Source organism: Campylobacter showae CSUNSWCD (assembly GCF_000313615.1).
Lineage (GTDB): Bacteria > Campylobacterota > Campylobacteria > Campylobacterales > Campylobacteraceae > Campylobacter_A > Campylobacter_A showae_A.
In genome coordinates, this window is the sequence record NZ_AMZQ01000001.1 from 336,021 (window position 1) to 393,180 (window position 57,160).

Annotated in this window: 53 protein-coding genes and 1 pseudogene (2 of these 54 only partly in view); 29 read left to right on the forward strand and 25 right to left on the reverse strand. The window is 44.8% G+C overall.

The features are described 5' to 3' along the window. A protein-coding gene (locus CSUNSWCD_RS01730) for an AI-2E family transporter (RefSeq protein ID WP_009492917.1) crosses the window boundary here: on the forward strand, window positions 1–392 show its end. The gene continues 649 nt to the left of window position 1, outside the view; the window shows 392 of its 1,041 coding nt (coding positions 650–1,041); the start codon falls outside the window, past its left edge; the stop codon is at window positions 390–392. Window positions 393–543: 151 nt separating this feature from the next. After that, window positions 544–1,878 (forward strand): OprD family outer membrane porin, encoded by a 1,335-nt coding sequence (locus CSUNSWCD_RS01735; protein WP_034964068.1) that lies wholly within the window; start codon window positions 544–546, stop codon window positions 1,876–1,878. A gap of 336 nt (window positions 1,879–2,214) precedes the next feature. Here CSUNSWCD_RS01735 and CSUNSWCD_RS01740 read toward each other — a convergent pair whose 3' ends face one another. Together CSUNSWCD_RS01740 and CSUNSWCD_RS11640 are read right to left on the reverse strand one after the other, a co-directional pair. After that, window positions 2,215–2,850 carry a hypothetical protein gene (locus tag CSUNSWCD_RS01740; RefSeq protein ID WP_009492920.1) on the reverse strand — a complete coding sequence of 212 codons (636 nt, stop codon included), beginning with the start codon at window positions 2,848–2,850 and terminating at the stop codon, window positions 2,215–2,217. Window positions 2,851–3,106: 256 nt separating this feature from the next. Further along, a pseudogene (locus CSUNSWCD_RS11640) lies at window positions 3,107–3,415 on the reverse strand (ClbS/DfsB family four-helix bundle protein). A gap of 768 nt (window positions 3,416–4,183) precedes the next feature. Here CSUNSWCD_RS11640 and napA point away from each other — a divergent pair. The 12 genes from napA to CSUNSWCD_RS01805 all read left to right on the forward strand — a co-directional run bounded on the left by napA (window position 4,184) and on the right by CSUNSWCD_RS01805 (window position 15,575). Continuing rightward, on the forward strand, window positions 4,184–6,970 hold the full coding sequence (gene napA / locus CSUNSWCD_RS01750; RefSeq protein ID WP_009492924.1) for a nitrate reductase catalytic subunit NapA: 2,787 nt from the start codon (window positions 4,184–4,186) through the stop codon (window positions 6,968–6,970). A 2-nt stretch (window positions 6,971–6,972) separates the two neighbouring features. Further along, complete coding sequence (gene napG / locus CSUNSWCD_RS01755) at window positions 6,973–7,737, forward strand: ferredoxin-type protein NapG (protein WP_009492925.1); 765 nt, start codon at window positions 6,973–6,975, stop codon at window positions 7,735–7,737. Then, a complete protein-coding gene (napH, locus tag CSUNSWCD_RS01760) occupies window positions 7,734–8,534 on the forward strand; it encodes a quinol dehydrogenase ferredoxin subunit NapH (RefSeq protein ID WP_009492926.1) in 801 nt (266 codons plus the stop codon). The genes napG and napH overlap by 4 nt, the downstream gene beginning before the upstream one ends. Further along, entirely contained in the window at window positions 8,531–9,130 is a 600-nt protein-coding gene (locus CSUNSWCD_RS01765) for a nitrate reductase cytochrome c-type subunit (protein WP_009492927.1), read from the forward strand. The genes napH and CSUNSWCD_RS01765 overlap by 4 nt, the downstream gene beginning before the upstream one ends. Beyond that, window positions 9,127–9,597, forward strand: a complete 471-nt coding sequence (locus CSUNSWCD_RS01770; RefSeq protein WP_009492928.1) for a 4Fe-4S dicluster domain-containing protein — start codon at window positions 9,127–9,129, stop codon at window positions 9,595–9,597. The genes CSUNSWCD_RS01765 and CSUNSWCD_RS01770 overlap by 4 nt, the downstream gene beginning before the upstream one ends. After that, window positions 9,594–10,565, forward strand: coding sequence for a WD40 repeat domain-containing protein (locus tag CSUNSWCD_RS01775; protein WP_009492929.1), 972 nt, complete (start codon window positions 9,594–9,596; stop codon window positions 10,563–10,565). The genes CSUNSWCD_RS01770 and CSUNSWCD_RS01775 overlap by 4 nt, the downstream gene beginning before the upstream one ends. Beyond that, complete coding sequence (locus tag CSUNSWCD_RS01780) at window positions 10,562–10,909, forward strand: chaperone NapD (protein ID WP_009492930.1); 348 nt, start codon at window positions 10,562–10,564, stop codon at window positions 10,907–10,909. Before CSUNSWCD_RS01775 ends, CSUNSWCD_RS01780 begins: the two co-directional genes overlap by 4 nt. Window positions 10,910–10,978: 69 nt before the next feature. Next, window positions 10,979–11,614, forward strand: coding sequence for a hypothetical protein (locus CSUNSWCD_RS01785; protein ID WP_009492931.1), 636 nt, complete (start codon window positions 10,979–10,981; stop codon window positions 11,612–11,614). Further along, window positions 11,592–12,068, forward strand: a complete 477-nt coding sequence (locus CSUNSWCD_RS01790; protein ID WP_241091490.1) for a hypothetical protein — start codon at window positions 11,592–11,594, stop codon at window positions 12,066–12,068. Before CSUNSWCD_RS01785 ends, CSUNSWCD_RS01790 begins: the two co-directional genes overlap by 23 nt. A gap of 303 nt (window positions 12,069–12,371) precedes the next feature. Continuing rightward, a complete protein-coding gene (locus CSUNSWCD_RS01795; RefSeq protein WP_009492933.1) occupies window positions 12,372–13,559 on the forward strand; it encodes a porin in 1,188 nt (395 codons plus the stop codon). Between the two features lie 81 nt (window positions 13,560–13,640). Next, window positions 13,641–14,204, forward strand: coding sequence for a c-type cytochrome (locus CSUNSWCD_RS01800; RefSeq protein WP_034964071.1), 564 nt, complete (start codon window positions 13,641–13,643; stop codon window positions 14,202–14,204). A gap of 180 nt (window positions 14,205–14,384) precedes the next feature. Then, window positions 14,385–15,575: a major outer membrane protein gene (locus tag CSUNSWCD_RS01805; protein ID WP_009492935.1), complete on the forward strand. Its 1,191-nt coding sequence runs from the start codon at window positions 14,385–14,387 to the stop codon at window positions 15,573–15,575. Window positions 15,576–16,691: 1,116 nt separating this feature from the next. Here the strand turns inward: CSUNSWCD_RS01805 and CSUNSWCD_RS01810 are convergent. From CSUNSWCD_RS01810 to CSUNSWCD_RS01840, 7 genes are all read right to left on the reverse strand, one after another. Beyond that, complete coding sequence (locus tag CSUNSWCD_RS01810; protein WP_009492936.1) at window positions 16,692–17,129, reverse strand: Dps family protein; 438 nt, start codon at window positions 17,127–17,129, stop codon at window positions 16,692–16,694. A gap of 708 nt (window positions 17,130–17,837) precedes the next feature. Next, on the reverse strand, window positions 17,838–19,067 hold the full coding sequence (locus CSUNSWCD_RS01815) for a glucose-6-phosphate isomerase (protein ID WP_009492939.1): 1,230 nt from the start codon (window positions 19,065–19,067) through the stop codon (window positions 17,838–17,840). After that, a complete protein-coding gene (gene galU, locus CSUNSWCD_RS01820) occupies window positions 19,054–19,887 on the reverse strand; it encodes a UTP--glucose-1-phosphate uridylyltransferase GalU (RefSeq protein WP_009492940.1) in 834 nt (277 codons plus the stop codon). Before galU ends, CSUNSWCD_RS01815 begins: the two co-directional genes overlap by 14 nt. A 463-nt stretch (window positions 19,888–20,350) precedes the next feature. Continuing rightward, window positions 20,351–20,860, reverse strand: a complete 510-nt coding sequence (locus CSUNSWCD_RS01825) for a flavodoxin family protein (RefSeq protein WP_009492942.1) — start codon at window positions 20,858–20,860, stop codon at window positions 20,351–20,353. Continuing rightward, window positions 20,857–22,080: a radical SAM protein gene (locus tag CSUNSWCD_RS01830; protein ID WP_009492943.1), complete on the reverse strand. Its 1,224-nt coding sequence runs from the start codon at window positions 22,078–22,080 to the stop codon at window positions 20,857–20,859. Before CSUNSWCD_RS01830 ends, CSUNSWCD_RS01825 begins: the two co-directional genes overlap by 4 nt. A gap of 12 nt (window positions 22,081–22,092) precedes the next feature. Further along, the gene (locus tag CSUNSWCD_RS01835) at window positions 22,093–22,362 is read right to left on the reverse strand and encodes a DUF2470 domain-containing protein (RefSeq protein ID WP_009492944.1); all 270 of its coding nucleotides are present in this window, start codon (window positions 22,360–22,362) and stop codon (window positions 22,093–22,095) included. A 54-nt stretch (window positions 22,363–22,416) separates the two neighbouring features. Beyond that, window positions 22,417–24,000 (reverse strand): cyclic peptide export ABC transporter, encoded by a 1,584-nt coding sequence (locus CSUNSWCD_RS01840; protein WP_009492945.1) that lies wholly within the window; start codon window positions 23,998–24,000, stop codon window positions 22,417–22,419. Between the two features lie 96 nt (window positions 24,001–24,096). On the opposite strand from CSUNSWCD_RS01840, the gene CSUNSWCD_RS01845 reads away from it, so the two are divergent. Both CSUNSWCD_RS01845 and msrA read left to right on the forward strand, forming a co-directional pair. Beyond that, complete coding sequence (locus CSUNSWCD_RS01845; RefSeq protein WP_009492946.1) at window positions 24,097–24,717, forward strand: IMPACT family protein; 621 nt, start codon at window positions 24,097–24,099, stop codon at window positions 24,715–24,717. 560 nt (window positions 24,718–25,277) lie between these two features. Beyond that, a complete protein-coding gene (msrA, locus tag CSUNSWCD_RS01850; protein WP_009492949.1) occupies window positions 25,278–26,396 on the forward strand; it encodes a peptide-methionine (S)-S-oxide reductase MsrA in 1,119 nt (372 codons plus the stop codon). Window positions 26,397–26,938: 542 nt separating this feature from the next. Here msrA and CSUNSWCD_RS01860 read toward each other — a convergent pair. Next, entirely contained in the window at window positions 26,939–28,528 is a 1,590-nt protein-coding gene (locus CSUNSWCD_RS01860) for an ABC-F family ATP-binding cassette domain-containing protein (protein ID WP_009492952.1), read from the reverse strand. A 123-nt stretch (window positions 28,529–28,651) separates the two neighbouring features. On the opposite strand from CSUNSWCD_RS01860, the gene CSUNSWCD_RS01865 reads away from it, so the two are divergent. The 3 genes from CSUNSWCD_RS01865 to CSUNSWCD_RS11645 all read left to right on the forward strand — a co-directional run bounded on the left by CSUNSWCD_RS01865 (window position 28,652) and on the right by CSUNSWCD_RS11645 (window position 31,256). Then, window positions 28,652–29,611, forward strand: a complete 960-nt coding sequence (locus CSUNSWCD_RS01865; RefSeq protein WP_009492953.1) for a DUF5131 family protein — start codon at window positions 28,652–28,654, stop codon at window positions 29,609–29,611. Between the two features lie 2 nt (window positions 29,612–29,613). Next, a complete protein-coding gene (locus CSUNSWCD_RS01870; RefSeq protein ID WP_009492954.1) occupies window positions 29,614–30,453 on the forward strand; it encodes an alpha/beta hydrolase in 840 nt (279 codons plus the stop codon). A gap of 620 nt (window positions 30,454–31,073) precedes the next feature. Then, entirely contained in the window at window positions 31,074–31,256 is a 183-nt protein-coding gene (locus CSUNSWCD_RS11645) for a DUF1440 domain-containing protein (protein WP_241091389.1), read from the forward strand. A 162-nt stretch (window positions 31,257–31,418) separates the two neighbouring features. On the opposite strand, the gene CSUNSWCD_RS01880 is transcribed toward CSUNSWCD_RS11645, so the two are convergent. From CSUNSWCD_RS01880 to thiC, 6 genes are all read right to left on the reverse strand, one after another. Next, a complete protein-coding gene (locus CSUNSWCD_RS01880; protein ID WP_009492958.1) occupies window positions 31,419–31,871 on the reverse strand; it encodes a hypothetical protein in 453 nt (150 codons plus the stop codon). A 186-nt stretch (window positions 31,872–32,057) separates the two neighbouring features. Then, window positions 32,058–32,747: a hypothetical protein gene (locus CSUNSWCD_RS01885; protein WP_009492960.1), complete on the reverse strand. Its 690-nt coding sequence runs from the start codon at window positions 32,745–32,747 to the stop codon at window positions 32,058–32,060. Between the two features lie 104 nt (window positions 32,748–32,851). Beyond that, on the reverse strand, window positions 32,852–34,189 hold the full coding sequence (locus CSUNSWCD_RS01890; protein WP_009492961.1) for a PFL family protein: 1,338 nt from the start codon (window positions 34,187–34,189) through the stop codon (window positions 32,852–32,854). Window positions 34,190–34,198: 9 nt separating this feature from the next. After that, a complete protein-coding gene (locus tag CSUNSWCD_RS01895; protein ID WP_009492962.1) occupies window positions 34,199–34,465 on the reverse strand; it encodes an ACT domain-containing protein in 267 nt (88 codons plus the stop codon). Between the two features lie 96 nt (window positions 34,466–34,561). Beyond that, the gene (locus CSUNSWCD_RS01900; RefSeq protein WP_009492963.1) at window positions 34,562–35,662 is read right to left on the reverse strand and encodes an Mrp/NBP35 family ATP-binding protein; all 1,101 of its coding nucleotides are present in this window, start codon (window positions 35,660–35,662) and stop codon (window positions 34,562–34,564) included. Next, window positions 35,656–36,987 (reverse strand): phosphomethylpyrimidine synthase ThiC, encoded by a 1,332-nt coding sequence (gene thiC / locus CSUNSWCD_RS01905; protein WP_009492964.1) that lies wholly within the window; start codon window positions 36,985–36,987, stop codon window positions 35,656–35,658. The genes CSUNSWCD_RS01900 and thiC overlap by 7 nt, the downstream gene beginning before the upstream one ends. A 100-nt stretch (window positions 36,988–37,087) precedes the next feature. Here thiC and CSUNSWCD_RS01910 point away from each other — a divergent pair, with 100 nt between their 5' ends. The 4 genes from CSUNSWCD_RS01910 (at window position 37,088) to CSUNSWCD_RS01925 (ending at window position 40,895) form a co-directional block, all read left to right on the forward strand. Further along, on the forward strand, window positions 37,088–38,218 hold the full coding sequence (locus tag CSUNSWCD_RS01910; protein WP_009493155.1) for a bifunctional 2-C-methyl-D-erythritol 4-phosphate cytidylyltransferase/2-C-methyl-D-erythritol 2,4-cyclodiphosphate synthase: 1,131 nt from the start codon (window positions 37,088–37,090) through the stop codon (window positions 38,216–38,218). Window positions 38,219–38,236: 18 nt separating this feature from the next. Further along, window positions 38,237–39,163, forward strand: a complete 927-nt coding sequence (locus CSUNSWCD_RS01915; RefSeq protein WP_009493157.1) for a response regulator — start codon at window positions 38,237–38,239, stop codon at window positions 39,161–39,163. Then, entirely contained in the window at window positions 39,141–40,325 is a 1,185-nt protein-coding gene (locus CSUNSWCD_RS01920; protein WP_009493159.1) for a sulfate adenylyltransferase, read from the forward strand. The genes CSUNSWCD_RS01915 and CSUNSWCD_RS01920 overlap by 23 nt, the downstream gene beginning before the upstream one ends. Before the next feature lie 72 nt (window positions 40,326–40,397). Further along, window positions 40,398–40,895, forward strand: a complete 498-nt coding sequence (locus tag CSUNSWCD_RS01925; RefSeq protein WP_009493161.1) for a phosphatidylglycerophosphatase A family protein — start codon at window positions 40,398–40,400, stop codon at window positions 40,893–40,895. Window positions 40,896–41,061: 166 nt separating this feature from the next. Here the strand turns inward: CSUNSWCD_RS01925 and CSUNSWCD_RS01930 are convergent, their stop codons facing one another. The 3 genes from CSUNSWCD_RS01930 to CSUNSWCD_RS01940 all read right to left on the reverse strand — a co-directional run bounded on the left by CSUNSWCD_RS01930 (window position 41,062) and on the right by CSUNSWCD_RS01940 (window position 45,219). Then, window positions 41,062–41,448 carry a hypothetical protein gene (locus CSUNSWCD_RS01930; RefSeq protein WP_034964076.1) on the reverse strand — a complete coding sequence of 129 codons (387 nt, stop codon included), beginning with the start codon at window positions 41,446–41,448 and terminating at the stop codon, window positions 41,062–41,064. Window positions 41,449–41,492: 44 nt separating this feature from the next. Next, window positions 41,493–44,570: a cytochrome c biogenesis protein CcsA gene (locus CSUNSWCD_RS01935; protein WP_009493166.1), complete on the reverse strand. Its 3,078-nt coding sequence runs from the start codon at window positions 44,568–44,570 to the stop codon at window positions 41,493–41,495. Between the two features lie 85 nt (window positions 44,571–44,655). Beyond that, a complete protein-coding gene (locus CSUNSWCD_RS01940) occupies window positions 44,656–45,219 on the reverse strand; it encodes an RBBP9/YdeN family alpha/beta hydrolase (protein ID WP_009493168.1) in 564 nt (187 codons plus the stop codon). Between the two features lie 300 nt (window positions 45,220–45,519). Between CSUNSWCD_RS01940 and phsA the strand changes: the two genes are divergently transcribed. The 5 genes from phsA to CSUNSWCD_RS01965 all read left to right on the forward strand — a co-directional run bounded on the left by phsA (window position 45,520) and on the right by CSUNSWCD_RS01965 (window position 51,254). After that, complete coding sequence (gene phsA, locus CSUNSWCD_RS01945) at window positions 45,520–47,808, forward strand: thiosulfate reductase PhsA (protein WP_009493170.1); 2,289 nt, start codon at window positions 45,520–45,522, stop codon at window positions 47,806–47,808. Between the two features lie 10 nt (window positions 47,809–47,818). Next, window positions 47,819–48,388 (forward strand): 4Fe-4S dicluster domain-containing protein, encoded by a 570-nt coding sequence (locus tag CSUNSWCD_RS01950; RefSeq protein ID WP_009493172.1) that lies wholly within the window; start codon window positions 47,819–47,821, stop codon window positions 48,386–48,388. Next, complete coding sequence (nrfD, locus tag CSUNSWCD_RS01955) at window positions 48,381–49,352, forward strand: NrfD/PsrC family molybdoenzyme membrane anchor subunit (protein WP_009493173.1); 972 nt, start codon at window positions 48,381–48,383, stop codon at window positions 49,350–49,352. The genes CSUNSWCD_RS01950 and nrfD overlap by 8 nt, the downstream gene beginning before the upstream one ends. 125 nt (window positions 49,353–49,477) lie before the next feature. After that, window positions 49,478–50,146: a response regulator transcription factor gene (locus tag CSUNSWCD_RS01960; protein WP_009493176.1), complete on the forward strand. Its 669-nt coding sequence runs from the start codon at window positions 49,478–49,480 to the stop codon at window positions 50,144–50,146. Next, entirely contained in the window at window positions 50,130–51,254 is a 1,125-nt protein-coding gene (locus CSUNSWCD_RS01965; RefSeq protein ID WP_009493179.1) for a sensor histidine kinase, read from the forward strand. The genes CSUNSWCD_RS01960 and CSUNSWCD_RS01965 overlap by 17 nt, the downstream gene beginning before the upstream one ends. Here CSUNSWCD_RS01965 and CSUNSWCD_RS01970 read toward each other — a convergent pair. Together CSUNSWCD_RS01970 and CSUNSWCD_RS01975 are read right to left on the reverse strand one after the other, a co-directional pair. Continuing rightward, window positions 51,251–52,102: a cache domain-containing protein gene (locus CSUNSWCD_RS01970; RefSeq protein ID WP_009493181.1), complete on the reverse strand. Its 852-nt coding sequence runs from the start codon at window positions 52,100–52,102 to the stop codon at window positions 51,251–51,253. The genes CSUNSWCD_RS01965 and CSUNSWCD_RS01970 overlap by 4 nt on opposite strands. Further along, on the reverse strand, window positions 52,095–52,466 hold the full coding sequence (locus CSUNSWCD_RS01975; protein ID WP_034964079.1) for an HIT family protein: 372 nt from the start codon (window positions 52,464–52,466) through the stop codon (window positions 52,095–52,097). Before CSUNSWCD_RS01975 ends, CSUNSWCD_RS01970 begins: the two co-directional genes overlap by 8 nt. A gap of 130 nt (window positions 52,467–52,596) precedes the next feature. Between CSUNSWCD_RS01975 and CSUNSWCD_RS01980 the strand changes: the two genes are divergently transcribed. Further along, window positions 52,597–53,433: a tetratricopeptide repeat protein gene (locus tag CSUNSWCD_RS01980; RefSeq protein ID WP_244263901.1), complete on the forward strand. Its 837-nt coding sequence runs from the start codon at window positions 52,597–52,599 to the stop codon at window positions 53,431–53,433. 218 nt (window positions 53,434–53,651) lie between these two features. On the opposite strand, the gene CSUNSWCD_RS01985 is transcribed toward CSUNSWCD_RS01980, so the two are convergent. The 4 genes from CSUNSWCD_RS01985 to glmS form a co-directional block, all read right to left on the reverse strand. Further along, window positions 53,652–54,710: a hypothetical protein gene (locus tag CSUNSWCD_RS01985; protein ID WP_009493187.1), complete on the reverse strand. Its 1,059-nt coding sequence runs from the start codon at window positions 54,708–54,710 to the stop codon at window positions 53,652–53,654. Window positions 54,711–54,760: 50 nt separating this feature from the next. Beyond that, a complete protein-coding gene (locus CSUNSWCD_RS01990; protein ID WP_009493190.1) occupies window positions 54,761–55,897 on the reverse strand; it encodes a hypothetical protein in 1,137 nt (378 codons plus the stop codon). A 101-nt stretch (window positions 55,898–55,998) separates the two neighbouring features. Further along, window positions 55,999–56,421, reverse strand: coding sequence for a hypothetical protein (locus CSUNSWCD_RS11650; RefSeq protein ID WP_009493193.1), 423 nt, complete (start codon window positions 56,419–56,421; stop codon window positions 55,999–56,001). Window positions 56,422–56,567: 146 nt separating this feature from the next. Beyond that, on the reverse strand, window positions 56,568–57,160 hold the 3' portion of the coding sequence (glmS, locus tag CSUNSWCD_RS02000) for a glutamine--fructose-6-phosphate transaminase (isomerizing) (protein ID WP_009493195.1). Its footprint extends 1,243 nt past the window's final position; only the last 593 of its 1,836 coding nucleotides appear in the window; the start codon falls outside the window, past its right edge; its stop codon occupies window positions 56,568–56,570.

The following is a 57,160-nucleotide window of genomic DNA, read 5'->3' on the forward strand; positions in this document are numbered from 1 at the left end:
TTTCGTACGGCTACAACGGCTTTTTGATGGGCATACTCTTTGCCTTCACCTCGCTTGTCCCGGTCGTTGGCGGGTTGCTCGCGTGGGGGCCTATTAGCCTTTATGAGTTTGCTAACGGCAACACCGCGGCCGCGATCGTTATCGCCGTCTATACTATCGTAGTGATCTCTATCGTCGCAGATACGTTTTTAAAGCCGATCGTGATTAAATTTATCAACGACAGGCTCGTAAAAATCCCGACCAAGATCAACGAGCTGCTGCTATTTTTCTCGATGATAGCGGGTATCTCGACGTTTGGCTTTTGGGGACTTATCTTAGGTCCTGCGATCGTGACGTTTTTTATCTCGACGATCAAGCTTTATACATTGCTTAAAGAACACTCGGTCGTGTAAATTTGCCTAAAATCGGCGATATTTTTAGCAAATATCACAAATCTAACACGAATTTTATTATTTTCTGTGCTATAATCCTTAAATATAAAGATTAATGTTCTGCATTAAATTTGCGGGACGTAAATTTGCTAAATTTAACCAAGGAGTTTTTATGAAACTAGCAAAACTAAGTTTAGCCGCCGTTTTGGCGCTTGGCTTTTTGGGCGCCGCAAACGCAGCCGACACCTTTGGGGAGGCATTTACCAAAGGAAAACTAGCAGGTAAGATCCAAGCTACCTATGTAGATCAAAAAGACGAGCGCGCGCCGATACACGACGAGCAGCTGACGTCTATACAGCTTGAGCTTGGATACGTGACCGATCCGTTTTATGGCTTTAGGCTCGGCGTTACGGGGCAGGGCAACTTCTTACCGTTTAACAGCATGAGAAAAAGCGGCACCTTGTACGATAAAGAGTGGAGAACGCAGGGCGCGGTAATGTCTGAGGTATATCTGGGCTACGGCATAGGGCAGACTGATATAAAATTCGGCCGTCAATACGTAAATACTCCGCTAGTAGCGGGCAATCCGACGCGCGCGTTTAAAGAGGCGTTTGAGGGTCTAACGATCGTAAATAAAGACATACCAAACACCGCATTGATCGGCGGCTGGTATTATAAATTCCAAGGCAGAAGCGCCGTCGTAGCTGGCGGCAAAGAGGGACGCGCTCCGCATTTTAAAGATAGAGTTATAGTAGGCGGCATGGGGCCTGTGGCGTATGAGTTTGATAATATCTTTACCGGCGCGGTCATAAATCAAAGCATCCCGAATCTAAAACTAACCGGCGCATACGCTAGAGTGACCGATCTTAGGCGCGGCACGCTGCAAGGCGACATCAACTTCTACCTAGCCGAGGCTAACTATAAAGTACCCGTCGGCGACTTTAATCTCGGTTTTGACGCGATGTACAAGGGTTCTCGCACTACAAGAGGCTTAGAAGACCTAAACTACGACGGAAATATGATCGGCCTAAGGGCGGGGATTTATGATTTTGTTGGCTTTAGCGCCTCTTACGCCTATACGACCGTCGGCGACAACGACGCTTTGGCGTTTGGTCTAGGTAACGGTCCCGGCTCATACACGCTGCTTCCTATCCGCGGGCCTTTCGTATTTACGGGCTATGCCGGTATGAATACGCATAAGCTTTTGTTTGAGTACGACTTTAAAGAAGTGGGCGCCGAGGGCTTAAAAGCAAAACTACATCTAGTAAAAGGCAGACAAGACGCCCCGCATCGCAACGCCGGCCCGACCGCGGCTAACACGCACATGAACGTCCAAGGCTGGGCGGCGCAGGCTAGCTACGATATGCCGTGGGTCAAAGGGCTAAGCGCAAGCGTCACCTATACGGCTCTTGAGAGAAAGAACTTTGATACCAGAGGAGCCGTTAGAAAGACCGATAACAACGAGCTTTGGCTGCAAGTCGGATATAAATTTAACCTTCTAAACTAGCTACTTTAATGCGGACGCAAATTTGACGCGTCCGCTGCTTCTTTTTTGTTTTTCTTGCGTTTTATGCGCAAATTTGACCTAGTAAAACCTGCATAAATTTGATCTTTTTGGGTAAATTTGTACCTAAATTTAAAAGATAAAAATCAAGAACAGTTAAATTTGATAAAACGAGATTTGAAAAAATAGCGTGGATTTAAAGGCTGAAATTTGTCCGTAGCGATCTAAATTTACTTTCGCGCTTTGTATGGATCTGCTGGAAATAAAAGCAAATTTAAGCTTGCAAGAGCAAATCGTTCGCCCGTGCAAGCTATAATAAAGGCCTATCTTTCGTAAAATTTACCCGAGTACGCCGCTGCCGATCTCTTTACGTTCGCCGTCCTCTATCATCACGGCTTTGCGGTCGATATCGACGGTTTTATCGGTGTTGATGATAAATTTGAGCTCGTACGAGCGCGAGTTTATCTGCTTTGGCATATCTCCGAAAAATATCGGTTTTGGCGGGCGTTGCGAATCAAACGCGGCCCATTGAAACTGGCTTATGAAGATGCTAAATAAAAAGGCATTGCCGTTTAGCTTGTTTTTGTTTGCGAGCTCGTTCGCTATCGCGTCGTTATCGCAGTTTACGGGCGCGCTAAAGCTACTTTTCTTTGCTTTCTCTTCGTCGTATTTACAAAATTTATTCGCCAGTGCCAGCATCTCCTCTTTGTTTGCGTCGCTGCTGCCTTCGGTTTTTAGTTCGTTGCAGTTGTTTATTATCCGCTCTAGCGTCTTTTCTAGACTTTTTTGCGCGTCGTCTTTGGCTTTTTGCACGGCCTCTTCGTAGCGAGCGTTTTGTTTGTCAAATTCCGCCTTAAGCACGTCGCTACTAACCTCGCAAGTTACCTTGACTAGTTTTAGATTGTTTCCACTAACATCTTCCCATTTTACCTTTTGGCAGCCCTTGTACCCGTCTACGGCGGCGCCTATCGTCATTGATTTTTTTATCGGTAGCGTGTAGTTTTAGACGATATCGATGTTGTTATCGCCGCATCCTGTTAGCGCTAAAACGGCAGCTATGAGAGAAAATTTTATTTTTATTCGTTCTCCTGAAATTTAAAAGTCTAAATCTAGCTTAATGTTAAGACGCATTTAAAGTGATGGGCGACCGAATTTGGCGAATTTGCCTGCCTAAATTTGACTAGTAAAGCGGCAGATCACAAGCTAGTTTTTAGACATCCTTTGTGTTTTCTTATCTTTTTATCGCCCAGTCGTAGTGTGATGAGGCGCTGCTGGTGATGTAGGAGGCGAGATTTAGGTCGCCCGTGAAATCAAAATGCCCACGAGCAAAGAGCTCCTCATCGCTAAAATATGCCGTAAGCTGCATCACTTTTTCGTGTGTTTGCGCTAGCAAAGCTTTTGCCTCGCAAAGCGGCGTATCTTGGTGGTTTCGTCAAATTTGCACATTCATCTGCGAGTATGTTTTCCGGTTGTACGGTTGCGGCAAAAACGAAGCCCGCTCACCGCTTAGGTTCTTTTGGATAAAATTTATCAAAAGCAAATGCCACTCGTAAAGGTGCGCGAGCGCGTCTCGTACGCATTTGTCCCTATCCTAGAAGTCAAATTTGGCCTCTTGCTCTGCCTCATTCATGCTTTCAATTAGCGATAAAAGCTTTTAAAATCTGTCTCTGAGGCGCTTAGTAAGTCTATTTTATTCGTCGGTCGCGGTATTTTTATCCTTGGCTAAATTTGAGCAATTTTTACAGCATGCTTTTAAATTTGCACTTTAAAGATACGGGTATTGCCAAAAAACAAAGGGTAAAATTTAATTTATATTTATATTTTAAAAATTAAAAATAAAATTTAAATATAGCTCGCAAATTTGATTAAATTTTTAATTTATGAGCTATATGGTTTTGAATTTTAATCAATTTTATACCTATGATAATTTAGCCTAAAATTAGCGTTTTTAAAAGGCTAAATTTAAAAATAGACCACTGTTTTTCTACTTGATATATAGCTTTATATTTACAATGAAAAAATGTTACGATTTTACACGTTAAATTTATATTTTAAAAAAAGTTTCTGGGATATTATGGGTTTTGCTATCAAAAAGCATATCAGATTTAGTAAATATAAAGTTTTATATTTATTCGTACTTTTAAGCTTTACCCCTAAAATAGGCGAAATAAAGATAATTTTGGTCTTAATTTGAATGCCAAATATTGCTAAAGAACTAATTGTTTTTAATCAACTTAAATTTAGGTTGTAATGGTTAATATCCGCCTGATTTTTAAGAACTATCTTAAAAAATAAACGAGGAGATAAAATGGATCGACGAGATTTTATAAAAAGCGCCGCCGCTTCAGCCGCGTGCGCGAGTGCGGGCATAGCACTGCCTAGTTCTATGGCAGCTGCGCAAAACACAGCTGAAAAGGGCTGGCGCTGGGATAAAGCGGCATGTAGGTTCTGCGGAACGGGCTGCGGCGTAATGATCGCAACCAAAGAGGGCAAAATCGTAGCCGTCAAGGGCGACCCTGAAGCACCAGTAAACCGCGGCCTAAACTGCATCAAAGGCTACTTTAACGCCAAAATCATGTACGGCGCAGACCGCATCACTCAGCCGCTTTTACGCGTAAACGAAAAGGGCGAATTTGACAAAAAGGGCAAATTTAAGCCTATTAGCTGGGAAAAAGCCTTTGATATCATGGCGGAAAAATATAAAGAGACCATGAAGAAAAACGGCGTACACTCAGCATGCGTTTTTGGCTCGGGTCAATACACTATTTTAGAGGGTTATGCAGCCGTCAAACTATGGAAAGCGGGTATTAGAAGCAACTCTATTGACCCGAATGCTCGCCACTGTATGGCGTCCGCGGTCGCCGGATTTATGCAGACTTTCGGTATCGACGAGCCTGCGGGATGCTACGACGATATCGAGCTAACGGACACTATCATAACCTGGGGTGCTAATATGGCGGAGATGCACCCGATACTTTGGGCGCGCGTCAGCGATAAGAAGCTAAGCGATCCTGAGCGCGTAAAAGTTATAAACTTAAGTACATATTCCACTAGAACGTCAAATATTGCTGATACGGAGATTATCTTTGCTCCGTCAAGCGACGTAGCTATCTGGAACTATATCGCTCACGAGATCGTTTATAATCATCCTGAAGCTATCGACTGGGACTACGTAAATAGCCACTGCGTTTTCACTACGGGACCGGTAGATATCGGTTACGGACTTAGAAATAATCCAAATCATCCTAACTACAATGCCGAAAAAGACGTCATCGAGACCGAACTTAAAAAGACTTTAAGCAAAAACGAGGGCACGACTCTTGGATACCTAGGCTACAAAGCCGGCGATGTGATGGAAAATAAAAATACGGCTACTGCGGGTAAACACTGGCAAATAACTTTCGAGGAATTTAAAGAAGCGCTTAAGCCTTATACGCTTGATTTCTGCGCACCTCTAATCAAAGGCGATCCAAACGAGGATTTGGAAGAATTTAAGAAAAAGCTAAAACAACTCGCCGACCTATATATAGAAAAAGGCAGAAAAGTAGTTAGCTTTTGGACGATGGGCTTTAACCAGCATCAGCGCGGCACGTGGGTAAATGAGCAAGCATATATGGTGCATATGCTTCTTGGTAAGCAAGCGAAACCTGGCGACGGAGCGTTCTCTCTAACTGGACAACCAAGCGCATGCGGTACGGCTCGCGAGGTCGGCACGTTTTGTAATCGCTTGCCAGCTGATATGGTCGTGGATAATCCAGAACACCGCGAGATAAGTGAGAAAATTTGGAAACTGCCAAAAGACACGATAAATCCAAAACCGGCAGCTCACTATGTCAAAATGATGCGCGAGATGGAAGATGGAAAGATGAAATGGGCGTGGGTGCAGGTAAATAACCCGTGGCAAAATACCGCAAACGCAAACCACTGGATAAAAGCCGCTCGCGAGATGGATAACTTTATCATCGTCTCAGACCCGTATCCGGGCATCTCGGCTAAGGTTGCCGATCTAATCTTGCCTACTGCGATGATTTACGAAAAATGGGGCGCGTACGGTAATGCCGAGCGCCGAACGCAGCACTGGCGTCAGCAAGTCCTTCCGGTAGGCGAAGCGATGAGCGACACGTGGCAAATGCTGGAATTTGCTAAACGCTTTAAACTAAAAGAGGTTTGGGGCAAACAAAAAGTGGACGATAAGCTAACGCTTCCAAGCGTGCTAGACGAGGCAAAAGCCATGGGTTATAGCGAAGAAGATACGCTATTTGACGTGCTTTTCGCAAACGAAGAGGCTAAGAGCTATCCTGCAAAAGACGCGATAATGGAAGATTTCGATAACTCTGAAGTTTTCGGCGACAGCAGAAAAGTAGTCGGCTCAGACGGCAAGGTATTTGAGGGCTACGGATTTTTCGTTCAAAAATATCTTTGGGAAGACTACCGCAAATTTGGCTCTGGCCATGGACACGATCTAGCCGACTTTGATACTTATCACAAAGTGCGCGGTCTAAGATGGCCTGTAGTAGACGGCAAAGAAACTCAGTGGAGATTTAACTCCAAATACGATCCGTACGCGAAGAAATTTGCCGAAGACGGCAAGCAGTTTGCATTCTACGGTAACAAAAAAGGCAAGCTTCCAAAAGGCGATCTAGCAAAAGTAACTAGCGGCGACGAGAAATTTTCTATCGCTAATAGAGCTAAAATTTTCTTCCGCCCTTATATGGATCCGTGCGAGATGCCTGATACTACGTATCCTTTCTGGCTATGCACGGGCCGCGTCTTGGAGCACTGGCACACCGGCACTATGACTATGCGTGTTCCTGAGCTTTACCGTGCGGTTCCAGAGGCTCTTTGCTATATGAGTGAGCACGACGCGACTAAGCTAAATTTACAGCATAACGACGTAGTTTGGGTCGAATCTCGCCGCGGTAAGGTAAAAGCAAGAATCGATCTGCGCGGACGAAATAAACCGCCGATGGGTCTAGTTTACGTGCCGTTTTTTGATGAAAACGTGTATATCAACAAAGTCTGCCTAGATGCGACTTGCCCGATCTCAAAAGAGACCGACTATAAAAAATGCGCGGTTAAAATTTACAAGGCTTAATAATGCAAAATAGAAGAGAGGCTTTAAAATTTGGGTTAAAGGCGATTAGTTTGGTTCTCGCGGGCGGCTTTGCCTGGAGTACGCAAACGACAGCTAAAGCCCAAACTCTACTCATCAGGCCGCCAGGTGCTTTGAAGGAGAAAAATTTCCTTAGCGAGTGCATACGCTGCGGGCTTTGCGTAGAAGCCTGTCCTTGGGATACGCTTAAGCTCGCGGATCTAGACGACGGATTGCCTTACGGCACTCCGTTTTTTACCCCGCGAAATATCCCTTGCTATATGTGTACGGATATCCCGTGCACGGTCGCCTGTCCGACCGGAGCGCTAGATACGAAGCTAGTGAGCGAGGATAATGGAAAGCTAAATATAAACAAAGCGCAAATGGGTATCGCGGTGCTGGATCCAAATTTCTGCATCGCTTACGAGGGACTTCGCTGTGACGCTTGCTACCGCGCCTGTCCTTTGATAGATAAAGCGTTAAGGCTTGAATATGTCCGCAACGAACGCACACAAAAGCACGCGTTTTTTAAACCGGTCGTGGACGCCGACTACTGCACGGGCTGCGGCATGTGCGAGCAAGTTTGCGTGACGCCAAAGGCCTCTATCTTCGTGCTTCCGCGCGAGATCGGACTGGGCTCTAGCAACGAACAGTACGTAAAAGGCTGGGTTGAGGGCGCGGATAAAAAGCTAAAAGATGCTGAACCAAAAGAGTTTAAAACCGACGAGAAAAAGCTAAACGACTATCTAAATAGCGGAGATTTGCTATGAAATATTTGATTTTAAGAAGGATAAGTCAAATTTTGATCCTAGGGTTATTTTTTGCGAGCAACTACTACGGAATTAAAATTTTACAAGGCAATCTCAGCTCGTCTTTGCTTTTCGGAGTCGTTCCTCTTAGCGATCCGTTTGCCGTTTTGCAGTTATATTTAGCTAGTTTTAGTATCGCTTCGGGTGCGCTTGTGGGAGCTGCTATCGTGTTTGCTTTTTACGCGATCGTCGCTCCGCGCGCCTTTTGCAGCTGGGTTTGCCCGGTAAATATCATCACCGAAACCGCTCGCTGGGTCAGAGTAAAGCTTGGCTACGATAAAGATAAAAAATTCGTAAATTTCACGCGAAGTGCGAGATATTACGTTTTGGGATTTACGCTTTTTATCTCGTTAGTCACTTCGGCTCCGGCGTTTGAGGGCGTTAGCTTTATCGGCATTATTCAGCGCGGCGTCATATACGGCGGTACGCTGTGGCTGTTTGTGGCGTTTGGGGTGTTTGCGATAGACGCGTTTATCGGCGATAGATTAGTCTGCTCAAAGCTTTGCCCGCTGGGCGCTTTTTATGCCATAGCTGGCAAATTTGCCCTTATCAGAGTAAAACACGATGCGGCTAGCTGTACTAACTGCATGAAGTGTAAGCTAATCTGCCCGGAAAACCAAGTGCTTGGCATCATCGGCAAGCAAAGCGGGTTTATAACCTCAAGCGAGTGCATCAGCTGCGGACGCTGTATAGACGTCTGCGATGACGACGCGCTCAAATTTAACATTAGAAATTTACTAAAGGAGAAAAATCAATGAAAGCGAGAATTTTGGCGGGACTGGCGTGTGCCGTCCTCGTATTTTCGGGATACGTCGAAGCTAAAGAAGAACAAAAATCATCTAGCTCCGTACAAACTCAAAAAGTAGAGCAAAAAAATAAATCAAAATCATCCGATAGCAAAGAAGCAAAGGATCTAAATATCTTGCGTTCGGCTAACGACGTTATGGACGAAGAGGAGGTAAAGCTAGCCGATATCAACTGGACGAAACCTGCCGCAGGCGAAGCGCAAAGATATGAGCGCTCTTTTGAAAACGCACCGCCGATGATACCTCATGATTTAGAGGGTTTGGTACCGATAACTGCGGATAATAATATGTGCGTTACATGTCATATGCCCGAAGTCGCAAAAGACGTCGGCGCGACTCCGATCCCTAAATCGCACCTTTATAGCATAAGGAACAAAAAAGACCTTGAGGGCAAGCTTAGCGACGACCGCTTTAACTGCACTACGTGCCACGTACCGCAGGCTAACGTAGAGACTAAGTTTAAAAATAACTTTAAGCCGGAGTACCGCGATGCTAACTCATCTCAGCATTCCAATCTATTAGACGTACTAAACGAAGGCGTTAGGTGAGCGTATCCAGACGCGAACTATTTACTAAATTTTTGGGCGGCAAAACCGCTCAAAAATTTATCGCTCCGCCTTATTTTTGCGGCGAATTTAATTGTGTGGATTGCGAAGCGCCTTGCGTTAGCGCTTGCGACAGAGAGCTTTTGAATTTTGAAAACGAGAGAGTAAATTTTAAATTTAAGTCCTTGGGGTGCAACTTTTGTAAAGAGTGTGCGCTCGCTTGCGAAGAGGCGGGACGAGAGGTTTTAAATTTAAAATTCGCGACTAAAATCGAAGCTAAAATTTTTATCGACGTGCATAGTTGTCTTGCATGGAACGGCACGATTTGCTGTAGTTGCCAGGACGTTTGCAAATTTAGAGCGATCGATTTTTTAGGCGTTTTTCGTCCGAGTATAAATCAAAAATGCGTCGGCTGCGCGCAGTGTATGGAAGTTTGCTTCGCAAATAGTATCAAAATGGAGGCGTTATGAGAAAATTTATTTTATTTTTTACGGCGATTTTTTGCTTAAATTTGACCGTAAATTTGACGGCGGCACCGCTTGAGATATCACAACCTGATAAGGTCATAAAAGCCGGCGCAAACGTGATAAGCTCAAATTTGATAGATGAAATTTTATATCTGGGCACGGACGGTAGCGAGCTTGATATCTACGACATAAAGGCAGATAAATTTTTGGAACCGATCAAATTTCGCACGGTCAAAACGCACTTTAGCGACGAAGAGCCAGCAAAAATTTTTAGCATCGACCGGCTGGGCGACATGCTTTTGGTTTTAACTGAGATGGATTACAACGAGCGCTATTTGTATGTTTTTAAAAAAGAAAACGATAGCTGGAACGAGGTTAGCAATATGCACCTAGCCAACAAATCCGCTAAAAAAGCCTTTTTCATAGATGAAAAAACGGCGGTAGTATCGGACTTTGGCAATGAAATTTACTATATCGACCTAGAGAGTAAGAAAGCGGTCTTTAAACATAAATTTTCCATCGCGCTTTATGTGGATTTTGAGATCAACAAAACCCGCGACAAAATCGCTATCGGAGCCGAAAGCGGCGTAATTTATGTCTATAATCTAAAAACTCGCCAAACCGAGCAGACTCTAAATTTCTTTAAAGACAACATGTATGACATCGACTATAAAAATGACGTCGTAGCCGTTGGTAGCATCGACAAACAAGCGGGTGTTTTTAACGGCTCGATGAGTTATTTTAAGGCCGATTTTATTGTTTATGCGACGGGGCTTAGCGATGACGCCAAAACGCTAGCGTATATGAACGGCGAAGAGAGCGATATCCTGGTCTACGACATCGCAAGCAAAACAAAACTCGCGACCATAAAAACCGGACAGCAAATTTTAAATGAAATTTACCTCTCCGATAACGGTAGGCTAATCAGCGTCGCGTACGAAAAAGAGGTTAAATTTTGGAGCGTAAAATGAATATATCAAGTGCGATAGTATATACCAAAGACGGAAACGAAGCTGCCGAAGTAGCTAAAAGAATCGATCAAGTAAAAGGCTGTGAGGTCATCGCCGCGCAAGATGGCAAGATTGTAGTCGTGATGAGCGCGGAAAATTTAGACGGCGAGATAGAGCTCTTTAAGGCGCTAGAAGGCGTCGAGGGCGTCGCAGGAGCCGCGATGATATACAGCTATCAAGAGGATTTGCAACAAGATATCGAAAGCATCAAAAAAAGCGGCAAGATAAGCGAAATTTTACTTGACGAAAATATCGACGCTAAGGATATCGTATATAACGGCCACGTCGGCGATAGGGTAAAATAATTTTTTACCCGTTAACTTTATCCTAAATTTGACGATATATAATATAGAATAAAATCTAAAGGATAAAAAATGCAAAGCATGAACGGCTTACCCCAAAATCTATACATCCCGCAACCTCGCTACGACGTACAGAACGTCCAAAACTCGGCAAGCGTAGATCAAAACGAAAATATCAAAAGAATGCAAGAAGCCTATGCAAATATCGACGTAAAGCAGCTAACAAATAGCTATTTGTCGCATTTTCAGGCTAGGGCTGATTCAAATGCGAGCTCAAATTTCTTGTCTCAAGTTTCGGCCTTTAACGGCTCTGCAAAATTTAGCGACATTTTCGGCGCTCAAAACAAAAGTATAAATTCTCTAAACGATATCTTGTCCGGCGTCGATTTTAAATCTATCGGCTACGAGGGCAAACCTATAACACAACTAAGCCAAAGCGAAGCCAGCGATCTAGTGAGCGAGAATGGATTTTTCGGTATCACAAATACTGCGGATAGGATTTCAAATTTTATCATTAGCGCCGCAGGAGACGACTTGCAAAAGCTAGAAGCTGGAAAAGAAGGCATGCTAAGGGGCTTTAAAGAGGCTGAGAAAATTTGGGGCAGCGAGTTGCCTGAAATTTCGCAAAAGACGATAGAAAAAGCAACGCAAGCCGTAGATAAAAGAATAGCCGAACTTGGCGGGAATGTCCTTAGTGTTCAGGCTTAAGTTTTTAAATTTAGCCACCGTTTTGCTGGTTTTTAGTGGTTGCGCTTTTTTTGAGCAAAAATCGCCACCAAAAGTCGTCCAAAAACCAGTCGTCCAAAAACCTGCGCCGGTTAAAGGTTCTTTACGCGGCGTGATATCAAGCGTAACCTACGACGGCGGCAAATACTGCTATGATATAAAATCAATCGACGTATCAAACGGCAAGCTACCTAGCGGCAAGTACTGTGCGGATAAATTTTACTTTTCCGGCGGAGATACCGTCTATGCAAGCGTTTCGGGCGGACTCATCACTGAAATGCTGCTCATAAAAAGCGGAACGCACTACGTTACGCATAAAGTAAATAAAACGCCGAAATTTAAAAGTACAAGTCCTGCAAAAAGCCCACAACAGCAAGAAAGTAATAAAAAAATTCTAATCGAAGTTCCAAAAAGTGAAAATATCAGCTTTGATTAGCCGTTGATTTACCGAAATATTTTATAATTCTCACAAGCAATCAAAGTTAGAACTCCTTTTAAGAAGGGGATGTGCGTCCCCTTTTTTATCTTTTTATTTCGCAAAAATCCTTGAAATTAAGCTTTCATATTTAAGCTTTGTTGGTAGTATTCTTATTTTAATAATATTAAGTATCAAAAACAGCCTTATAACAGCTTGATATATTCGTGTTTTATGATTATTTATGTTAAATTTTTGCATTAAGCTTACCACGACCGATTTTGTGCTAGAATTACGCTAATCAACTTTTATAAAGGAGAACTTATGAAACTCGCTAAAATTTCTTTAGCTGCTTTGGTTGCGCTAGGCGCTTTCTCTACTTTAAATGCTACTCCGCTTGAAGAAGCTATTAAAGATGTAGATTTTTCTGGATTTGCAAGATATAGATATACTCACAATAAAGCCCACTGGAATGGTATGCCAGGCGCATTCAACAAAAATAATGCAAATCATAACTTCAGATTTGTAGGTACTTTTAAGGCTGCTCTTGACGACAATTTCTTTGGTGTTTTGGGTCTAAGATACGCAGCAAGTGACGGCTCTGGATTTAATGGCGATACCACCAATACTACAAGCTCATTTGGTGTAAGAGAATTTTATCTTGGCTACAACATAAACAATACTACAATAACAGCTGGTAAGCAATTTGTTAAAACATATTTTGACGATGATTTGGTAGGAACTGGCTTAAGAGTACAAAACACTGATATATCAGGTCTTACTTTGGTTGGTGTTGCTTTTGACGCACTTGAAACCGATAGCATTGACTATGACGGTCGACTACTATCAGGCTTAGCAGGATCAAAAAGCCTTAACTACTATGGCGTGGGTGCAATGGGAAGCTATGATCCTGTAAACTTTAAAGCTTGGTGGGCATATCTTGAGGATACCGCAAATTTATTTGCAGCTGATGCGGCTTTGAAATTTGACCTAGATGCAGTAAAACTAGGCTTACAAGCACAATATGTTCACAATGAGTCGGACGACAATAACTTTGGCGATGCAAATTTCTTTGCAGCTAAAGGTGATGTAGGATTTGCCGGAGTCGGTTTAAATGCTGGTTATATCTACTATAAGGCCAAAGACGATAAAAAATCTTTCGTAACTGTTGAAGATAACGGCAAATTAATCAATCCGGGCAAATTACTTAACTCTGTAATGAACGGTAGCGCTCAATACTACAACAATATCAAAGACAAAAACGACTATTGGTTTGTCGGAGCGTCATATAAATTTAACGAGTTTGGCTTGTATGCTAACTATATAGACGGTAAGGGCTATAGCTATAGATACAATAAGAGAGTTGATAGAGACGAGTGGAACGTCGGCGGTAGCTATGCTTACAGCAAAAAGCTTAATTTCTCTACATTCTATGCAGCGGCTAAAGAAAAAGACGGAGACAGTAAAAATAAACACGATCGTATAAGATTTGAGGCTAAATACAGCTTCTAATCAAAAAAGCTTGTTTTATGCTATAATCCCAAGCAAAATTTCCCTTGCTTGGGATTTTTAAATTTATCAAAAAGGTTTTTCATGAAATTTATGCATTTTTCGCTTTTAGCATGTCTTTTGACTTTTTCTTTAAATGCTGCAGACGAGCCGAGTTATATATTCGAGGCAAAGGGTGAATTTGCAAAAGAGCTAAAAAGTTTGGTAGAAAAATATTCTAAAGACGAAAATATAAGTATAAATGTCTATGAAAAAGCTCCTGAGACTGATAGTGGCGGCAAGTTTTTAAATATCGGCGTAGATAGCAAAAGAAGATATAGTGTAGAAAAAGGTCGCGAACTGTATGCTAAAAATTGCGCTTCTTGTCACGGCGAAGATGGAAACAAAAGAGCTTATGGCACATCCAAAAAGTTAACTGAAGTAAGTGCAGAGGAGATAGAGGCTGCTTTTTCCGGCTATTTAAATGATTCTGATTATGGTGGAAATATGAGAAATCTAATGAAAACAGTTGCCGCCAAAACAAAATATAGCGACCTAGGAGCGATTATTGCCTTTTTAAAGGGTAAGGATGCTTTGCAATACAAAGGAAGCGAACAAGAAAACTCTGATGTCTCCACTACTCCTACACAAGGAAGTTACCTAAAATAACCAAATTTGCCGAGTTGTCTCGCTCGGCATCTTAAAAAATCACTACAAATTTTAATCCTACTAATATATTTTGGTAAACACTCGGTAATATCTCTAAAAAATATAAAAATTTTTAAGCTTGTTAAAGGTTATTTTATGCTAATATTCCAAAATATTTGATTTTATTTGAGGAGAATACAAATGAAGATTGCTAAAATTTCATTGGCAGCTTTGGTTGCACTAGGTGCTTTTTCAACCGTAGCGAGTGCTACACCTCTTGAGGAAGCTATTAAAAACGTAGACCTTTCAGGATATGCTAGATATAGATATAACAACGTAGCAGTCAAAAATGCTAATGGCGTGAAAGATAATACTATTGCACATCATCAGTTTAAGTCAGAATTTTCTTTTAAAGCCGCGCTTGATGATAATTTCTTTGGTGTTTTAACGCTTAGATATAATTCCAACGACAGCTCAGCTTATAATGCGGATGGACGCAGTGATACGACTGATACGACAAGTCCATTTAACGTAAAAGAATTTTATCTTGGATATAACGTAGGTAACACTACAATAACTGCAGGTAAACAAACCATAGGTTCATTCTTTACCGATGATGCTGTAGGTACTGGCGTTAGGGTTGAAAACAGAGATATCACAGGCTTGACTCTAACTGCATTTGCATTTGATGCACTAGAGAATAACGGCGAGAGCGATGGTGCTATTTATAATAACGTTCCTGGTATATTCAATAACAACCTTTATGCGGTAGCAGCTATCGGCTCTTACGATCCAGTAAGCTTCCAGCTATGGTATGCGTCTTTGATTGACTCTGTTAACCTTATCATAGGCGACGTAAACTTTAGCCTTAACATCACTGATGATGTGAATATTGGCGCCCAAGTTCAATATGCACACGCTGATATAGATAATAATGTTGGCGTAAACTACAAAGATACAGATTTTTATGCAACAGAGTTAGGTACTAAAGTTTTTGGTGCTGACGTAGCTGCTGGTTATATCGGATATAAAGTTCATGACAAAGAAAAAGGTTTTGTAAGCCTAGAGGATCAAGGTTCATTTATAGATGTGGGTGAGATAAAATCTGCTCTTGACTATACTGCTCTTGAAGGTAAAGCTAACTTCTGGTTCTTGAAAGCAGGATACACTTTTGCTGATAAATTTAGAGTCGGTGGCGATTATTCTAATGGTAAAGTTAAACTTGCTTCAGGCGATAAAGAGAAATATCAAGAGTATGTAGCAAGACTAACTTATGACTATAGTGCTAAACTTCAGTTCTCAAGCTTCTATGCGTATGAGATTAACAAGCACCAAGATGACTCAAAAGATAAAACTAAACAGCTAAGATTCCAAGCTAAATACACATTCTGATTTTAAATATCTCGGGTTTATCCCGAGATATCTCCTTTCTATAGGTCTTTATGTTATACTTTTCAAAAAATAAGGCACAAATCCTTACTTGACTTTTAAAGTTATCTAAAAAGTATTTGATAAAATTTGCAATTCTAAACACCCAAATAAAACATCCAAATCACTACATTATATGATAAACTAATTTTAGGCTCAACATAAGGAGGATTCTCTCTTGTCATCTTTGGTAAAATAAGATAGAAAGTTTTTGTATTTTTACTGTTATTGAGCCCAAATTCACGCTCTTTTAATGAAGCAAAAACTCTCTTTCTCTTAGACTTCCTGTAGTAACTACGGTGTTGCTACGCTTTAGAGAAGATTCTTTTAAATTTAGACAATCCTAACATAATCCCAAAAATTTTCTCGACCTTTTATGTGGTTTTACTGTTGGCTTCTTGCAAAATAGCAAACTAGTTCATTCTTTGAATATTTTACTCTACAACGAGTCTTTGCTCGCTAGTCAACCTAACCATCATAGGCGTTTCCAACGGTCTCAATAAATTATAGTATCGGTATTAGTCCATTTGTAGAGTAGTTTTTAATTATTTGGGTATAGATCTTGCCGTCATGCTTTCGCATTCCAAATACATGTGTTTTATTTGCTACTACCTTTCTTGCTTTTAAAAATCTCTATCTTGTCGCTAAAATTACTTATTTTAGCTTCACTACGCTCGTTACTCTTTAAGAGCTCGCACTTTTTTGATACTAAAATTCTGATGTTTTTAGTTGTTTTGTTGATTCTTTTTTCTAAGATTTTAGTAAATTCTGCTATTTTAGTATATTCTATACTAAATGAAAAATATTATAAAATTCTCTAAATTTCGTCTCTGAAATTCTGAAACGAACTATATGCTTATTTTTTAACTTCACTTGGCTCGTTACTTTTTAAAAATCTAGTTCTCATTGCAACTCAATACTATTTATGTTTGTATTAAGCTCCGTTGAGCTTAAGTTAATTTTTTGGAGTATTAAGTTTCTGCTTGTTTTGAAAATGTTAAAGACAACTAAGTTGATATTTTGTAGAAATTAAAATTTGAAAGAAAAAGAATAGAAAAGGGGCTTACGCCCCAAAAATTATTAAGCCAAAGTAGCTTTTAGCATCCAAATAGCTTTTTCATATTTTGCGATTTTGTCTTGCGCCATAGCTACGGTTGTGCTGTCTTTTGCCTCCTCGGCCACTTCTTCGAGCTTTTTAAATTCGCCCAACAGGTGTTCATACTCGGCCAAAACGCCTTTTAAAACCTCTGTTGGAGTGTAGCTATCTTTATTGTCAGTTTTTGGATGCGCTAGTTTGTTTAGCTCTTCCATCTTTGTTATAGCTCTACCACCTAGCTGTATAGCACGCTCAGCGACGTCATCGAATATCTCTGCCATATCCTCATAAGCTTTCTCGGTGTACTCGTGTACGCTAAAGAACTGAATACCTTTTACATACCAGTGGTAGTCGTGAAATTTAACGAATAACGCATGAGCGTCGGCCTGGATTTGATTTAATTGAGTAACAACTTTTGACATTTTGTCTCCTTTGATTTGATTTATGGTGAAATTATAGCATATAAAACTTAAAGAAAAATAATTTGCAAATAATAAAAATTATTGTTTGTGAAGACTTTTTGAGAATTTAGAATATATTACTTTGTCAAGTGTTGATAAAGATTGCTACGGGGTATAAAATTTTTTTGGATCGACTAGTGGCACGTTCTTTAGTGGGTTTTTAAATTTCACTAAATATGCCAAAAATACCCAAAAAGAAAGTTTTGGTAAAGTTTAGAAATTTATGTTGCAAATTATAGGATGATATATGGTGGAAGCTGTTAAATTCGTCTATAAACGCGTTTGCCAAATAATATTTATGATCAAACCAGCGGTATCAAAAAGTAAAATCTAGCAAATTTGCCGATAAATTTTACTGGTACGATTTTAGTAAAGGCTAAAGATTGCGCAATGTCGCACCAAATTTACGCCTCAAGTTATCAACGCTACTAAAATGAAAAAAGTCGCGTCACAAAGAAGTAGCTTGTTGTATATTTGCCAACATTCGACAAATGCGCATTAAATTTCCGCCTTAAATATACCAAAAACAAAGCCACGACAAATTTAAACTCAAATTTACCGACGATACCGCAAATTTGAGCCGTCAACTCAAAAAATTACTAGACTAACGGGGCTTTGTTTGTATACATCTTCGCAAAGCAAAATCAGCGTAAATTTACGCTGCAGCCTTTACTTGCCCGCCGTTAGCATCGTCTTTAGTATGCGTTTGCCGACCTCGACGCCCGGCTGATCGTAGGTGTTTATGCCTAGCATTATGCCTGTAGCGGACGTGAGAAGTTCGAAATAATAAATCAAAAATCCCGCGCTCGCCTCGTCTAGTCGCTCAAGCTCGATAACGTCTACACTGATGCCTTCTTGCACGAGCGCATGCATGGTGGCGCCACACTGGGCGTTGATTAGTTCGCCTAAATTTAGCCCGTTTACGAAATCACAGCCCTCAAGGCCGTTTAGGCTAATGCTCGGTATCGCAGTGTTTACGTCTGCGGCGGTTACCTTGATGAAGCTTACCGTTTTGTCCTTCACACCGTCCATGATGAGCTGCAAAAAGCTGTGTTGATCACGCGAGCCGATGAGTCCGACGGGCGTGAGGCCGTAGCGCTTGTAGCCCTTTTTCTTGCCCAGACTCTCCGCCCACAGCTGCACGTACCAGTCGTTAAACTCCAAAAATCTATCGCCGTAGCTAAATATCACGTTGATTTTGGCGTTTTTGTGCGTCGCGTAGTGATAGGCTTTTTGCAGTAGCGTATCGTCGCCGTCTTCTAAAAAGCGCCTTTTGCACGCCCTGGCGCCCTCGAGCAATGCCGCTGCATCGTATCCGCATAGCATCAGCGGTACGAGCCCGATCGCGCTAAGCACGCTAAATCTGCCGCCGACGTTTTTGGGGATATTAAAAAATTTGACGCCGTTTTGCTTGGCGTAGGCTTCTAGCGGTGAGGCTGGATCGGTGATGACGATGAAATTTGCGCTCAAATTTGAGGGCTTAAAGCGCTCCAAGATGCATTTAAATAGCGTGATCGTCTCGATCGTGGTGCCTGATTTTGACGAGATGATAAAAAGCGTTTCGTCAAATTTGATGCTCTCGCAAACGCTCTCAAAGCTAAAGGCGTCCACGTTATCAAGAAAATAGAGCTCTCGCTCGCGGCTCCTTTTAGCGCCTGATAGCATCGTTTTTAGCGCCTTGACGCCCAGGCTGCTGCCGCCGATGCCTACCAGTACGACGCTTTTTATGTGCGCGAGCGTCGCCTCATACTCGGCTATTTCGCTTAGTAAATTTGCGCCGATTTCCGGTAGGTGATAGTAGCCGATCTCGCCGCCTTTTAGCTCGTCGTTCATGCGCTTGGCGTAGGAGCTGATCGCGCTTAGCGGCGTTTTTTCAAAAAATAGCTCATTTTTTAGCATTTTTGCCTAGCTCGTAGAAGAAATTAGTCGCCTGCACGAAGCCCTCGACGCTGCCGCAGTCAAAGCGCTTACCCTTAAATTTATACGCTAGCACCATGCCGTCTTTGGCTTGTTCTTTTAGCGCGTCGGTGATTTGCACTTCGCCGTTTTTGCCGGGCTTGGTGCGCTCTAGGATCGTGAAGATGTCAGGCGTGAGGATATAGCGACCGATGACAGCGAGGTTGCTCGGAGCTTCTTTAGGGTCTGGTTTTTCGACCATGTCGCTAACCATGAGCAGATCGTCCTCGATCGCGCGGCCCGTGACGATGCCGTAGTTTTTGCTCTGTTCGATCGGCACTTCCATCACTGCGACGATGCTGCAGCGGTACTTCTCGTAGATTTTTACCATTTGAGATAGCACGCCTTCGCCCTCTTCGTTGATACATAGGTCATCAGCTAACACCACGCCAAAGGGCTCGTCGCGTACGAGGACTTTGCCCGTGTGGATAGCGTTACCTAGGCCTCTCATGCTCTCTTGGCGCGTGAATGAAAACGTGCAGCGCGCCATTAGCTCTCTGATCTCGGTTAGCAGGTGCTCTTTGTTTGTGCCTGAGATCTGATGCTCTAGCTCGTAGCTGATATCAAAATAATCCTCCAGTGCGCGTTTGCCGCGGCCTGTGATGAAGGCCATGTTTTTCATGCCGGCCTCCAGCGCTTCGTCCACGCCGTAGTGAATGAGCGGCTTGGTCAGGATCGGCAACATCTCTTTTGGTAGCGATTTAGTCGCAGGCAAAAATCTCGTGCCGTAGCCCGCAGCCGGAAATAAACAAGTCTGTATCATAATCTTCCTTTTGATTTTTTAGGAGATTATAGCGAGTTTTGGCTAATTTGGAGTATTAAGGCAGAAATTTGCAGCTTGTCTTGATAGCTTTTTTTACTCGCCGAGACCCGCACCTTGAAAGCGGTAAATTTAATTAAATTAAATTTGATCTTTCTTGTTAAGGGGAGGGTTTAAATCACGCTCTATTTTGAAGTTGCTGGGCAAAACTGAAGCAAAAGAGCTCCATTGCCCCTTAACAAATTCCCCAGGCCCTACGACGTGAGAGGTTGCTGAACTACGTGCAGATTTATTTGGCGCTATCGCGCCGTAAATTTTGAAATTAGCGACATCTCAAATTTAGCACTTTCAAGATACGGGTCTGGGTGAGTAAAATTTAAAATAAAGATAAAAATAGGACGCAAATTTACAAATTTAAAATGCGCCAAATTTAACTAGCAAATTTGACCGCCAAGCGGTGGCAAATTTATATCCCTTTAAACGCTGCTTTTGCGTTTTCTAGGTCGTTTGCGTCGGGGTGGGTTGCAGCTCTTGCCCATCTGGCTTCGCGCTCAGGAGTTACGGCATAGCGCGGGTCGTTAGGAGCAGCTTCGCCCATTTTGCGTAGCTGCTCGATGACTTTTGGATCGATCGCGCCTTGACAGTAAAACTCGCGTAAAATTTCATTTTCGCCCTCGCGTAGCACGACTTTTGCCTTTTCTAGGCAGTTCATCGCGTGCTCGTGCTCGGGATCCATGCCTAGCGTCATAAATACACCCACTTTTTTGCCCTTTATCTCGCGCAAAAAGTGTTTAAATTTAGGCTCTGCGTCGCCCTTATCGACGTAAAATCCAAGCGCGATAAAGTCGTAGTCGTCCAAATTTAGGTGCAGATCCTCGCTAAATTTGACCGCTTCGCAGCCAAGCTCGTTTGCGATAGCAAGACCGACTTTCTTGGTATTTCCAGTCGCGCTCGTGTAGATAACTATTTTTTTCATTCAAAGTCCTTTTGTGAGATATTTGCTACTTCGGTGCCGATCGACATACCCCAAAATATGCCGCCCATCGTGTAGTTTAAAAAGCCGTTTTCTATGTGCATATAGCCTTTGCTTTCGCATTTTTTGAAAAACTCCATTAGCGCACTAAAGGTCTCATCGCTAACTAGGCTTTTTACCTGCGCGAGGTTGATTTTTGGGTACATAAAGAGGTTTTTTAGCCGCGCTTCGGCACGCTGTTTGTCGTCTACTTTATTTATCATACGCATTTTTTCTTTTGCGTTATAGATGTCGTAGTAGCCTAGCTTTCCGCCAGAGCCTCTTCCAAGGGGCAGGATATCGGCGCCCTCGTGGCTTAGGCGTATGTACTGATAGCGGTCGCGGCCGATGCGGTTAAATTTAGTATGCTCTAGCACCTCGTAGTTGCCCGTACCTAGCAGCTTTTCTACAAACGCATTATGCAGCTCGCGCTCGTAATTTACGTCGTAATAATCCTGCGACACGGTCTTTGCGAGCTGCGATTTTTCAAAAAGCTGAAGCGAATAAAAGCTCGTGCTATCGATGTTTAGCTCATCGACTAGGCGCGCATCCTCTAGCACCTCGTCTATCGTTTGCTCGGGGTAGTTAAATATAATATCCGTGCAAACCATGCCGCTAAAATTTTGCTTGATCATTTTTAGGTGCTCTATCGCGCCTTTTTTGTCGTGGACGCGGTTTAGCAGCTTGCGGCCTTTGTCCGAAAAGGTCTGCACGCCGATGCTAAAGCGGTTTACGCCTAGGCTTTCTAACAGGCGCACTTTGCTTAAATTTAGATTGTGTAGCGTGGTTTCTAGGCTAAATTCGCAGTCGTCCGAGATATTAAAATTTGAGCGCAGAGCCGTGATGATCGGTTCTAGGTGTTTTTCTTTTAGTATCGTAGGAGTTCCGCCGCCAAAATAGACGCTGCGGATATTTTTAGCTTGTAGATACGGGAATTTACCGTATTTCCTGGTCTCGCCCAGTAGATACTGCGTGTAGCTATCTAGCTCGTCTTCTAGCTTCGTGCGGTTCATTGAGCAAAACGAGCAGATATTGTCACAAAAAGGCACGTGGATATAGATCACGCCGTCCTTTTGCGCGGGCAGCTCCTCGGTTAAAAATTTCTCCACCTCGGCGTTAGTCGCCATCTTTATTTTTTTGGGACGCGTAGGTCCGGCGTGCCCTTTTTGCCTGGTTTCAAACATTTCGCGCCGCCGCTAATTTTCCATACTATTTACTATATTTATGACTTCGTCACGTAGGCTCTCGACCGTTAGCTCGGCCTTTTTCTCAAACGGCACGAAGACTTCGCCCTCGTCGCAGGCGATGTGCATGCCGTCCTCGGTGATATCGGTCATTTTGACGTTTTGCGGGTTCGTAAAGCCGCCAAATTTTGCGCACATATCCTCTGTAAGGCCGATGAAGTTATCGTTCATCATTCCTAGCGCCATCTCTTTGGCTTCTCTTGCTTCCTCGCTTAGCTGCATTATGTCTCCTTGTTTAAAATGATATCCGTTATTTTAACCATTTTTAGCTGAATTTTAGCCCTTAACGAGCGCGATCTGCCCGTTTCGTATCTCGTAAATTTTATCCGCCGCGTCAAAATACGCATCGTCGTGACTGATCGCAAAAACAGTGTAGCCTTGCGCCTTTAGCTCAGGCAAAAACTCCGTGTAAAAATGCCGCCTAAACTCGGGGTCTTGATCGGCCGCCCACTCGTCAAGGATCAAAAATTTGCGTTTTTCAAGCAGCGCCGCGACCATAGCGAGACGTTTTTTCTGGCCTTGGGAGAGATTTAGCGTGCTGAAATTTCCCTCTTTGACGCTTACTTTATTTTCTATCGACATCTTTTTTAGTAGCTCATCTATCAGCGCCCCATCGTCGCTCATAACCTCGTCAAAGAGATAAAAGTCGCTAAACACCGCGCTGATCGTGTTTGCGTAGCTTTTTAAATTTGACTCGGTGATCCTGACGTCATCTGCGAACATCTCGCCGCTTTTTGGCGCCAGAAGCCCGGCTAGGATCATAAATAGCGTGCTTTTGCCGCTACCGTTTTTGCCGATCAAAAACACCGTCTCGCCGCGTCTGATCTCTAAATTTATATCCTTTAGCGCAAATTCGCTCCCCTCGTCGTAGGCGAAATTTATATCTTTTAGGCGCAGTTTTTGCCAAATTTGCGGAGCCGTCTCGCCTAGCTCAAATTCAGGCTCAAAGGGCGCTAGGTCAAGCTTTTTTAGCCGCTCGTAGGCGATGCGCGCGCGAAATACGCTAGGCACGGAGTAAAGCAGCATCATAAGAGGCGCTCGTAAAAAAAGTATCGCCAAGGCCACCGTGATCGCGTCTTGCAGGCTCGCAGCGTCGTAGGCTAGGCAAAAATATATCTCGATGCCCACGGCGCCCAGCATCACGGTGTTTAGCCAGTTGCTCATAAAGGATTGATGGATCTCGGCTTTTACGATATTTTCGCGCAGGCTTTTTGCGTTTGGGATAAAGCGGTCCCAAAAAAGCCGCTTCGCGCGGGCTAAATTTAAGCTAAGCTCCCTATGTCCCTCGATGCAGGTCTGATAGTCGCGGTATAGCGCGTCCTCGCCGTTACGGCATTGTTCGTAGTATTTGTGGATATTTTTGATGAAGTATCGGCAAATCCATGTCGCCGCGCTCATCCAAAGCACCAAAAACACGAAAATCTCGGCCGAGATATAAAGCACGTAAGCGCCCGTCGCGCCGATGATAAGCACGCCTTGGATGATGCTTGGCACCTGCATAAAGCCGTCGGTTAGGCTGCGCACGTCGCTTGAGAGCGAGGCGATCAAATTTGACTTGCCCGCGGCTACGATTTTTTGATTTGCGGTATCTAGGATCCTTTTTATCGTTTTGGCTCGCAGCTCGTAGACAAAGTCGTTGCCAATCACGCTAAGAGCGATGCGCGAGAGCACCGAAAAGCCCAGAAATAAAATCAAGAGCGCGAAAAATGCGAGCAAAATTTGAGCGTCTTGTTCTTTTAAATTTAAGAGGTATTTGTTGATAAAGGCTAGGATGAGGATACCCGAACCGCTAAAAACGGCGCTAGATACGATCATGGTGATGATTTGCCAAAGCGTTTTTTTTGAGATTTTTTTAAACATTTTCATTCTTTTTGAGAGCTTATTTCATTTTAGCCGCCATTTTATAAGAATATTTTTAAAATTTCGCTAAAATCGGGCTTTATTTAAAGGAGAAAATTGCAAACGGTTTTGCGGGTCGTATCGACCAAAACTGAAGCCAAAAAATCGACGTTTTTATGCTTTTTGTGCCCGATTTGCGAGTTTAAAGCCCTTCACGAGCGGCTAAAGGCGGAGCATCCAAAGGCCGCGCACGTCGTGTGGGCGCTGCGCGAGCGAAACGGCTACGGCCAGATAGTGGAAAATCAAAGCGACGACGGAGAGCCGAAGGGTACTAGCGGGCAACCCTCGCTAAATGCGCTTAGAGGCGCCCAGCTCGTAAACGCGAGCGCGCTAATAGTTCGGTATTTCGGCGGGATAAAGCTAGGCACGGGCGGACTCGTGCGAGCTTATGGCGCAGCGGTAAATGCGGCGATAGAGGAGGCTGAGGGCTGCGGGGCGCTAGTTAAATTTGAGATAAAATCGCTTTGCGTGTTTTTTACGCTATACGCGCTTGGTTCGCGATTTGAGCACTATTTTGAAAAGAGAAATTTGAGCTTTGAGCGAGAATTTAACGAGGAGGGCGCGATCTGGCGAGTGGAGTTTAACAGCGCCGAATTTGAGGAATTTCAGGCATTTGCGAGCGGGTTTGAGCAGGAGGGGTTTAAATTTTACGCCTTGCCGTTAGCTGCGAAAGGGTAGGTTAGGAGGCGAAATTCACGTTGGGTTTATACTGGACGGTTATAATTTCGCTGATTTTGGCTAAGGCTCGTCTCGCGAGCGCTTTTGAGAGAGATTTTTGCTTCGCTTTGCTCGCAACTGCAAGCAGAAGAAAATTTTAAGTCTGTGGCAGACTACTTGTTTAAAATTTCTACACAACTCTCAAAATCATCTCACGATACTTCGCCTTATCGTTTTATGTTCAAATTTGAAGTCAAATATTTTACTCGCCGAGACTCGCACCGCGAAAATGCTAAACTAAAAAAACGTGCAGCGCGGCAGCGCGGTCGCACCCCTTGAACGTGCAGTGGGGTTGGTGGGGGTTTGGGGGCGGAAGGGGCGACGCTTCGTAAGTAGAAACCCCTTCCGCCTCCCAAGAAAAAAGAAAAACTAAAAATTTTCAGAGAATATTAAATTTGATAAAACCAAATTTAGCGTTTTCGCGGTGCGGCTTTCGGTGTGTAAAATTTAAAACCGTCAAATTTGAAGTCAAATTTGCCTGAATCAAATTTAGTCTAAAATTTAAGCCATAAGGAGCGAAAATGCTTGGCAAAACGTTAAAAACAGCAGGAATAGTCGGCGCTTTAGCGCTATTTTTAGGTATATTTTTAAATTTACAAGGAGAACAGATGAATCATGAGAATGAGACGAAGGAGCCTGTGGCCGCGAATAAAACGATCGTGCTGGCGGGTGGGTGCTTTTGGGGTACGGAGGCCTATCTAAAGCAGCTTCCTGGCGTGGTGAGTACCTACACCGCCTACGCAAACTCAAAGGTGCCAAACCCTAGCTACGAACAGGTCTGCACGGGCGATACGAACGCCGCCGAAGCCGTCTGGGTCGAATACGACGAGTACGTGATCGACCTGCCGCATTTGCTCAAATTTTACTTTAACACCATAGATCCGACCAGCCTAAACAAGCAAGGCGGCGACCGCGGCACGCAGTACCGTACGGGCATTTACTACACCGATGCGGCGGATGAGCCGGCGATCAGAGCCTTTATCTCCCAGCAACAAAAAAACTACAAAGCGCCCATCGTAACCGAGGTCGCGCCGCTAGAAAATATCTACAAAGCCGAAGAGTATCATCAGGACTATCTGGACAAAAACCCGCACGGCTACTGCCACGTGACCTTTGAGAGTCTGCCTAAAAAGGGCGAAATTTTAAGCGACAAAAAGCGCGATATGAAGCAAAATCTGCAAAACTACAAAAACAAAGACGACGCGGCGCTAAAAAATGAGCTCAGCGCCATCTCATACGAGGTCGTAAAGCACGCAGCGACCGAGCGTCCGCACAGCAGCGAGCTAAACGCCGAGGAGCGCATCGGCATCTACGTCGATATCACCAACGGTCAGCCGCTTTTTAGCTCGTATGATAAATTTGACGCTGGCTGCGGGTGGCCGAGCTTTACGAAGCCGATAGATGCTAGCCTGATCGCCGAAAAGTCCGATCTATCGCACGGCATGGTACGCACCGAGGTCAAAACCGCGATGTCGGACTCGCACCTGGGGCATGTATTTGACGACGGTCCGCGCGACAAAGGAGGGCTAAGATACTGCATAAACGGCGCTGCGCTGAGATTTGTGCCAAAGGAGGAAATGGAGAAGGAGGGGTATGGGTATTTGATACCGTATCTCGACGCGCAGTATTCTAAAAAATAACGGCTCGTCTTTTGAGCGCTTTTTGTGGATTTTGTTAAAATTTGACTCGATAGGCTACATGCCTTATCTTCGTCAAATTTTAACTTCAAAACCCCAAAAATCATCTCAAAATACTTCACCTTATCGTTTTACGCTCAAATTTGAAGTCAAATTTGCAAATTTAACTTCAAATTTTACTCACCGAGACCCATATCTTGAAAATGTAAATTTAAAACACGCGACGCGATAGCGTCAAATTTAACCTGCACGCAGTGCAGCAACTTCTCATGTCGTAGGGGGAGGGGGCTCTTTTGCTTCGGCGTTGCCTTGCCTTGTGCTTGCACTCTCTTTGAGAGCTGCTAGCAGAGCGTAATTCAAGCCCTCACCCCTTTTGTATAAAGTAAATTCGCAACGCTAAATTTAACCAAACCAAATTTAGCATTTTCAAGATGCAGGTCTGCGCGAGTAAAATTTAACTCCAAGCGGCAAAACCGAGTTAAATTTACCGCATAAATTCGGCGGGCGTCAAATTTGCCCGCCAAATCAAAAGCCAAAATCAAAATTTAAGCCGTCGCTCCCTCGTTCATCGCGGCGTATTCTTCAAAAGTTCCCTTAAAATCGACGACCTCGCCGTTTCCTTTGAGGTGGATGATGCGGTTAGCAAAGGCGTCGATGAGCTCTCTGTCGTGGCTCACGCAGATGACGTTGCCGACGAATTTATACAGCGCCTCGCCAAGAGCGATGATGGCCTCGAGGTCGAGGTGGTTGTTTGGCTCGTCTAGCACGAGCAGGTTGCCGCGCTCTAGCATCAGGCGGCTTAGCATCAGGCGGTGTTTCTCGCCTCCGCTTAGGCTGCCGACCGATTTTTCCTGCTCGGCGCCGCTAAACAGCATCCTGCCTAGGCACTTGCGGATCTCGTCTAGGTCCTTGTTGTTTTCGTCTTGCAGCCACTCGTAGAGCTTTAGCTCGCCGGTGATTTTATTCGTCGTATCCTGCGCAAAATAGCTAGGCTCTATCGTCGCGCCCACGTGCACGTCGCCGCTATCTGTAGCCACCTCGCCGATGATGATTTTAGCCAGCGTGCTTTTGCCTACGCCGTTTGCGCCGATGATAGCGACTTTGTCGTTTTTTTCGAGCTTGAAGCTAAAATTTTCAAACAAAACCTTGTCGTATTTTTTGCTAATGCCGCGCACCTCTAGGATCTCGTTGCCGATGTCGCGCTTGGTGCGGAAAAGTATGCTGGGATCGCGTCTGCTTGATACCTTGATCTCCTCGATGTCGAGTTTGTTTAGCTGCTTTTGGCGGCTCGTGGCTTGGCGGGCCTTGCTCGCGTTTGCCGAGAATCGCGCGATAAATTTCTCCAGCTCCTCTTTTTCTTTTAGCTTTTTGTCGCGTTCCATCTCGTGCTGTTTGGCAACCAGCGTCGAGGCGATGTACCAGTCGTCGTAGTTGCCCGAAAACTGCCTGATTTTCTTAAAATCCACATCTAGGATGTGCGTGCAAACCGCGTTTAAGAAGTGGCGGTCGTGGCTGATTAGCACCATCGTGCCTTCGTGGCGGTTTAGCTCGTTTTCTAGCCACTTTATACTATCGATATCAAGGTTGTTGGTGGGCTCGTCGAGGAAAAGAATGTCCGGCTTTGGAAATAGCACTTGAGCGAGCAGGACTTTAAATTTATCCGAGTTTTCGACCTCGCTCATCGGCTTTTCAAAGTCGCTAAAGCCAAGCGAGCTTAGGATTTTTTCTATACGCACTTCGTACTCGTAGCTAGGATCCTCCTCGGCGCTTATCATCTCAAGCTGTGCCAGGCGGTCGTTTATAGCGTCAGTAAACTCTTCGCTCATGTAGAGCTGTTCTTTTTCTTTTACTGCGTCGTAGAGGCGTTTGTTGCCGTATAGCACGGCGTCCTTGACGCTAAAGTTTTCAAACGCGAACTGATCTTGACCCAGCACGCCTACTTTTAGTCCGTTTTCGATGACGATCTCGCCGCTGTTTGCCTCGATCTCGCCTGAGAGGATTTTTAAAAACGTCGATTTTCCAGCGCCGTTTGCGCCGATGAGTCCGTAGCGGTTGCCGCGAGCGAGTTTTAGATTTACATCCTCAAATAGCAACTGCGCGTTAAATCTCATTAATAAATTTTTGACTTCAAGCATATTTACCCTTAAATTTTACTTTTAAAATTCTAGATTGTGCCAAAAAATCGTTTAAAATTAGTATAAACTTCGGCAAAACGGAGTAATGCGCCGCTTGTGTCGACGATAAGGCGAAGTTCGGGTTTGGTAAATTTAGCTTTTTGCCGACAAAACCGCGCTTCTTTTAACTCAAAGTCTAAAATTTCGCTAAAATCCTACATAAAATCCACGCAATCAAAGGCTGAAACAAAAATGCGCATCGCAAAAACCCGCGCCAAAAATATCCTCTCGCGCTCCAAAATCGGAAGCGGAGGCTACGCGATCAATCCGTACGTAGGCTGCCCTCACGGCTGCATCTACTGCTACGCCGAGTTTATGCGCGGCGTCACCGGGCACGAGGAGGCGTGGGGCGAGTTTTTGGACGTGAAGGAATTTGATACGGCGAGCTTAGTTAAATTTGCCGCCTCGCACGGCGGCGAGCGCGTATTTATGAGCTCGGTCACCGACTGCTATAATCCGTACGAGGCGCAGTTTGGAGCTACGCGAAAAGTCCTTGAAACGCTGGCGGGCTCGGATGCGAATCTGCAAATTTTAACTAAATCAAGCCTCGTGACGCGCGACATAGACCTGCTGCAAACCACGCCAAACGTCCGCGTAGGCGTGAGTTTGAGTGTGGTAGACGAAAACCTGCGCCGCATGCTCGAGCCTCGCGCAAGTCCCGTCGCTACAAGGATCGCAGCGATAAAAAAGCTACGCGCCGCGGGAGTAAAAACTTATATCTTCGTCGCGCCGATTTTCCCGCAGATCACGCCGGTTTTTGACATCATATCCCGCTACGGCGACGCAGCGGATGAAATTTGGTTCGATAGGCTAAATCTCTATCCAAATTTTAGGGATAAAATTTTAGCTTTCATCGGGCGAAATTTCCCCGCGCTTTTGCCGCTTTATAAGCAAATTTATCTATTTGGAGATGATGGCTATTTTGAGCGGCTAGCGGGCGAGATCAGGCTTGCGGCGCAGGAGAAATTTGGAAGCGAGAGCGGCGAGAGGGTTAGGATATTTTTTGAGCGGAGAAAATCCGGCGCAGGTAAATTTGAAAGGTAAAAATGAACGTAATTTTACGGCTTTGCATCGCGCTTTGCGTGTTATATGTCGCGGTTTTAGCGCTGCTTTATTTTTTTCAAGAGCGGCTGATATTTTTCCCGAGCAAGCTTGAGCCAAACCATGAGTTTAGCTTTGACCAGCCATTTGAGGAGATAAGACTAGACGCAAACGGCACGTGGATAAGCGGGCTAAAATTTTTAGCGCAGAGTAGAGACGGCGGGCAAATTTATAGCGACGCGAACGGTAAACGTAAGGCAAAAAACGGTGCGGTGATATTTTTCCATGGCAATGCGGGCAATCTGCAAGGCTGGGGCAAGTACGCGCAGCATTTTACGGATTTGGGCTATGATTTTTACCTGTTTGACTACCGAGGCTACGGCAAGAGCGGCGGCAAGATAAGCTCGCAGGAGCAGCTTTATGCGGATGCGGACTTGATGATGGAGCCGGTTTTGCGGGAGTATTATGCGGGCGAGATTGCTGTGATCGGCTACTCGGTGGGTAGCGGGCTAGCGGCTCGCACGGCGCAAAAATACGGCGCCAAGCGGCTAGTTTTGATCGCGCCTTATTTTAGCCTAGAGGATTTGGCGCGCGAGAAAATGCCCTTTGTACCGAAGTTTTTAATCAAATATAAAATCCCTACGTTTGAGTTCGTCGGCGATTTTGGCGGGCCGGTGACGATATTTCACGGCGAGCATGACGAGCTAATCGGCGTGGATAACTCGCGCAGGCTGCTTAAATTTCTAAAGCTCGGAGATAAAATTTACGAACTAAACGCCGGGCACAACGATATCCTAGCCCTAGGCGAGCTTTGGGGAAAATTAGGAGAGAAGCTGTGTGAGTAGGGCGGGCTGCTGCGGTAAATTTGACTCTGACGGCTTGTTTAAATTTAACAAAAAGAGGCTAAAGTTGCCGTTTTCTCCACTGTTTGCTTACTTATAATCACAAATTTGATTACCTTGCGAGCGTGAAATTTTGACGCAGAGTAATAAATCCGAATTATGCGGCTTAAAATACAAATTTAATGCAAATCTTGATAATTAATATTCATCAAAGCAAAAAAGAATGCTACGCGCCTTATTTTTTAGAAAGGTGGAATCACGAGTTTACAAACCAAAGAGCGCTTCGGTTTAGCCGCACTAATCGGCCTAATCGCAGGCGAGTTTTTGGCTTTTGTTAAATGGGGCGGGGAATTTCCGTTGCCGTCGCGCAATCCTAAAGATATGTTTGACGCCGCTTGCGGTCCGGAAAGTCTTATTAGGGCGGCGGATCAAACCAAATTGCTCGTGTAATTTTCTAAACCCGCCGTGTGTATTTTTACGCGATTATTTGGGTATTACCGACCCGTATGCCGCGATTTACGAGTTTGCAGGGCATGCTTTTAACTACGTGAATTTTACGCATATTTTGTTTTAGATCGTTTTTTGCAGTAGCTTACTGCGTTGTTTCGGAGAGATTTCCGAAAATCACGCTTTGGCAAGGCGTTGCCGCCAGTATTTTAGCCAATATCGCCGTTTACGTTATTACTTTGCCTATTCTTGGACTTACGCCGCCTCTTTGGACGCTGCTTTGGTACGAGCACGTTTCCGAGTTTGTCGGACACGCGCCATGGTTTTGGTCTATCGAGCTTATGAGGCGAGATTTGTGAAACAGGATCACAAAAGAAAAAAGATCCAAGCGACTATCGTAACGCATAGTCTGCAAATTTTAAATCCTCCAACGCTTCTAAACTCACAGCCAAAAGGCTTATAAACTTCAAATTTATCTAGCTCTTTACATATAAATTCAAGCTACCTTCAAATTTAAACGTTTAGCGCTCCTCGCTAAGCTCTAAATTTTCCAAACGCAGCGGCTTTTCGCCCTCAAAGATCACCCCAATACCAAATGGCTCGCAAATATCTAGCGCACCCTCGGCAAATCTCATCAACCACTGCTTATCACGCGCATAAAAGGTGCATTGCGGCGAGCTAAATGGCAGCTCGCAAACTGGTACGTCAAGCAATTTAAGCTCATCATCACTCAAACAATGTTCTCGCCTAAGCTCATCTTTTAAAAAGACAAGCGCCTCTTTTATGTATTGGTCGATATCCTTGGCAATTCGCTCTACTAATAAAATAGCCTCATCGTCCACGCCAGTCTCGTCTTTACAGACGAGGCAAAATGGCACTTCTGTAAAGCTCTCGCTTTTTAGCTCCAGCTGCGCATACCAAATAAAACCATCATCTACCGCGACTTTTTCAAGTTCGCCAAATTTTAAAGTCATTTTTTATTCTCATTTTGTATTTTGTGATCTTGCTAGCCTCTTATGCAAAAGGCGAAATTTTAAGTAGATTTATCGTAGGCAAAAGGGCTCAAGCATCCAACACATGCGAGTTAGAGCCAAATACCGCCTTTAAATTTGCTGTCTTAGGCGCAAAACCTAAAACAGCAACTAAATTTAGCCCGCCACTTAAAAGCAAAATTTCTCATCAGTGCCATTTTGCTTGCGCATAGCTTTAAAGTTAGCAAGATTGTCTTTGTCTAAAAAGTAATCTTTCTCTTTTTTATTGCGACTTTCTAGCTTTTCTATACCTTTTGCAAGGGCTGCTTTTCTATCTTCGTGAGGTGAGTTAAATTCTGGAGAAAACATCGCTTCATAGGCATTTTTCTTAGTCCATTCAAGCGCTTTATCAGAGATCTCTTGTTGTTTTTTGATATCGCAAAATGCATAAGGATTGACCACGTCGCCAACAAGCTTCATAAATGCTCCTATCGCAGCCACCATGTCAGTAAATTTCTCGCCCTCCATGTCTATGACGCCTCTTAGCAATATCGCACGGTTTTTTGCCACGTAAAACCAAAATACCGCATCATCGCGAAGTCCGAGGTCATAAGCGCGAGCCGAGAGAACAAAAAGAGTTATCGGAGAGACCATTTGCGGAGCGTCCTGCACGATCTTTTTTGCCTTTTTGAAGTCCTCTACTTTGCCACTTTTTAGCAAGTCGTCGATCTTATCGTCAACCTTCACAAACTCAGCCTTGCCAGCATTTGCTGAGTAGTATGGTGTCACGTAGATATCGACACTTCTTACCTTGCCGTCGTTTGCTGCTGCGCTTCCTATACCAAGGCAAAGTGCCGCTAAAAATCCCAAAATTTTCATATAAGCTCCTTAATGTGTAAAATTTGGTGTTATTTTAGCTAAAAGCAGTTGAAAAGTTGGGGTAAATTTAAGAGAAAGTCCGCAAATTTAAAGCGGACTTTGAATTAATTTTTAAAACTATGTATAGGCGCTGGAATTTGGCCGCCACGAGCGATGAAGTCTGCGCTTGAAGCCTTGTTTATCTTCATCACAGGCGCTCTTCCTAAAAGGCCGCCAAACTCGATCATATCGCCCTCTTTACCTAAAGGTATGATACGAACGGCAGTTGTTTTTTGATTTATAACGCCGATAGCCGCCTCATCAGCGATCATCGCAGCTATACTCTGGCTTGGCGTATCCGCAGGTATGGCGATCATATCAAGCCCCACCGAGCATATCGCTGTCATCGCTTCAAGTTTTTCTAAATTTAGTGATCCTGCGCGCACCGCAGCTATCATGCCCTCATCTTCTGAAACCGGGATAAATGCACCACTTAGGCCGCCAACTTGGTTGCACGCCATGACGCCGCCTTTTTTGACCGCATCATTAAGCAGAGCAAGCGCAGCAGTCGTGCCGTGCGTACCAACAGCCTCTAGCCCCATCTCCTCAAGCACACGAGCCACCGAGTCGCCCACGGCTGGCGTTGGAGCAAGAGAGAGATCGACGATACCAAATTTAACCCCAAGTCGCTCACTAGCCATTTGACCGACTAGCTGACCGATACGAGTGATCTTAAATGCCGTCTTTTTCACAGTCTCAGCCACCACGTCAAAGCTCTCGCCACGCACCTTTTCAAGCGCTCTTTTTACGACGCCTGGGCCTGAAACGCCGACGTTTATCACCACATCAGCCTCGCCCACGCCATGAAATGCTCCTGCCATGAAAGGGTTGTCCTCGACTGCGTTTGCGAAAACCACGAGCTTCGCACAGCCCATCTCTGATGCTGCTGCCGTCTCTTTTATGATGCGCCCCATGTCACGCACTGCGCTCATATTTATGCCTGTTTTTGTTGAGCCGACATTGACGCTTGAGCAAACTTTTGCAGTTTGAGCGAGTGCTTGCGGGATAGAATTTATCAAAATTTCATCGCCTTTTTGATAGCCCTTTTGAACTAAAGCCGAAAAACCACCTATAAAATCAATACCAACTTCAATAGCCGCCCTATCAAGCGTTTTTGCGATCATCACGTAGTCTTTTGCGTCCGTTGCAGCGCCGATTATCGAGATAGGTGTCACGCTCACTCTTTTATTGACGATTGGTATGCCTAGTTCAGCGGAAATTTCGTTACCTACACGAACTAGGTCTTTGGCTTTAGTGGTGATTTTCGCGTAAATTTTGTCGCAGGCTTTGTTGATGTCAGAGTCGATACAGTCAAGCAAACTAATGCCCATCGTGATCGTTCTGATGTCAAAATTTTGCTCCTCGATCATCGAGATCGTTTCAGTTACGTTTTTGATATCCATCTTTTGTCCTTAAATTTTGTGCATAGCATCAAAAATGGCTGAGCTTTGGATGTTTATCTTTACTTTTAGGCTCTCTCCAAGCTTGTTTAGCTCTTCTCTAAGCACCGTAAAGTCCTTATTTTCATCGCTAGAAACCACCGCCATCATCGTGAAAAAGTCGCTCAAAATAGTCTGTGAGATGTCATCTATGTTTAGCCCTAGCTCGCTAAGTTTTGCTGAGACGCCAGCAACGATACCAACTCTATCTTTTCCCACTACAGTTACGATCGCTTTCATCTTTTCTCCTGTTAAATTTTCTTTTAAAAGCTAAATTTGCACGTTTTTTAAATTTCAAACGTGCAAATTTATAGGTCAAATCCCCTATTTTAGAGATTACTTCGAGCAAGCACTCTTGCCGTCATTTACTGGCTGGATCGCTGAGTTATCAGCCCCACCGCCGTTATTTATATTTTCTATTATCTCCCAAAGCCTTGCAGCTGCGCTCTCATAGCGTTTTGCAGTGACTGAGTTTGGCTCGTAAAAGCTCACTGGCTTGCCGCTATCACCACCCACACGAACCGCTGGCTCGATAGGAATTTCGGCTAAAATTTGAGTGTTATAAGCCTTTGCTACCTCTTCAGTCGTGCCTTTGCCAAAGATATCATACTCTTTGCCGTTATCTGGGCAGATAAAGCCACTCATGTTCTCTATGACACCAGCGATTGGGATGTGAAGCTTCTCAAACATATCTAGCGCACGTTTGCTATCATCAAGGGCTACAACTTGAGGTGTTGTGACGCAGACACCTGCCGTTACTGGCACACTTTGAGCTAGAGTTAGCTGCGCATCGCCCGTTCCCGGAGGCATGTCGAGGAACAAGACATCAAGCTCGCTCCAAAGCACATCTCTTAGCAGCTGCTCGATCGCTTTCATGATCATCGAGCCACGCCAGATAAGGCTCATGCCCTCTTCCATCAAGACGCCCATACTCATCATCTCCACGCCGTGGCTAAGTATCGGCTTTAGCTTGTTGCCAACGACTTGTGGCTGGGTATTTACCTCACCTAGCATTCTTGGGATATTTGGTCCGTAGATATCAGCGTCTAAAATTCCCACTTTTTTGCCAAGTTTTGCCATTGAGATGGCTAAATTTAGAGTTGTGGTTGATTTGCCAACGCCGCCTTTACCAGAGCTTACCATTACGAAATTTTTAACTTGAGGTGCTATATTTTTGCCACTTTGGCTGTTACTTTTCTCCTCAGGCATCTTTGGCTGGATCAAATTTAGCACGTACTCGTTTGAGCCCATGACACGTTTGATGTCCGCTTTTAGCTCATTTGCCACATCAGGGCTTGAGCTAACGATCTCGACCTCGATTAAAATTTTATCGCCAATCTCAACATTTTTTACAAACCCAAAACTAACTATATCCTTTTCAAAGCCCGGATATATGACACCTTTTAGTCTATTTAAGACCTCTTCTTTATTTAACATTTTTCTCCTTTTTCTAGATCTTTTGAAATTTTATATGCACAAAATTTTGGTCCGCACATCGAACAAAAATGAGCGCTCTTAAACGCATCTTCTGGCAAGCTCTCATCGTGAAGTTCTCTTGCTTTTTTTGGATCAAAGCTAAGCTCAAACTGCTTGTTCCAGTCAAATGCGTATCTCGCATCGCTCATCGCATGGTCTTTTTCGATAGCTCCAGCTTTGCCAAGCGCGACGTCTGCGGCATGAGCTGCTATCTTGTGAGCTACGATGCCCTCTCTTACGTCATTTTCATTTGGTAGTCCTAGGTGCTCTTTTTGCGTCACATAACAAAGCATGCTAGCACCGTGATATGCTGCCATCGTACCACCTATCGCTGAAGTGATATGATCATACCCCGCGCCGATATCACTAACAAGCGGCCCAAGCACATAAAATGGGGCGTCATGGCAGAGCTCTTGTTCGATTTTCATATTATACTCAATTTGATTTAATGGCACATGGCCAGGGCCCTCTATCATCACCTGCACATCTTTCTGCCACGCACGAAGTGTTAGCTCTCCAAGCACCTTTAGCTCGCTAAGTTGTGCCTCGTCTGTTGCGTCGTAAAGACATCCTGGGCGAAGTCCGTCGCCAAGCGAGAGCGAGACGTCGTGAGCGGCGCAAATTTCTAAAATTTGATCAAAAATTTCATAAAATGGATTTTGCCTATTTAGCTTTGACATGTAGCTTGCACTTAGGCTGCCGCCCCTGCTTACTATGCCCATTTTACGCTTTTTAACAAGCGGCAAAAACTCACGTAAAAAGCCAGCGTGTATCGTAAAGTAACTCACCCCTTGCTTTGCTTGCTTCTCTAGCACGCTCAAAATTAGCTCATTTGTGATATTTGTAACCTCTTTTGCCTCTTTTAAAATTTCATACATCGGCACCGTGCCAACTGGCACGCTTGAATGCTCTATGATTGCACTTCTAATAGCATCCAAATCGCCGCCCGTGCTTAGATCCATGACCGTGTCAGCGCCGTATTTTAGGCAAATTTGCAGCTTTTCAAGCTCGGCGTCTATATCGCTGCTTAGGCTTGAGTTGCCGATATTTGCGTTGATTTTGGTTTTGGCCTCCCTGCCGATCGCCATCGGGAGCAAATTTTCGTGATGGATATTGGCTGGGATTATCATCTTGCCTGCGGCGACCTCGCTCCTAACGAGCTCGGGATCTAACATTTCAACCTGCGCTACGTAGTTCATCTCGGGCGTTATGACGCCTTTTTTAGCGTAGTACATCTGCGTCGGAGTTTTGTCGGCGGAGTCAAATTTGACCCGAAATTCTTTCATGTTTTTCTCCTTAAAAATTTTGGTTCTAATCTTACTCAAAAAAGATAAAAACAAGCTTTTGGGATGTATAATATCGTAACACTTCGCCAAAGGAGAAATTTTGCTAGACGTTACGCTGGTAATGCTCGGAGCCGGAAGCTCCAGCCGTTTTGAAATGCCCGTTAAAAAGCAGTGGCTGCGCGTCGGAGGCGATCCGCTATGGCTCTTTGCGGCTAAAAATTTAAGCTCGCACTATGCTTTTAAAGAGATAATCATCGCCTCAAACGAGGAAAAATATATGAGCAAATTTGCCCCAACGTATCGCTTCATAAAAGGCGGCGCGACGCGTCAAGAGAGCCTAAAAAACGCGCTTAAACTCGTTCAAAGCGAATACGTTTTGGTTAGCGACATCGCTCGTCCGATGATTAGCGCCGAGCTTTTCTCGCGCATCATAGGCGGCATCCAAAACGCCGACTGCGTCATACCTGCGCTAAAAGTGCCAGATACCGTTTATCTGGGCTCCCAGGCCGTCGATAGAGAGCAAATCAAACTCATCCAGACTCCGCAGCTCTCGCGCACGGCAATGCTAAAAAGTGCGCTTGAATCGGGTCAAATTTACACCGACGATAGCTCGGCGATAGCGGCTGCGGGCGGTAAAATTTGGTACGTGCAGGGCGATGAAAACGCTAGAAAAATCACATTTAAAGACGATCTTTCTAAAATTTGCGGGCTTGGCGCGCCGTTAAGCGAAATTTACGTGGGCAACGGCTTTGACGTGCATGCCTTTGAAGAAGAGAAAAAAGAGGGAAGTTTCGTAACAATCGGTGGCGAGAAAATCCCTTTTGAACGGAATTTAAAGGCCCACTCCGACGGCGACGTAGCTATCCACGCGCTCATCGACGCGATACTGGGAGCAGCCGGGCTGGGTGATATAGGCGAGCATTTCCCAGATACCGACGATAAATTTAAGGGCGCTGACTCTGCTATGTTACTAAAAGAAGCATATAGGCTCGTTCAAAGCGTTGGATTTGAGCTTATTAATGCCGATATTACCGTTATTGCCGAGCGACCAAAGCTTAGTAAATTTAAATCCGCGATGGAAATAAACATCGCAAATGCACTAAATTTAACCCCGAGCCGCATAAACGTAAAGGCCACTACGACCGAGAGGCTGGGCTTTACGGGGCGAGGCGAGGGTATAGCCGCTACGGCGTCGGCGAGTCTAAAAATTTACGACTGGACGCAAAAATAAAACGACGAAAGTAAAAAAATGAGAGTTTTGATAATAGAAAACGAAATCTACCTAGCCCAAAGCATCGCCTCGAAGCTAGAAAATCTAGGCTATGAGTGCGAGATCGCAAGGAGCGCGGCGGAGGTGATGAAAAGCGAGCCTGAGCAGAGGGCAAAGGAGGGCGGCAAGGACGTGCACTTTGACGTGGTCCTGCTCTCTAGCGCATTTGCGGGCGACGAGACGCTAAAAATCATACAAAAATTTAAAGACTCCGTCGTCATCCTGCTCATCACCTATATCAGCAACGACACCGTCTCGATCCCGATACAAGCGGGTGCAAGCGACTACATACAAAAGCCGTTTATGATCGAGGAGTTGGTGCGAAAGATCAAGCATTTCGAGGAATTTAGGCGGCTGCAAACATTTATAAAGACCTATCAGGACTACTTAAACTATCATTTTAAGGCGGTTTCGGCGCTAAATTTCGACTTTAAGCGCATAAAGCTGCCGCTTCTCATCAAATGCAATAAAATGATAAACGCCGATAACTTCGTTTTTGAGTACGCAAAGGCGCTAAATTTGAGCTTTAAGTACGTGCCGCTTGAGCCTGGTATCGACGTAGAGGCAATAGCCGCGGCAAATCCGCGCACGCTTTTGTATTTTTCAAATTTTCAAATTTTACGCCAAGAGACCAAAAATCAAATCGTCTCTCTCGCGGCCAAACGCAAGCTCATCGCAAGCTCGACCAATCTGAACGAAGAGACGCCGATGGAGACGCTAAACATCACAAGCGATGAGAAAAATTTCCAAATCGACGAAATTTTGACGATCGACGACTACATCAAGCACATCATCGTAAACTATCAGGACAAATACCCCGACACCGAGCTTAGCAAAAAGCTAGGGATCTCGCGCAAATCGCTTTGGGAAAAGAGGAAAAAATATGACGTCGTCAAGAAAAAATAACGCCGTTTGGATAAACGACGAGGCCTTCGGCGCGCTTGATCTCATAGAAAATCAAATTTTTAGCAAATTTAACCGTCTGATGAACGAAAAAGAGGCGAACGAGATCTATGAGACGGGCTTTTTGGCCGGCGAGCCGATGCCATATACTTTTGTCTTTGCGCCACACGGCAAGCGCAATCAAGAAACGATAAAAAACGCCTCAAAGGGCGATCATATCGAGCTTATCAACGGCGGCAAGGTCGTAGGGTATATTGAGGTCGGCGAGGTTTTTAAATTTAACGCCGAGAAAAGCTCGCAAGATATCTTTCGCGCTAACGAAGCCGCGCCCGCACAGCAAAGCCAAAGCGGCGAACTAGCCGTAAGTGGCGAGATAAAAATCTACGACGATAAGCTAGCCGAGGTAAGAAAACTCATCGAAGAGGTCAAAAGGGAGCAAAACGTCCGAAAAATCTCGGCGATCATGCTAACTGCGGAACCCTTTAACCGCGCGCACGAGCGCCTGATCAGGATGACGATAGATAGCTCCGATCTGGTGTTGCTATTTTTACTAAAAAGCCACGGCGCGGACGAGATGATGAGCTTTTCGCTCAAAAAAAGCGTACTGGAATACTTCATCCAAAACTACGTCCCCAAAAACCGCCTGATCATCGTGCCTTTTGAGAACTCAAATCTCTTTAGCTCGCACCTAAACCCGACGCTAGAGTGCATCGCGGCGCATAGGTTGGGCGCGCATAAGCTAATAGTAGGGCAAAATCACGCCGGTATCGGGATGTTTTACGATCACAACGTCGCTCACACGGTGCTGGAGCGCTATAAAAACGATCTAAATTTAGATATCGTCGTGCTGCCCGAGCTCGTCTACTGCGACGAGTGCAAGACGCTAGTTAGCACCAAGACCTGCCCGCACGGCCAGCATCATCACATCAAATATCACGCCCAGACGCTAAAAACCTTGCTGCTAGCGGGCATCTTGCCTCCTGCGATCCTCATGCGGCGCGATATCTCGGCGATGATACTGAGCGAGCTTTTCCCGAACCGATTTGAAAATATCCAAAAGCTTTGCGACGATCTTTTTCCTAGCAATGGACTGCTCGAAAAGCAGACGGAGAGGGAGTTTTACGAAAATTTGATGAAGCTTTATCAGACGACGTCGCTGACTTAAATTTGCTAAAATCGCACTAAAAATTGGCGAACAAAAACGCCATAATATTTAAATTTGATTTCAAGGAAAAATATGCAAAGGTTATTTTTAACTTTTTTCGGCGCCGGCCTAAGCCCCAAAGCTCCCGGCACGGTGGGATCGCTGGCTGGCGCGGTCGCGGCGTACGGATTTTTGATGTTTTTGCCCGCTTCCACGCTATTTTTGGTTTCGATTTGTCTTTTTTTGTATAGCATCAATATCATCGACGACTATGAGGCTAAAACCGGCGTGCACGATCACGGCAGTATCGTGATAGACGAGGTTGCTGGCGTTTGGTTGGCGATTTCTATCAGCGGCGCTACGGCGATGCAGTTTGCGCTCTCGGTTCTGTTTTTTAGGGCATTTGATATCATAAAGCCCTCCGTGATCGGCCGCATCGACAAAAACGTAAAAGGCGGGCTAGGCGTGATGGGCGATGATATGGTTGCGGGACTTTTTGCAGGTCTTCTTAGCGCTATTTGTTATGAGGCTGTTGCAAAAATCGGACTTGACTACGAGTGGATTAAATTTGAGTTGCCGTTTGTAAAGTAGTTTTATCTGGCGATTTTTGGATGATTGTTTTAAGGTAAAATCTAAATTGCTTGACATTAATTCTTGTAGTTTTTGTGAGCTTTATTGGCGACAGATTTTTGATTATCTAAATTTCAAATTCATGTGTAGTGATAGATGATAAATGAAAAAAGAGGTTGTTAAGTTTTTATTTTTTTGCTTTCGCCGTACCTTTTTGTTCGTAAACATCTATCTCTCTTGCGTATTCAGGATTTTTCTTTTTTAGGTCGTTAGTCATAAAAGCTATTAGTTTGGCGTCGGCATTTTTATGTGAAGCTATAGCTAGAATAAAATTTAAATACTCTTTTGCATCCTCGGGCGCTACGCCGTCTTTCTTGGGCGGTAACCTAAAATTTGAAGAAAATGTCCTCAAAATAGAAAATAACTTATTTTTGCTAGTGCCTGGATCGTTTGCTACGGCGAGCAAATCATCTAGTGTAATACCTCGATTGGCAGCTTCTTTTGCCGCATTATTGGCCGCGATTTTGTCGCTACCTAGCTTAACCGCCATAAAAACAAGGGAAGCGACGAGCATCAAAAGAATTGTCGCCAGAATTATTACTATAGTAGTTTGATTCATTATAGTTTTATTGTTTTATCTGGTTTTCTAAAATATGCCAAAACGGCGATCAAAACCATCAAAAGCGCGCCTATCCATACGAAAGTAGGCACCGGTATCGGCTCACCCGCAGCGTACGAGTGCATGCCGCTTAGGTAGAAGTTTACGCCAAAATAGGTCATTATGATTGACCAATAAGCAAACATCGAAGTCACGGCAAATGCGTACTGGCTGTTTAGTTTAGGGATAAATCTGATGTGCAAAACCGCTGCGTAAACGAGAATAGAAACCAGCGCCCACGTCTCTTTGCTATCCCAGCCCCAGTAGCGACCCCAACTCTCGTTCGCCCAAACGCCGCCTAGGAAGTTGCCCATCGTAAGCAGGCTAAGACCTAGTATCATCGCCATCTCGTTTATGCGCGTGGCTTCTAGGATATTTCGCGAAATTTCCTTATGCTCTTTGCCGCCTTGTATGACAAAAAGCACGAGCGTAAACATACCCAGCAGCGAGCAAAGTCCTAAAAATCCGTAGCTAGCCGTGATAACCGATACGTGGATCGTTAGCCAGTAGCTCTGAAGTACGGGCACTAGAGTGGTGATCTGTGGATCCATCCAGCTGAGGTGCGCGACAAATAGCGTAACTCCTGCTAAAATTGAGGTTAGCGCCATTGCTATCGGGCTTTGACGAGAGAATACGAGACCTGATAAGCTAAGCGCCCAAGCAATGTAGACCATTGACTCGTAGGCATTGCTCCATGGGGCGTGCTCGGCGATATACCAGCGTATGCCGATGCCGAAAGTATGCAGTAAAAACGCTAAAATATTTACGCCGTAAACGATGCTGAATAGCCATTTGATATTTAATTTAGGCCTTGCCATTTTAGCAAACACGAAACATAAAAGCCCAAGTCCAGTCAAGAGATATATCGGCGTTAGCGACTCGAAAATTTTATATTCGTTAAAAAACAGCTCCATCTCGATGCGTTTTTCGCCAGGCATGACTGCTTTGCCGTGTTCTTGTTGATAGGTTTTTATCTCGGCTAGAGCCTGATTTGCTCGGCGCCAGTTGTTGTTTTCGGTAGCTTCGGCAACGCTAGTAAAATAGCCTCTTAGCATCCTGCCGATCGGCTCACTTTCGTTTTTAGGAAGATACATCATAGCTGAAGCCGGCGCGTACCACGTATTATTCGGGTCGTCTATTCTTGGAAACATCGTAAAGACTTCGCCGACAAATACCATATAAAGTATATTTAGACGCTCGTCTACTTTTTGTAAGTCTTTATCGAACGTACCGCGTTCGCCAGGTGTTTTGCGGTTTGCTGCTTCAGCAAATTTGGCTAGTTTGTAGATGCTTTTGCCGTCTTTTTCATTTGTAAAAAAGTCGTTAAAGCTTGCGTATTTGGCCTTTTCGTCTATACCGATTAGTTTTTTTAGTTCTTTATTTCCGACGTAGATTATCGGCACGTTGCGCCAATACGGAGCATTTACCATAATCGAAAGTATGGCTTGGTTTGCGTTTAGGCCGTCTAATGTATCGCCGCGATGGATTTTGTTTAAAATTTCTCTAGCAACGGTATCAAAAGGCTTCATCCTGCCATCGGCGCTTTGGATGATTAGCGTAGAGAGTTCTTTTGCATGGTTTGCGTCGATATTTCTAGCGTTATCGGCCGCGTATGTTTTGCTTGGGGCAAATGCCGCAAAACATGCTATTAGGGCAAAGCTCGCGACTTTTTTAACGGCGTCTTCGTTTATCATTTTAGCTAGTTTTCTAAAGCGTGAGCGAGGATTTACGACATTGAAAAATAGCCCCAGTCCTAGCAAAAAGTAGCCGATGTAGGTCGGAATTTTACCCGGATCGCGGTTTACCGATAGTACGGTGCCTAGCTCGTCCTGGTCGTAACTGCTTTGAAAAAATCTATATCCGTCGTGATCTAGTACGTGGTTCATGTAAATTTTATACGGGTAGTTTCCGGTCCTAGAGTCCTCGACGATGACGTCGCTAGAGTAGCTCATCGGCGAATTTGATCCCGGATAGCGCTTAAGCTCGAAGTCCTCAAGTTTTAATGAAAATGGAAGCTCGACCATCTTTGAACCCCAGTAAACGTTGAAAAGTACGCCGTCAATCTTAGCTTTAGCCGGTATGTAGCTGTTTTCGTAGAGCATGAGCTGCTGCGTCTGGCCGTCAAACGTCAAATTTGCCACCAATGCGTCGTATTCGCCGTTTTTGCTCACGACTCGCTTGGCAGCTTTGGTTAGCAATGATTTAGGTACGAAATTTACGTCTGTGACCGTATAGAGCTGCATCGGTAAAAACTCGGTCGCTTTGTCTTTTTCGTACTCGCCTTTTTCGTTTGTTGCCATCGTAAAGTAGCCGATGTTTTGGTTAGAAGTTAGATAAAATTTGCCCTCTTTTAGCTCGATTTTGACGAAATTTTCAAGTAGCGGCTGCGCGTCGAATGCAAAGCTAACGCCACCCACCTCGCGAGTTTCGCCAGCTTGCAGGCTTATTTCTTCTTTTGAGTCTGGGCTTGAGACCGCAAGCCTAACCAGCGGCTCGCCTTTTTCCGCTTCGTAGTACTCTGTTTCGGCCTTTTTATAGTATCCTTCAAAGGTTAAATTTGCTTTTTTGCCCGCGATTTCAAGAGGTAAGTTAAAATCGTTTGAACCGACGGAAGTGATTTGTTTTGGGATCGAGTTTGAGTAAATTTGACCATCTTTTTCTGCGGCGATTTCTATCCTGGATACGGATCCAAATACCGCATTTGAGGTTTCGTTTTCTCTGATGTGGATATTGCCCTCAAAGCCAAGATATCGCGTCATCGCTGCGCCAAGAAGCATAAACAAAAAGCTAACGTGAAATATCAAAACGGGTAGTTTTTCTTTTCTTAAAAGGTTGTATCTAAAAATATTGTAAGCTAAATTTATGCCTAAAAGCACCTGTACCAAAGCAAACCAACTCGCTCCATAAACCGCCGCCCACGCGCTTTTTGTGTCGTAGTAGCTTTCTATTAACGTCGCTGCGCCGCTACCGATAGCAAATATAACAAGTAGCACGACGGCCGACGTCATACTGAAAAATAGGGATTTTAACTCGCTCAAAACATATCCTTGAACATAAATTTAGTAAATCAAAATGCACATTATAGTAATTTTTTTTAAATAAACTTACTTTTTAGTTATTATTTTATGATAATTTTTCGTCTTTAAGTTTAAATAAATTTAATATAAACTCAAATTCGCTAAAACCGTCCGCACCCAAAAAGTGTCCGCCTTTTTCAAATATATCGGGCGCGACGCCTAAATTTTGCGCTACCTTTAGGCTAAGTTCGCAAGGCACGATATAGTCGTCTTTTGCGGCTATTACTTTTATTAAATTCGCCGCTGATTTTATCTTTTCGTAGGCGATTTGCGGCTTGCAAAACTCATCCAAAATCGCAAATTCCTTAATCGGCTCGTCAAATGGCGAGACGAGAACTAGACCGCCGAATTTGGGCAAATTTGCAAAACCGCTAAGAAAATTTAGGCTAGTTATCGTGCCCAGGCTGTGAGCGATGATAAATGAATTTTCGTCTAAATTTACGTTTTGCTTCATCATCTCTAGCCACTCGGTTAGCTTTGGCGTTTGCGGGGTTGGCATCTTTAAAATTTCCACCTCGGCAATGCCGCGCATCTTTTCTTTAAACCAAGAAAACCAGTGGCTTTGCGGCGAAGCGTCGTAGCCGTGAATGATATAAATTTGCTTTTTCATTAAATTTGCCTTTTTGAAAAAATACGCGAATTATATACAAATAAAATTAAAATAATTTTTGACGTAAAGCGCAAGAATACTTTTTAAGTTATAAATTTAAGTAAACGGCGGAACAAATATCATCAACCGTTAAAATTTGATATTTGTAAATTTGGCAAATTTGAAGTTAATTTTAAGCTTTTCCCCTAAAAAACGAAATAGTCGTTATCAATTAAAATTTATATTGATACGAAAAATTTACGTATCATTTACGTTGATTATTTAAGATTTCGGTAAATTTATTTTAAAAAGGGAGAAAAAATGGATACTTCGAGGCGAAATTTCTTAAAAGCATCTACCGCCACGGGCTTGCTTGCGATGACGTATGCGCCCGGTACTTTAGGCGCAGTCGGCGCCAAAGCGCTAGAAGGCGGCGATAAGACCGTTTATAGTTTTTGCGAGATGTGCTCTTCTCGCTGTCCTATCGAGGCCAAGGTCGTGGACGGCAAAAACGTCTTCATCCAAGGCAACGGCAAAGTAAGCGGCACGGCGACTTCCGTGTGTGCAAGGGGTGGCAGCGGGCACAATCAGCTCTACGATCCGCAGCGCATCGTAAAACCGCTCATCAGAGTAGGCGAGCGCGGCGAAAATAAATGGCGCGAGGCGGGCTGGGACGAGGCGCTTGACCTAGTCGCTAAAAAAATGCTAGAAATCAAGGAAAAGTACGGTCCCGAGAGCTTTGTATTTACGGCAAAATCAAGCCAAACGCACAAGCTAATGACGACATTTGCCAGCGCGTATGGTTCACCAAACTGCTTCTCGCACTTCTCCTGTTGCCCTATCACCTATCAGATGGTTTGCGAGCATATGTACGGCGATGCGAAGCTAAAAAGAGACTTCGGCAACGCAAAATACGTCGTAAATTTCGGGCACAATCTCTTTGAAGGCATCGTCATCGCCGACGCTAAAAAGCTAGCTAAAATGGCCGCGAAAGAAGATACCAAGCTGCTGGTTTTAGATCCGCGCTTTAGCGTCGTGGCCTCAAAAGCCGACGAGTGGCTACCGGTAAAACCAGGTACCGATCTGGCCTTCGTTTTGGCGCTCATTCATACTTGGATAAAAAACGGCACTTACGATAAAGAATTTATAGAGAAATTTACGATCGGATTTGATAAAGTCGTAGAGGCGACTAAAGATACCACTCCGCAGTGGCAAGAAAAAATCACGGGCATCCCCGCTAAAACCGTCGAGCGCATCGCGGGCGAAATCTGGAAAGCCGCACCTAAAGTCATCATCGACTTCGGTCACAACACCACTACGACTAGAGCCGAATACATCCGCACCAGAGCCATAATGACGGCAAACGCGATGATGGGCAACTGGGAGAAAAAAGGCGGAATCTTCGGCGGTAAAAAGGCTAAATTTTATAACAAACTAATCGGCGAAGAGCTAATCCCTGAGATTACGAACCCGGACGCCGCGATAAAAGTACCTAAAGTACCTAGAATAGACGGCGCTGGCGAGGACGGACGAAACAAATTCGTCAGCAGAAGCCACGGCGTCTTGATGGAGATCCCGCAAGCCATACTAAGCGAGAAGCCTTATCCCGTAAAAGGCTGGTTTAGCATAAGGTTTAATCACCCGATCAACGTCGCGGGCACGGAAACTACGATAGAGAGCCTAAAAAAGCTTGATTTTATCGTGTGCTCGGATATCTATATGATCGATTTTGCGATATGGGCGGACGTGATACTGCCCGAGAGTACTTACCTTGAGCGCGACGAAGGCATCGAGGATAAGTCGAGTCAAAAACCTGCCTATATGATAAGAAACAAAGTCGTAGATCCTATCGGCGACACCAAAAACGGCTACGATATCTTTAGAGAGCTAGCTCGCAGGATGAAGATAGACGAGCAGTACTCGGCAAACACGATGGACGAGTGGAGAATCAAACAAGTAAAAGGCAACGCCGAGCTGTTGGCGGAGCTAGTTAAAAAAGGCTACGTCACGTGGAAGGTGCCGGGGATTTTGTTTAGAGAAAAAGATAGCGTAAAAGAATTTACGAAAAAATTCCCTTACGCGCAGCAGTTCGTGGGCGACGACGGGCTGATGGAGTCGCAGGTCAAATTTAAAACCGATAGCGGCAAGATCGAGCTCTTTAGCGAAAAGGTCGAAAAGCAGTTTCCGGGATACGGCTGCTTAAACGCCGAGGGCATGGACGTATTTTTCGGCGAGGAGCTTTGCCTAATGAGCGGCAAAACGCCGATACACACCAACGGCCACACGCAAAACGTCGAATTTTTAAACGACTTGATGAGTAGCGCGCCCGTTTGGATACATCCCAATACCGCGAAAAAATACGGACTAAAAGACGGTGATAAGATAATTCTTCAAAGCAAAACCGCGAAGGAAAAGGCAAACGTGATGCTTACCGAGGGCATCAGAGAAGACACGCTTTTCGTCTATCACGGCTTTGGGCACGTGAGCGCGGGACTAAAACGCACGAACGGCGTAGGAACGAATCAAAGCAAGCTGCTAGATCCTACCGTGATCGGTCCCGTCGCCTCCACGATGGTGCGAAACGTCGGCGTCAAGATAATAAAAGCGTAAAGGAAAAAAGATGAAAAAAGCGTATAGAATGATACATGACGAAAACCTCTGCATAGGCTGCCAAGCGTGCTCGGTGGCTTGCAGGAGCGAAAACGAAGTGCCTAGAGGCGTTTTTAGACTTCAAGTCCATTCGCAGATAAAGGGCAAATTTCCAAATTTAAAAACCGACTTTAGCAGACACAGTTGCGTGATGTGCGAGGACGCTCCGTGCGTGACCGTTTGCCCTACGGGAGCTAGCTTTCAGACGGCGGAGGGCATAGTGCTGCTAGATCACTCTACTTGCGTATCTTGCAAATACTGCATCCTAGCCTGTCCTTACGACGCTCGCTACGTCGAACCAAAAACCGGCGAGATAGGCAAATGTACGTTTTGCTTTGAAACTAGAGTAAGCATTGGCGAGCAGCCTGCGTGCGTGACCGTTTGTCCGACCGATGCTTTGGCATTCGGCGATATAAACGATCCAAACAGCGAAGTTAGTAAAATTTTAAATACCAAATCTCACTACTATCCTAAAGCCGAGCTTAAAACCAAACCCAAGCTTGCTATGATAGCTAACCGCAAAGGAGGAAGCCATGAATAATATGTGGGGAAGCGTAGCGCAATATAATGAAATTTACTGGCCGTGGCCGATAGCGGTTTATCTATTTTTGGCGGGCTTGTCCGCAGGCGCGATGATGGTTGCATTGCTGATTAAGTGGAACTACCACAAAAAACAAGACGGCAGCATCTGGGACGCGATGGTAAAGGCAGGCGCTCTAGTAGCTCCTATAACGATTACCGTGGGCCTTGCGCTTTTGGTGCTTGACCTTGGCAAACCGCTTAGCTTTTACTGGATTTTGATTAAGTATAACTTTGGTTCGGTTATGTCTATCGGCGTTGCATTATTGCTGCTTTATACGCCGCTGGCTTACCTTTTTGCGGTGATTATTTTCGAAGAAGAGATAGAAAAGTATAAAATTCTAGCGATTTTACGTCCTATTTCTAGGCTGATTCGTTCTTTTGCGCCGCTTTCAAAGATAGTCGAGATGGCGCTTTTCGGCCTTGCGATCGGCGTGGGTATATATACGGGCTTTTTGCTTAGTGCGATTACGAAGCTTCCGCTTTGGAACACGCCGATTCTGCCGATCTTGTTCCTAACCTCAGGCTTTAGCTCAGGCGTAGCGACGAACATCTTGGTTGGCCTTTTGTGCTTCAAACACCTTCTTAACGAAGACAATGTGAAGTACCTTTTGGTTATGGACTTGCGCGCCGTACTTTTTGAGATACCGCTTATCGCGATACTATTTTTGGGACTATATTTCGAGGGCGGAGCTAGCGCGGTTGCCGCAAAACAAGCTCTAAGCACTGGACAATACGCGTTAATCTTTTGGATAGGCGTTGTTGGCATCGGACTTTTAACGCCTATCACCATAGCGCTAACGGCTCTTAAAAATCACGCTTATAGAGTGGGCTACATCATAGCAAACTCTCTTGTAGTTATCTGCGGCGTCGTGATGCTAAGATACTATATAGTTTATGCCGGTCAAGTTTTCACGGGTGCGTGAAATTTAGGTTAAATTTGACCATATTAGGCTCGGCCAACTCGCCGAGCCTTTTTAAATTCAGACGATCCAAAATCATTTTTAGCTATCATCTACCTTAAAATATTGCGATAAAATTCGGAGAATTTATGAAAATTTTACTGCTTGAAGACGACTTCGTATATCGTGAGAGCGTTAGCGAATACCTAGAAAGTCTTGGCTACGAGGTGGATGAGGCTGCCGATGGCAAGGTCGCCTGCGATAAGATAGCGGCGGGCTTTTATCACTTGCTGATCCTTGACATCAAGGTCCCGCATATCAGCGGACACGAGGTGATAAAATACGCCAAAGATATCGGCTGTGAAACGCCCATAATGATAATGACCTCGCTAGTGGATATAGACGATATGGCGGTCGGATACGAGCTGGGCTGTAACGAGTATCTAAAAAAGCCCTTTGAGCTAGCCGAGCTAAAATTTAGAGTAAACGAGCTAATGCGAAAATATCACGGCAGAGACGATAAAAACTTGATCGCTATCGACGAAAACTTTAGCCTCGATACCGCTAAAAAGCGGCTCAAATTTAAAGGCGAAGCGGTTGAGCTAAGTACGAGAGAATTTGCGATCATCGAGTGCTTGCTATTTCATAAAAACAGCTTCGTAGGCATCGAGCGACTACGCGCCGAGGTGTGGAACGACAAGGAAATCGACCCAGCCGATGTGCGCATGCACATACTAAAAATCCGTCAAAAAACGACTCCGGAGTTTATAAAATCAGCGCGCGGACTAGGCTATAAGATAGATGTTTCAAAATCTTAAAATCCCTATTTTAGCCACGTTTATTATCATGGCTTTGTTTATATTTCAAAGCTATGAGATTATAAATTTAAGCTCCAAAGACGAATACTCAAAAAATATGTTCGAGCTACTCGAGTACGAGGGTAAAATCCGCAAAGCGCTCGATAAAAACGAGACTTTGCCTATCTCGCTCACATATAGATACGGCGTTTTTGATCTCAAAGAAAAGCAAGTCGTCTCAAATTTAGACGCGCGCCCGAGCAATTTAAAATTTATCACCCGCCAAGAAAACGGCCATCTTTTTTACAAGACCTATTTTAGCGCGGACGGCGAGTTTTATTATCTCGTGCTAGCCAAAAAGCAAAACGCGGCTAGGATTTTATTCGTCACGGCTCTAACTCTAGCATTTGCGCTCGTGGTCGTATTTTTCGCGCTTTATCTGTCGTTTGTTAGCGGGATAAAGCCGTATAAAGACGCTAAAAAATATATGAATAACTTTTTTAACGACGCGATGCACGAGCTAAAAACGCCGCTGGGCATCATCGGCATAAACCTTGAGATGCTGGGCCTTGATAACAAATACGTCACCCGCATGCGCTCGGCCCTAAAGCAGATGCAAGTTACCTACGAGGACACCGAGTACTACATCAAGCGCGGATACATTTTATTTCCGCCCGAGATTTTAAATTTGAGCGAATTTAGCCTCGAGCGAGCGCGGTATATGCGAGGTATCGCGATGGCGAAAAATATCAAAATTTACGACTTCGTCGAGCCTGATTTGCAAATTTTTATGAGCAAGATAGAGGCGGGCAGACTGATCGATAACAACCTAAGCAACGCCGTAAAATACAGCCGCGAAGGAGGAATAATAAATTTACGCCTTTTTGAAAAAAGCGGCAAAATCGTGCTCGTAGTCGAGGACGAGGGCGAAGGCATAAAAGACACGAGTAAAATTTGGAAACGCTACGTTAGAGACGAGGGCGTGCAGGGCGGCTTTGGACTAGGGCTAAATATCGTGCAAAGTATCTGCGTGAAAAACGGCGTAGAGTACGGCGTTAAAAGCGAACTGGGCAAAGGCAGCGTCTTTACCTACAAATTTTCGCCATACTCAAAAAGCCTGCTTGACTAGTCAAACCAAACGCCGAGTTTTGCTAAATTTCGCTCTTTTGAGTCGGAGTTAAAATAAATCACGAAATACCCCACTCGCTCGCCCTTTGCGTCGTTCATAGGCTGGACGGTAAAGGCATGCGAATCCGTCTGATAAAATCCGCCGCTTTTAAATTTTATATCCTTTAGCATCGGCAAGACGTTTAAATTTGCATAGCTCTTATTTACGAAATGAAAGCCTTCGATGATACCCTCGTCGCTGCTGTTTTGATACGGCGAGTGGGCGCTAGCGTCGAGTAGTACGAAAAGGCCTAGCCCTTGCTGTGCGAAAAAGTCACTCAAATGCTTAAAATCAAGCAGCACTTCGATACTGCCCAGCATCTTTTTATCCTCAAATATCGGCGCGACGGATCTGATAAAAACACCCGCGCGACCGACCTCGATGCCTGCGGCTACGCCGTTTTTAGCCTCGGCTAGTAGGTGGCGAAAGTTCGTTAGATCGTCGTTATATAGCGGTATCCAGCTCCTAGCAAAGCTCCTCATCTCAGGTGTATGGATGTGAAATTTGGCATTTTCGTAAATCGGCACCTTGCTTAGCGTTTTGGTAAATTTGCCAAGCGTCTCTAAGCACATCTGACGATTATTTTGGCTCATACATTTTTTCACGTGCTCGTTTTGCGCTAGCAGCGTCGCAACGGTCATCGCGGAGAGTTTTTCCTCTTCTATGTTTTTATTTAAAATTTGCGTTTGAAAGTCGAGAAATTTTTTGATATTTTCCGTCTGCGTCTGCTCGTCCCAGCGCGCCTTATAGACCGCTAAAACACCTGCTACTACAAGAAACGCGAGCGTTAGAAGTATTTTTTTATTCACGCTCTTTGCCTAGCTCGAGCGCTAAAATTTGAGAAAATTCGGCAAAATCGGGCAAATTTAGCTCGCCTTCGCGTTGCTTTTTGCCCCACATAGACTCGGGGAAAAAGCTATCACTCTCAAATCTCGCCATCACGTGAAAATGCACGCGCGGCACGTAGTTTGCAAAGCTTGCGATGTTTATTTTCGTGGGATTATAAAATTTTCTCATTACTTTTTCGGTTGTTAAAACCGCTTCAAATACCCTTTTTTGCGTTGCTTCGTCGCAGTCGGTGAGCTCCCTAAACGGCGTTTTGGTAAAAATTTTTACCCACGGTACCTCGCTCGTTTCACGCTCGACGAAAATCAGCTCGTCTTCAAAAATCATTTTAAGCTCCTTTTTGATAGCGATTTTAGCCAAATTTGAATTTTAATCTTTTTAAATTTATACTTCAGGCATTTTGGCTTCGGCGTTTTACGGCGGTCAATTTATAAAATTTGAAAGGAAATTTGAGCTTATGAGACGTTTGATTTCGCTCATATTTTTTGCGGCGCTGTCTTTTGGCGGCGAGCTGGCCGATCTTAGCAACGAGTGCAAGAAGGGAAACGACGAGATTTGCAAAAGACTCTCGCTCGCGATTAAAAACTTAGAGCTTGCCTGCGATGAAGGCGGCGAGAAAAACGCGATGTATTGCGCGGGGCTGGGATATTTTTACGAGTTTGATAAGGTGTTTACAAAAGCCGTACGATACTACGACAAAGCTTGCGGGCTGGGCGCGGACAAAGCCTGTGTGTATCTGGGGCTACTTTACCAAAGCGGGCAGGGCACGGTGCAAGATCACAAAAAGGCAAACGAGCTTTTTGCTAAAGCTTGCGAAAAAGGCGTAGGCGAGGGGTGCGCGAGCCTGGCGTACAGCTACGTCAAGGGGCTTGGCGTCTATCCCGACGGCAAAAAAACGAACGAACTGTTTGCCAAAGCCTGCGAGCTAGGCGAGGAAACGGCGTGCTATAATCTCGCTCTAAGCTACGCGCTAGGCGACGGCGTAGAAAAGGACGCCGCAAGGGCGGCGCAGATATTTGCGGCCTCGTGCGAGCGCGGACACGTGGACTCTTGCGCCGATCTTGGGGTTTGCTATTTTAAGGGCGAGGGTGTAGAAAAAGACTACGAAAGAGCCGTTGTGCTCTTTACTAACGCTTGTTCGGGCGCGAGTGCGCTAGCCTGCTCAAATTTGGGCTTTGCCTACGAAAAAGGCATGGGCGCAGAAAAGAATAAAAACGCGGCCAAAGAACTTTACGATCGGGGTTGTAAGCTCGGAGAATTTAGCGCGTGCCAGTATCTAAAAAATTTGCGTTGAGATGAGTGGGGAAATAAGCCCTGCTACTGTAAATTTAAAAAACAGCTATTGTGGCGGGTTAGAGCCATACGTGCTAGGATCTTGCTAAATGTTGCCTTGAGCGGACAGAAACGGGCTGAGTAGTCCGTCGCAACCAATATCAAAAGCAAAATTTAGCGCCAAAAATAAAAGGGTGCGGGCGCGCAAATCCAAAATAAATTTGACGCCCGTAGCTAAATTTACCGCTTAAAGTCGTGGATTTGTATATTCGCGCTATATTTTTTGCAAAGCTCGTTTACTTTGTCTTTCAGCTTTTCCTCGTCATAGCAGATGAGATCGATGTATGCGCGCCTTTGCCCCGTTGCACCGCCGATTATCTCTAGAAACGAGCTGCAGCCCTCTAGCTCCTCGTCCTCGATCTTGTTTCGCAGATCAAAGCCCGCCTGCACGTCGCCGCCGTTATCGATGCTAAGAAAGCAAAATTTGATGCCAAGCTCGAAAGCTTCATTGTAGATGTCGCGCTCGCCGTTTAGGTACTGATTTACGATGGCCGTTAGGCAGGTGGTGCCTACGATCACGTCCTCGCGCACCTCGCTTCCGCGCGGCTCCATCTCATAGCTGAAAAAATTCTTTAGCGGTTCGCACGCGGCTTTTTCGCCGAATTTCTCATCGATCAGATCGGCAAATTCGCTTAGCGGCACGCCGTTTTCTTCGGGCTCGGCTAGCACCTCAAGCTCGCCTAGCGTATTTATGATCGCCGTTTCGCCGATCATATTGTCAAGCAGGATAAAGCTAAGGTTATAAGCCTTACCCTCGTCCTGCGCGAGCAGAGCCGCTAGGTTTTCGTTGTAAATTTTGATATCCACGTCGGTTTCGTTAAACTGTGCGTAGATCATCGACTCCTCGGCGTTTACGCGCGTATCGTACATCTCGATCCCGCCGATACCTCGCGGCGCACGCGGCTTTCCGAGCGTGCAGAGCATTCTGCCCTCGAGCTGCCTAGGCATAGCGTTTTTGATGAAGCTTAGCCAAAATAGGCGGTGTCTCATGCCTTCGGGAGTTAGCACCAAATCGAGCTTATCACCCGCGAGCCCCGTCATAAAGTATGGCTCTGCAAGGCAGATACGAAGCTTCTCATCGGTCTTTTGCATCGCCTTTTCAAACTCTTTTGCCGCTAGATCAGCCTTGATCTCATCTATCACGCCGCTAAATTCCGCCCAAAATTTATCCACCCTGTCGGCAAAAGTGCTTGGAATTTGCGCTTTTTCAGCCTTTTTACCAAAACCAAATAACCCCATATTTTCTCCTTAAATCAAAATTTACTCGCATTATAGCTGATTAATTTGCCTCACGTGCACTGAAAGCAACCACCCAAAACCTCGCATTTATCGCAAATTTGCACGTATATGACCCCCTCGCCCTGTATCATCTCGCCAAATGGGATCTGTGCTAGATGCTTCATCGTCCTGCCGCAACTAGGGCAGGTTAGATACTCGGCGTCCTGTACCCACTGCGGATAGCCGCCCACGGTCGTATCAAGCTCGCTAAAGCAGCTGTAAAACGGGGAAACTTCGCCGCCTAGCTTAAATTTCATACCGCACAGCCGCGCAAAATCCTCCTGCGAAAAGTAGCTTTCGTCAAATCCTTCGCCATCATGGCTTAGCTCTATCTCGCCGTCTGGGCCGCGTTTGCAAAAATATCTGACCGAGCCGACGCAGGTCGGGCAGCAGCGAAAGATCGCGTCGTGCTTTAAATTTAAAAACGCAAGCTGCGGCTCAGTGGCCTTTAGGCGCAGCATATCAAGCATCTCACAGCCGCAAAACTCGCACTTTTGGCCTGTAGACTCGCCGATTTGCACGGGCTCATCCGCGTTTTGGTTTGGGTTTAAATTTGTGTCTTGGCTCGCGCGCTTGCCATCTTTTACGCGCACTGCGGTGAGGCATTTGTCAAAAACGAGAGATTTTCGCTCGCCCGTCTCATCAAACGCCCATCCGCCGATTTTTGCGTAAAACTCGGTGCCCACATGGAGCTTTTTACGCCACGGCCTCGGGTTTTTATACAGCTCGTAAAAAAGCTCCGCCGTCTGCTCGTCGCCCTGCCACGCAAGCGCGCAAAGTAGGTGATTTAGCACATTTTTGGAGTTATCCTCTAGCGAGTTTAGCTTTGCTACGAGTGCGTCTTTTACGTCGTCCGGCGCGCTGAAGTAGAGCTCTGGCGGATAATAGATTTCCTTTGCCGCCGCGGCTCTAGCGATCCTTGGATCGTGGATGCCCAGCAGGCTAAAAATCGCCCAAAAATCATTGCAAATCTCATCCCATTTTTCGATCTCGTCTATGCGGTCCGCTATTTTTAGGATCATCGCTTCTACTTCGTCCGCGCTTAGGTTTAAAATTTCATCCCGCCTCTGCCTTTGGCTGCACGAGTGGCAGATGCCGTCGAAGTAGATCGTGTTTTCGCCGCATTTTGGGCATAGATGAGCGCTCATAATTGCTCCTTTGGTTTTAAAGTTCGTCAAATTTTATCAAATTTTGCAGCATTTGGCGAGCGAGCACGGTTTTAAATTTGACGCCGTTTGATGGCGCAAATTTATCTATATCCGTAAAATTTTAGTCCGCTTTCGTCTATTTCGTAGTCAAATTTACCCGCCTTCGTAACGGCCTCTAGTACCGCTTCAAGCGGATTTGGGATAAAATTTGAGGCAAGCTTTTCGGTTCTGTTCATACGCGTTTGCTCGTAAAATTTAGGCACGAAAACCCAGTGCAAGTCTTTAAACAAAATAGCTCCGTTGGCGCAGTCAAAATACCCGTCCTGTAAGCACCCAAAACCGCAGATGAGCGTGATTTCCTCGCCGCTTGATAGCAGTTTTATGTGTAAGCCCTTGCAGTCAGAGTTCTCTAAAATTTCGCAAAGCTTAAGCCATTTTGCGTCGTTCATCAGCGACGTGAGGCGGAGTGCTTTTTTATCTAGCCTCTTTTGATAAATTTCGTATTTTTCGTTTAAATTTTGCATGATGCTCCTGGGCGCCGATAAATTTGCATTTAAATTTAGAATAAAATTTGAGAGAAATTTAGGCGGGCAACCTCTCGCCTAAATTTGCAGATCAGGATTAAAAGCGAAATTTAGCGTCGTCGCCCGTCAAATTTCGCCTACTAAATTTACTCTACCGTCACGCTTTTAGCGAGGTTTCGCGGCATATCCACGTCGTTGCCTAGCCTCACGGCGATCTCTAACGCAAAAAGCTGCAAGATAATCATCATCTCGAAAAACTCGCTCATCGGGTGAGCTTGCTTGCTCGTTTTGATAAAATCATCGCTAAGCTCGAACTCCTCGGGGCTAATCGCAAGTATATATGCATCGCGGGCGGCGAGCTCCTCTACGTTGCTCTTGGTTTTGTCGTAGAGTATGGTTTTTGGCATTAGCGCGATCGTAAAGAGCCTCTCATCGGCAAGCGCGATAGGGCCGTGCTTCATCTCGCCCGCAGGATAGCCCTCGGCGTGCAGATAGGAGATCTCTTTGAGCTTTAGTGCGCCTTCGAGTGCTAGCGGGTAGAATATATCTCGCCCGATAAAAAAGAAGCCGTGGCCGTGCAAATAGTGCTTGGCTAGGCGGCGGATGCGCTCTTGCGGCTCTTTGCTGATGTTTAAAATTTGCGGAACGTGCAGGAGTGCTGCGATCTCGCTTTTTAGTTCGTCTTTGCTTATTGATGCCTTAGCCTGCGCGATTTGCAGCGCTAGCATCCACAGCGTCA

What these genes read in the sequence shown, in the direction of transcription:
- CSUNSWCD_RS01735 (WP_034964068.1), top strand. Translation starts at nt 544, where the DNA reads ATGAAACTAGCAAAACTAAGTTTAGCCGCCGTTTTGGCGCTTGGCTTT.
- CSUNSWCD_RS01740 (WP_009492920.1), bottom strand. Translation starts at nt 2,850, where the DNA reads ATGACGATAGGCGCCGCCGTAGACGGGTACAAGGGCTGCCAAAAGGTA.
- napA (WP_009492924.1), top strand. Translation starts at nt 4,184, where the DNA reads ATGGATCGACGAGATTTTATAAAAAGCGCCGCCGCTTCAGCCGCGTGC.
- napG (WP_009492925.1), top strand. Translation starts at nt 6,973, where the DNA reads ATGCAAAATAGAAGAGAGGCTTTAAAATTTGGGTTAAAGGCGATTAGT.
- napH (WP_009492926.1), top strand. Translation starts at nt 7,734, where the DNA reads ATGAAATATTTGATTTTAAGAAGGATAAGTCAAATTTTGATCCTAGGG.
- CSUNSWCD_RS01765 (WP_009492927.1), top strand. Translation starts at nt 8,531, where the DNA reads ATGAAAGCGAGAATTTTGGCGGGACTGGCGTGTGCCGTCCTCGTATTT.
- CSUNSWCD_RS01775 (WP_009492929.1), top strand. Translation starts at nt 9,594, where the DNA reads ATGAGAAAATTTATTTTATTTTTTACGGCGATTTTTTGCTTAAATTTG.
- CSUNSWCD_RS01780 (WP_009492930.1), top strand. Translation starts at nt 10,562, where the DNA reads ATGAATATATCAAGTGCGATAGTATATACCAAAGACGGAAACGAAGCT.
- CSUNSWCD_RS01785 (WP_009492931.1), top strand. Translation starts at nt 10,979, where the DNA reads ATGCAAAGCATGAACGGCTTACCCCAAAATCTATACATCCCGCAACCT.
- CSUNSWCD_RS01790 (WP_241091490.1), top strand. Translation starts at nt 11,592, where the DNA reads ATGTCCTTAGTGTTCAGGCTTAAGTTTTTAAATTTAGCCACCGTTTTG.
- CSUNSWCD_RS01795 (WP_009492933.1), top strand. Translation starts at nt 12,372, where the DNA reads ATGAAACTCGCTAAAATTTCTTTAGCTGCTTTGGTTGCGCTAGGCGCT.
- CSUNSWCD_RS01800 (WP_034964071.1), top strand. Translation starts at nt 13,641, where the DNA reads ATGAAATTTATGCATTTTTCGCTTTTAGCATGTCTTTTGACTTTTTCT.
- CSUNSWCD_RS01805 (WP_009492935.1), top strand. Translation starts at nt 14,385, where the DNA reads ATGAAGATTGCTAAAATTTCATTGGCAGCTTTGGTTGCACTAGGTGCT.
- CSUNSWCD_RS01810 (WP_009492936.1), bottom strand. Translation starts at nt 17,129, where the DNA reads ATGTCAAAAGTTGTTACTCAATTAAATCAAATCCAGGCCGACGCTCAT.
- CSUNSWCD_RS01815 (WP_009492939.1), bottom strand. Translation starts at nt 19,067, where the DNA reads ATGCTAAAAAATGAGCTATTTTTTGAAAAAACGCCGCTAAGCGCGATC.
- galU (WP_009492940.1), bottom strand. Translation starts at nt 19,887, where the DNA reads ATGATACAGACTTGTTTATTTCCGGCTGCGGGCTACGGCACGAGATTT.
- CSUNSWCD_RS01825 (WP_009492942.1), bottom strand. Translation starts at nt 20,860, where the DNA reads ATGAAAAAAATAGTTATCTACACGAGCGCGACTGGAAATACCAAGAAA.
- CSUNSWCD_RS01830 (WP_009492943.1), bottom strand. Translation starts at nt 22,080, where the DNA reads ATGTTTGAAACCAGGCAAAAAGGGCACGCCGGACCTACGCGTCCCAAA.
- CSUNSWCD_RS01835 (WP_009492944.1), bottom strand. Translation starts at nt 22,362, where the DNA reads ATGCAGCTAAGCGAGGAAGCAAGAGAAGCCAAAGAGATGGCGCTAGGA.
- CSUNSWCD_RS01840 (WP_009492945.1), bottom strand. Translation starts at nt 24,000, where the DNA reads ATGTTTAAAAAAATCTCAAAAAAAACGCTTTGGCAAATCATCACCATG.
- msrA (WP_009492949.1), top strand. Translation starts at nt 25,278, where the DNA reads ATGCTTGGCAAAACGTTAAAAACAGCAGGAATAGTCGGCGCTTTAGCG.
- CSUNSWCD_RS01860 (WP_009492952.1), bottom strand. Translation starts at nt 28,528, where the DNA reads ATGCTTGAAGTCAAAAATTTATTAATGAGATTTAACGCGCAGTTGCTA.
- CSUNSWCD_RS01870 (WP_009492954.1), top strand. Translation starts at nt 29,614, where the DNA reads ATGAACGTAATTTTACGGCTTTGCATCGCGCTTTGCGTGTTATATGTC.
- CSUNSWCD_RS01880 (WP_009492958.1), bottom strand. Translation starts at nt 31,871, where the DNA reads ATGACTTTAAAATTTGGCGAACTTGAAAAAGTCGCGGTAGATGATGGT.
- CSUNSWCD_RS01885 (WP_009492960.1), bottom strand. Translation starts at nt 32,747, where the DNA reads ATGAAAATTTTGGGATTTTTAGCGGCACTTTGCCTTGGTATAGGAAGC.
- CSUNSWCD_RS01890 (WP_009492961.1), bottom strand. Translation starts at nt 34,189, where the DNA reads ATGGATATCAAAAACGTAACTGAAACGATCTCGATGATCGAGGAGCAA.
- CSUNSWCD_RS01895 (WP_009492962.1), bottom strand. Translation starts at nt 34,465, where the DNA reads ATGAAAGCGATCGTAACTGTAGTGGGAAAAGATAGAGTTGGTATCGTT.
- CSUNSWCD_RS01900 (WP_009492963.1), bottom strand. Translation starts at nt 35,662, where the DNA reads ATGTTAAATAAAGAAGAGGTCTTAAATAGACTAAAAGGTGTCATATAT.
- thiC (WP_009492964.1), bottom strand. Translation starts at nt 36,987, where the DNA reads ATGAAAGAATTTCGGGTCAAATTTGACTCCGCCGACAAAACTCCGACG.
- CSUNSWCD_RS01915 (WP_009493157.1), top strand. Translation starts at nt 38,237, where the DNA reads ATGAGAGTTTTGATAATAGAAAACGAAATCTACCTAGCCCAAAGCATC.
- CSUNSWCD_RS01920 (WP_009493159.1), top strand. Translation starts at nt 39,141, where the DNA reads ATGACGTCGTCAAGAAAAAATAACGCCGTTTGGATAAACGACGAGGCC.
- CSUNSWCD_RS01925 (WP_009493161.1), top strand. Translation starts at nt 40,398, where the DNA reads ATGCAAAGGTTATTTTTAACTTTTTTCGGCGCCGGCCTAAGCCCCAAA.
- CSUNSWCD_RS01930 (WP_034964076.1), bottom strand. Translation starts at nt 41,448, where the DNA reads ATGCTCGTCGCTTCCCTTGTTTTTATGGCGGTTAAGCTAGGTAGCGAC.
- CSUNSWCD_RS01940 (WP_009493168.1), bottom strand. Translation starts at nt 45,219, where the DNA reads ATGAAAAAGCAAATTTATATCATTCACGGCTACGACGCTTCGCCGCAA.
- phsA (WP_009493170.1), top strand. Translation starts at nt 45,520, where the DNA reads ATGGATACTTCGAGGCGAAATTTCTTAAAAGCATCTACCGCCACGGGC.
- CSUNSWCD_RS01950 (WP_009493172.1), top strand. Translation starts at nt 47,819, where the DNA reads ATGAAAAAAGCGTATAGAATGATACATGACGAAAACCTCTGCATAGGC.
- nrfD (WP_009493173.1), top strand. Translation starts at nt 48,381, where the DNA reads ATGAATAATATGTGGGGAAGCGTAGCGCAATATAATGAAATTTACTGG.
- CSUNSWCD_RS01960 (WP_009493176.1), top strand. Translation starts at nt 49,478, where the DNA reads ATGAAAATTTTACTGCTTGAAGACGACTTCGTATATCGTGAGAGCGTT.
- CSUNSWCD_RS01965 (WP_009493179.1), top strand. Translation starts at nt 50,130, where the DNA reads ATGTTTCAAAATCTTAAAATCCCTATTTTAGCCACGTTTATTATCATG.
- CSUNSWCD_RS01975 (WP_034964079.1), bottom strand. Translation starts at nt 52,466, where the DNA reads ATGATTTTTGAAGACGAGCTGATTTTCGTCGAGCGTGAAACGAGCGAG.
- CSUNSWCD_RS01980 (WP_244263901.1), top strand. Translation starts at nt 52,597, where the DNA reads ATGAGACGTTTGATTTCGCTCATATTTTTTGCGGCGCTGTCTTTTGGC.
- CSUNSWCD_RS01985 (WP_009493187.1), bottom strand. Translation starts at nt 54,710, where the DNA reads ATGGGGTTATTTGGTTTTGGTAAAAAGGCTGAAAAAGCGCAAATTCCA.
- CSUNSWCD_RS01990 (WP_009493190.1), bottom strand. Translation starts at nt 55,897, where the DNA reads ATGAGCGCTCATCTATGCCCAAAATGCGGCGAAAACACGATCTACTTC.
- CSUNSWCD_RS11650 (WP_009493193.1), bottom strand. Translation starts at nt 56,421, where the DNA reads ATGCAAAATTTAAACGAAAAATACGAAATTTATCAAAAGAGGCTAGAT.